The organism is Salinisphaera orenii subsp. halophila YIM 95161 (genome assembly GCF_003732545.1).
Lineage (GTDB): Bacteria > Pseudomonadota > Gammaproteobacteria > Nevskiales > Salinisphaeraceae > Salinisphaera > Salinisphaera orenii_A.
In genome coordinates, this window is record NZ_AYKF01000035.1 from 1 (window position 1) to 56,572 (window position 56,572).

Genomic DNA, 56,572 nt, shown 5'->3' on the forward strand with positions numbered 1-56,572 from the left:
TGCGGCCGAAGGCCGCGGAGGGAACCCGAAGCGCAGCAGCGCTTTGGGCGGTCAACTGCAGCGACCTGTTGGCTCTTGTGACTAGACGGCAACAACGCTGTTTATCCGCTTACGAATCTTTTCGCACGTAACGTCGATAGCCGCTACGATCTGATCGCGATTTCTTCTCGCTTCTTTGAAATATTCGGATGTATCCCGTTCCGTGTATTCGAAATCAACGCTCTCGTCGTAGCAAAGATGCAACACCTCATCCAATCTTTCGTAGACCTCTGGTGAATAGAACGGTCTATTTTTCTCTACGACATCTCGATAATCAGTGAACGGTTTTGAAAAGTCGGCGAGACGCTTTTTCTTTCGTTCGTCTTCCGTTTCGTTTGGATCGATGCAGTCTATCGTTGGGCGCAGTCGCAAAGTGGCCGCTCGCAAGTCGACTAGCGCGTCCCAGACTATTTCGTAAATCCTGAATTCTTTATCAAACTGTGCTTTATATATGTGCACTTTGTGATCCAACAAAGATTTCAGGCGCAGATTGTTTGACTCAAGCTCTTGTTCGAGCTTCGCAAACTGCTTATTACGCTGCGCGGTTTCACTGGCTACTATCCTTTGCAACCAAATTTTCCCGACGAAAACGCTCAAACCTACCAGTACAACACTGCCGCCACCGAACGCCGCTAGAATCTGTCCAAGCAAGGGATTATCTATCTCCATTTTTTAGAGCCAACGCCGAAGCTCAGTTGCCGGCCGAAGCGCGGCAGCGCTTTGGGCGGTCAACTGCAGCGCACTGTTAGGCATGGCCAGCCATGCAAAGTGAAACGGCAAACGCTAGAACCCAAAAACCTATAAAGAATAAGGCGAGCATCGACATCTGAAAGCTCACGGATGGCTTCTTTAAAATGCGCTCGTCCATCCACGCCTGGGTGCCGTGATGGTTGCCACGATTGAGACTATGTTCCACTTCCTCGTGAACCTCGTCTTTACTAGCGGCGAACAACTTTGCTTTCGGACAGCAATCGGCCTCTAAGCGCCGTGCGGCTTCTTCCCAGCGCGATTGCCAGTATTTTGAACCGAATGTAACCAGCGCCCAACTTATGCAGGCAAAGAAACCCAGCAATGCGAGCAGCGGAGCCAACGGACTCGGAACCACGGAGAAAAAGCCTACAGCGATGGCCGTATTTAGCACCATGAAATAGTTGCTGCGCTGCCAGAACATTTGGATTTCGAACTGCCTTGTAGTGACAGCGAGTTTTAGTTGTTCTTCAGTAGTCATCGATATAAAACTCTTTGTCCTTGCCTAACGCCAAGTATACGCAGACTGCTAGGTATAGCATTCATGCCGAAATTCGTATAGCAATACCATGGTCTAGTAAATGGCGGGCATTTTGGTGCTAATCTCACTGCTATAACGAAACACGGAATAAGCAATGGCGGACGAAGCCGGTAATGAGCCGAAGCTCCTCGATCGGGTGTCGGAGAAGTTGCGGCTGGGCCATTACAGTCTTCGTACGGAAAAATCGTATATCGCCTGGATCAAACGCTTCATTGTCTTTAACGGCAAGCAGCACCCGAAGCTGATGGGCAAGCCGGAAATCGAGGCGTTTCTGACGCATCTGGCGGTGGAGCGTCATGTGGCGGCGGCCACACAGAATCAGGCGCTGAACGCGATCCTGTTTCTCTATCGGCAGGTGCTGGCCATCGATCTGCCGTGGATGGACGACGTGGTGCGGGCCAAACGGCCGGAGCGTATTCCGGAGGTGCTCAGTGCGGTGGAGGTCGCGCGGCTGCTCGCGCAGCTCCAAGGCACCTACAAGCTCATGGCGTCGCTGCTCTACGGCTCGGGCCTGCGGTTGATGGAAGTCGTTCGGTTACGCGTGAAGGATGTGGACTTTGAGTACCGCCAAGTCGTGGTGCGCGACGGCAAGGGGGCGAAGGACCGCGTCACGCCGTTGCCCGCGAGTATAGAGGCGGCGCTGCGGGCACAGATCGAGACGGTCGCGGCGTTGCACCGGGCGGATCTCAAGGCGGGCTACGGCCGGGTGTTTCTGCCGAACGCCCTGGCGCAGAAATATCCCAACGCCCAGCACGAGTTCGCCTGGCAGTACGTCTTTCCCTCCAGCCGGCTGTCGCGGGACCCGCGTTCGGATGTGGTGCGGCGGCACCATCTCAACGAGAAGGGCTTGCAGCAGGCGGTCAAGCGCGCGGTGGCGCGGGCCGGCATCCACAAGAAGGCGAGCTGCCATACGCTGCGGCATTCCTTCGCGACCCATCTGCTGGAACGTGGCAGCGACATCCGCACGGTGCAGGAGCTGCTGGGCCACAAGAACGTGCAGACGACCATGCTGTACACGCATGTCCTCAAGCGCGGCGGTCGCGGCGTGGTCAGCCCGCTGGACAGTTGACCGGCGGGGTTGCGGCTCGAGGGTTGTCGATCAATCGGCCCGCGGGAGCCGGTGGTGCGGGTCGGTCAGCGCGTTGTGGTGCGTGTTGCGCTTTGCGGAATGATACGCATCAGGACCCGGTCGTCGCTTTGACCGGGCGGCGAATCCTTTTCGTCGAAAGCCTCAGGCGACCATGCCCCGGACCTGCAACCGATCGACATCGGTGCGCTCGCTCGCGTGCTCGAACGTGATCGCGCAGATATTGCCTTCGGCGTCGATGTCCAGAATCGTGTTCTCGTCGAGGTCTCGTGTTTCGGCGATGTCGCCGGCGCGGAACTCGATATAGATCGTGTCGGTGTCGTCGAAGTACTGAACTTTCATGGCGTATATCCGCGGTCGAAGAAAGCGTTGTCGACCGTCTCGCCGTCATCCAACAATACGACTCTCAGGTAACGACCGTCCATATCCGCGATGGCCGCCCAGCGTCGCACACGGCCGTCGGCTTGCACGATCTCTCGCTCTGGCTTGTCGATGATGTGCTGAATCCATTCGTCGCGGATGACGGCTCGATCAGGCCGGGTGCGCGTCGCCTGGAAGTAGCGTGTCGTTTTCATCGCCGCGCGCCGCCGGGCCGCGTGGCTAGGGCCTGTTAACACTTCATGCGAGCCCGCGCCAAGCGCTGTTTTGCGGCAAGACGAGGCGTCGTGCGCGCCGCGCAGTCATTCTGCGCCAGCGTGCGACAACGCGGGATTGCCGCACAACAGCGCTTGGCCCTTCGGGTTGGGCCGCAAATCGCGCTCTGCGGCGTTGCAAGTCTTGATCGTGGCACGCCACGATCGGCGACTCGCGCCTTGCAGAACACGATTTGCGGTCTCCAACGCGGCGTTCGTATGAAGTGTTGACAGGCCCTAGATCGGATTCGCGAGTTGTTTCAACAGAAACGCGAAGATCAGGCCGGTCTCTTCCAGCGCGGCGAAGCGCCCGGGAACGCCGCCGTGTCCGGCCGCCATGTGGGTCTTGAGCAGCAGCGGGTTGTCGTCGGTTTTGGTGGCGCGCAGCTTTGCGACCCATTTGGCCGGTTCCCAGTAGGTCACGCGCGGGTCGGACACGCCGGCGATGACAAGCATGGCCGGGTAATCCTGGGCGGCGACGTTCTGGTAGGGGCAGTACGAGCGGATGGTCTCGAAGGCCTGGGCGTCGTCGCGCGGGTTGCCCCATTCCGGCCATTCCGGCGGGGTCAGCGGCAGGCTGTCGTCCATCATGGTGTTGAGCACGTCCACGAAGGGCACGTCGGCGATGGCCGCGCCGAACAGGTCCGGGCGCTTGTTGACGACCGCGCCCACCAGCATGCCGCCCGCGCTGCCGCCGAAGGCGGCGATCCGGCCGGGGGCGGTGTGGTTGGTCTTGCACAGGTGCTCGGCCACGCGGATGAAGTCCGCGAAGGTGTTGGGCTTTTTCTCCAGCTTGCCTTCGGCGTACCAGCGATAGCCGCGTTCCTTGCCGCCGCGGACGTGGGCGATGGCGTGGACGAAGCCGCGGTCGACGAGCGAGAAGCGGGCGGCGGAGAAGGCCGCGGCCTCGGAGATGCCGTAGGCGCCGTAGCCGTGCAGCAGGCAGGGCGCGCTGCCGTCGATGGGCGTGTCGCGATGGTGCGTGATCGTGATCGGCACGCGCTCGCCGTCCGCGGTCTCGGCGGTCAGCCGGCGCACGACGTACTGCGCCGGGTCGAAGCCGCTCGGCACCCGGCGCTGCTTGCGCAGCACGCGCTCGCGGGTGGTCATGTCGTAGTCGAAGGTCTCGTCCGGCACGTGCGGCGCGCTGTATAGAAAGCGCAGCGTGCTCGTGTCGTACTCGTAGCCGGCGGCCATGCCCAGGGCATAGGCCTCGTCGTCGAAGGCGATGGCGTGTTCCTCGCCGCTGGCCTTGTCGGTGATGACGATGCGCGGCAGGGCGTCCGCGCGCTCCATGCGCACGCGATGGCCGGCGAGCTCGACGTGGTCGAGGATGAGCCGGCCGGGCACGTGCGGCACCAGTGGCTGCCAGTGGTCGTAGTCCGGTGTTTCGATCGGCGCGCGCATGAGGCAGAAGTCCTCGGCCCCGCCCGCGTTGGTGAGGATGACGAAGTGCGTGCCGTTGTCGTCGTCCACGCCGTATTCGCGGCCGGTGACGCGCGCGGCGATCAGCCGCGGCTCGGCGGTCGGGTCGTCCGCGGGGATGAAGCGCGTCTCGCTGGTGGCGTGGTCGTGGGCGTCGATGAGGATGTAGCGCGCGCTCTGGGTCTCGCCCAGGCCGACGAAGAAGCCGGGGTCGGGCTCTTCGTAGACCAGCACGGCGTTATCGGGGGTCTCGCCCAGCGCCAGCCGCCAGACGCGGCAGGGGCGGTGGTTGTCGTCCAGCGTGGTGTAGAACAGCGTGGCGCTGTCGGCGGCCCAGACGACGTTGCCCGTGGTGTTGCCGATGGGCGGCTGGAGCTCGGCGCCGGGATCGCCCGCGCCGCCGGTGGCGCCGGCGTCATCGGCGGCGTCGTCGAGCGCGCGGACGTGGATCGTGTAGGCCTCGGAGCCGCGCTCGTCGACGGCGAAGGCGAGCCGGGCGTGGTCCGGACTGTGGTCGACGCCGCCGAGCGCGAAGTACTCGCGCCCTTCGGCCTCGGCGTCGCCGTCCAGCAGGATGCGCTCGCCGGGCAGCGGCTCGCCCGGTTCGGCGCGGCCGTCGGCCGCCCGCGGCGCGCGGCAGAAGATCGGGTGCTGGCCGCCCTCGCGGAAACGCACGTAGTAGACCCAGTCGCCGTCGGCGGTGGGCACGCTGGCGTCCGCCTCGGCCATGCGGGCGCGCATCTCGGCCACGAGCGTGGTCTGCAGCTCGGCGGTATCGGCCATCATCGCCTCGGTGTAGGCGTTCTCGGCCTCGAGATGGGCGCGGATGTCGGCGCCGAGCTTCGTCGGGTCGAGCATGGCCTCGCGCCAGTTCGCGTCGCGCAGCCAGGCGTAGTCGTCGACGAGGGTCACGCCGTGGATCGTGGTCTTGCTCGGCCGGCGGGCGGCGACGGGCGGCTGCGGTGCGGCGTTGTCGGCGGCGGTCTGGTTCATGGGCGGGGGTCTCGAAGGGCGGCGCAATCGCACACCATCATGCCGCGGCAGTCGGGATTCAAGCGCCGTCGGTCGCCGCGTTCGCCCGCGGGGGTGCGAGCCGGCGCCGCGCGCGCCGGTGGGCCTGCTCCAGGGCGGCGGTGTCGCGCCGGCTGGTCGCGGCGGCGACGGCGGCCTCGCGCAGGGCGTCGGCCTGTTCGCGCAGCCGCCGGCGCGGGCTGTCGTCGTCCAGAAAGGCGCCTATCGCGCCGATGTGTTCGAGCATGTGCAGCGCGGCGTTGCGGTCGCCGGCGAAGTAGGGGCGCAGCTGGTCGAACACGGCGTCGGCCAGGGTGTGGAAGTCGAACGGCGGCACCCACAGGCGCAGCCGGCCGTCGGCGTCGAAGCGGTGGCGGGGCGCGATGTCCTGCCGGGCCAGCCGGATGAGCGCGGCCGCCAGCCAGTCGAGACAGCCCATGGCGGTGTAGGGGTCGTTGATGCCGGGCGACAGCGCGCGGGCGGCGATCTCCACCAGTTCGTTGACCAGAAAACCGATGTCCTGAGTCTGCGTGCGCTGGCGGCCCAGGGCGTAGCTGTTGCGCAGCGCCGCGGCGAGGTCCGCGTCCACGCGCGCGGCCGGCCAGGCGCGCAGCAGGGTCTGGCCGTCGGCGACGAAGTCGCCCGGGGCGCGTTCCAGCCGCAGGACCAGATCGTGCCGGGCCGCCGCGCGCACGAGCGAGGTAAAGCCCAGGTTCTGGATGTAGCCGTGGTCGTCCGCGGTCACCGCCAGCGCGACGTCGTCGAAGCCGGCCGGCAGGCGCGCGGGCCCGTGTTCGGCCGCGGTCTCGGCCTCGGCGGTGTAGTCGTCCAGGGCCGCGTCGAGGTCGCGGGCGACGTTGCCGACCACGTTGGAGACGTGCAGCGATTCGGTGATGTGATGGATGAAATAGATCAGCACCGCCAGGCTGGCCACGGTCAGCCCCAGCGCGAAGACCAGCGACAGATGCGGGATGAAGGCCGCATCCGCGCCGCTGTCCGCCTGCACCGTGCGCAGCAGCAGCAGGCAGTAGACGAACGTCGCCACGAACGTGCCCAGCGTGATCTGGTTGCCGCGGTCGTTCATGAAGTTGGTCAGCAGCCGCGGCCCGAGGGTGGAGGTCGTGTACGACAGCGCGGCGATCGTGATCGAGAAGGTCACGCCGGCCACCCCGATCATCGAGCCGGCCACCGTGCTCAGCACGCCGCGCGCACCGTCGGCCTGGATGCGATAGACCCACGGCACCGCGTCCACCCAGGCGCTGCCGATGGCGCCGTCCACGGCCACCAGCACGAACGAGCAGACCGCCGCGGCCAGCGACATGACGGTCGGCAGGAACCAGTAGCTGCCCCGCAGCCGGTTCCAGATCTGGATGAGTCGTGCCATTGGCGGCGCCCGCTGCAAGCCGGATGATGGGGGCACTCTATCGCACCGGAGAACGAGTCATGCAGCGCGAAATCCAGGGCCTAACCCTCGAATGCGTCCAGGGCGACATCACCGCCCAGCCGGACATCGACATCATCGTCAACGCCGCCAACAAGCAGCTCAAGGGCGGGGGCGGCGTGGACGGCGCGATCCACCGCGCGGCGGGCCCGCAGCTGGTCGAGGCCAGCCGCGCGCTCGCACCCATCGAGGCCGGCGAGGCGGTCATCACCCCCGCCTTCGATCTGCCCAGCGCCCACGTCATCCACTGCGTCGGCCCGGTCTACAGCAACAATCCGGCGGTGGCCGACCGCCTGGCCGGCTGCTACCGCGAGGCCATGCGCCTGGCCGCCGAGGCGGGCGCCGAGTCCGTCGCCTTTCCGGCCATCTCCTGCGGCGTCTACGGCTACCCGCTGGATGCCGCGGCGCGGATCGCGGTGGATACGGTGGCCGCCTGCGCGGCCGACGCCGCCCCGGTCACCCGGGTGCGCTTCGTGCTGTTCCACGATGCCGCGCGGGCGGCCTTCGAGGCCGCGCTCGCGGATCATCGGCCGGCGACGGAACAGCCGGAACGACCGGGCTGAGATCGCGGAACGGCGCAGCGCGTCTTCGCCGCGCCGATCGGGCGGGCCGGGACGACGAGTCCCCGGATCGGGCGCCGTAACCGGCGCCCGGCCTCGATTCCACGGGTGTGGATGGCCGTTCTCGCATCGGGTCGATCACGCCGCCGAGCCTCTGGCGACGCGGCCGGGTTGGCGCGCGAACGCGATTGGTGCGGACGCCGGGGCGGCCGTTTCCGGGGCTTCGGGGCGGGGCGACGGGACGCTGTCCGGCGTGGCCGATGGACGGGCCGTCTGCCGGTCCGCCGACCGGCCATTGCCGCGGACAGCGGGTGCGCGTGGACGCCGGGCCGACGGCCGTGATCGCCGGCCATCCCGTGGCACGCCGGGTTTTGCGGCACGCGGGCTGTACCACGGGCGTCTCGAGGGCCCCGCTTCATGGAGATGTCACGAACACCGCCTAGCGTTCGGTGGGCCCGTTGCGTGTTCCGGGCAACACGCACATCCCAGGACCCACCACCTAGAAGGGGGAATCGTGAGCGAAGAAATCGAAGACCATCGGCTGCTCAACACGAGCGACAACGAGCCGTTTTCATCCGTGCTGGAGCGGCGCGTGTCGCGTCGCGGCGTCATGCGCGGCGGCCTTGGCATGGCCGCCGTGGGCATGCTCGGCAGCTTCGGCCTGACCGCCTGCAGCGACGACGACGGCAACGTCGATCTCGGCGACGACGACATGGCCGCGGCCATGGCGCTGGCGTTCGAGTCCATTGCCGGTTCGCAGCAGGACGCGGTCGTCGTGCCGCCGGGCTATACCGCGCAGGTGCTCATGCCCTGGGGCACGCCGATCAACGGGGGCGGCACCGAATGGCGTCCGGATCTGTCCTTCACGCCGCAGATTCAGGCCAATAGCGCGGGCATGCACCACGACGGCATGTATCACTTCCCGATCTCGGAGGAGAACGCCTCGAGCGAGTTCATCCTCGCGCTGAACAACGAATACATCGACCAGGGCGCGCTCTGGGCGCCGCAGGGCGGCCCCACGAACGCCGGCGAGGGCGCGCGCCCGGCCGACGAAGTGCGTACCGAGATCAACGCCCACGGCGTGACGGTCGCGCAGGTCGCCCGGGACGCGGACGGCCGTTGGTCGGTGTCCCGCAGCGCGCCCTACAATCGCCGCCTGACCAGCGCCACACCGATGAAGCTGAGTGGGCCGGTGGCGGGCAGCCCCTACGTGGTCACGGCCTATGACCCCACCGGCATGTCCACGCGCGGCACCAACAACAACTGCGCCAGCGGCTACACCCCCTGGGGCACCTACCTGACCTGCGAAGAGAACTGGCCGGCGGTGTTCATCAAGAACAGCGACCGCTACATGGACGACGAGCGTCTGGGCATCAGCACCGAGCGCGGGCGCTACGGCTGGGAGACCGCGGCTGGCGACCCCACCGAGACCGACGGCGAGTTCGCCCGTTTCAACGCCACACCGAGCGGCGCCTCGGCGGCCGAGGACTATCGCAACGAACCGCGCACCTTCGGCTATATCGTGGAGGTCGACCCGTATACGCAGCAGTCGCGGGCGGTCAAGCGCACGGCGCTGGGTCGCTTCCGGCACGAGGGCTGCTGGCCCGGCAAGCTCGTTCCGGGTGAGCCGGTGGTGTTCTATTCCGGCCACGACTCGCGCAACGAGTACATCTATAAGTTCGTCTCCACCGAACTCTGGCGCGAGACCGATGCGAACATGGCCGGGGGCAGCTACGATCGGCTGGCGATCGGCGATCGTTACCTCGACGACGGCACCCTCTACGCCGCCCGCTTCGACGCCGACGGCAACGGCGAGTGGCTGCCGCTCGAACCCGACGCCATGGTGCCCGGCACCGCGCAGACGCTGGCCGCGGCGCTGGGGCTCGAGGCCGGCGACCGGGCCGGGGTGATCATCCACACCTGTGATGCCGCGGACCTGATGGGCGCGACGCCGATGGACCGGCCGGAATGGGGCACGGTCGATCCGGTCTCCGGTGAGGTCTACATGACCCTGACCAACAATTCGGATCGCACCGAGGAAGGTACCGAGCCGACCTTCACCGAAGACGCCAGCGAGGTGGAAGCCCTGGGTGCGGCCTATGCCACCGCGCCGGTCAACGCCGCCAACCCGAAACCGGAGAACGCGCACGGTCACGTGATCCGCTGGCGTGAGCCGAGCCCGGGCGAGACGACCTTCGAATGGGAGATCTTCGTCTTCGGCGCGATGCCGGATACCGATCCCGCCCGGAACCTGTCGAATCTCAACGCGGAGAACTACTTCTCCAGCCCGGACGGGCTCTGGTACGACAACCGCGACGACGGCCAGGGCATTCTGTGGATCCAGACCGATACCGGCACCACGCCCGAGGACGACAACGGCCCGGATTTCACCAATGATCAGGTGCTGGCTGTGGTGCCCCAGGGTGTGCAGGCCGGCGCCGATGATCCCTCGGTGGTCAACTCGGCCAACCAGACGCAGCTCAAGCGTTTCGCGGTCGGCCCGAACGACTGCGAGGTCACCGGCATCTTCGCCACGCCCGACAAGACCGCGCTGTTCATCAACATCCAGCATCCGGCCAACTGGCCGTCGACCGAAGACGCGACCGCGGTAACCGAGGGCGACGTGCGTCCGCGTGCCTCCACGGTGGTCATTCAGAAGGCCGATGGCGGACAGATCGCGGTCTGACCCGCGCTTCCACCACGCCGTCGTGTTCGGGGCCGCCTTCGGGCGGCCCTTTTTCTTGGGCACGGCACATCCGTAATTTCGGTGATGCCGTGACGGCGTCGCGGCGTGTTACCCATGGCGCGTCATTAGCGCCACCGATCCGTTTTCATGTCCGTCACCACCCCGCGCGAACGTCTGATCGAATGGCTCAAGGAAGCCCATGCCATGGCCCGCCACGGCGAGACCATGCTTTCGGCGCGCGCCGACGACCTCCGCTCCTACCCGCAGCTCGCCGAACGCCTGGCGGCCCACGCCACCCAGACGCAGGCACAGGCCACGCGTATCGCCGATTGTTTGGACGAGCTGGGCGAGGACACCTCTTCGGTGCGTGACCTCGCCAGCCGGCTGTCGGCGGCCGGGCATTCGCTGGGCACCCGCGTGGCCGGGGAACAGGCGGTGCAGGCGCATGCCGCGAGTCTGGCCTTCGAGCACTACGAGATCGCCAACTACCGCGCGCTCGTCGCTGCCGCCCAAGCCGCGGACGCGCCGGCGGTCAAGTCGCTGTGCGAGGCCATCCTGACCGAGCAGCGCACGATGGCCGACTGGCTCGAGTCGCATCTGGACGCGACCACGGCGGCGTTTCTCGAGCACGGTTGAGAGGGCGCGTCCGAATCAAGCGCTGCCCGTCGCAGAATTCGCGGATTGGCCCGTTGGCGCGGGTCGGATCAGGTGCTTGCGCCGCAATCCGCCAAAGCCGGGCCGCTGCGCCGCGCGCCCGCACCTCGGATCACGCGCGTCGCGCTGATTCAGCCTGCGTGTGGCCTATCGTTCTCGCGCCTCAAATGGACTTTTCTGGTTATGTAAACCCTCGCTATCTCGTCGCGTAAGCGATGACGCCGGTTTGTGGATCGGAGCTTTTCAATACAGGAAGCAGCGGGCCGTGTGGCCGTCGCCGAAATCGCGCGCGGCCGGGTCCTCGCGCCGGCAGCGGTCCATGACGTGCGGGCAGCGCGGGTGGAAGTGGCAGCCGCTCGGCGGGTTGGCCGGTGACGGCAGATCGCCGGTGAGCCGGATGCGTTCGCGCCGGTCGGCGTCGTCGACGCTGGGCGTGGCTGAGAGCAACGCCTGGGTGTAGGGATGCTTCGGGGCGCGCAGGATCCGCTCGGCCGGGCCGGATTCGACGATGCGCCCGAGATACATCACCGCGATGTCGTGGGCGAGATACGACACCACAGCCATGTCGTGGGTGATGAACAGATAGGCCAGCCCGCGCTCGGCCTGCAGCCGCGCCAGCAGGTTGAGTACCTGCGCCTGCACGGAGACATCCAGCGCGCTGGTCGGCTCGTCGCAGATCAGCAGCTTCGGTTCCAGCGCCAGCGCGCGGGCGATGCAGATGCGCTGGCGCTGGCCGCCGGAGAACTCGTGCGGATAGCGATCGAGGGCGCCTTCCGGCAGGCCGACGTCGGCGAGCAGTTCGGCGGCAATGCGGCGACGATCGGCGCTGTTGCGCCCGATCTTCTGCGCGATCAGGCCCTCGGTGAGAATCTCGCCGACCAGCATGCGTGGGTTCATGGACGAGAACGGGTCCTGGAAGATCATCTGCAGATTGCGCCGCGCCGCGCGTAGGCCGCGCCCGCGCAGGTTCAGCAGGTCCGTGCCGTCGAAGTCGGCGCGGCCGGCGGTGGCGTCCAGCAGCCGCGCCAGGGCGCGTCCGAGCGTGGTCTTGCCGCAGCCGGATTCGCCGACCAGCGCCAGCGTGCGGCCACGCGCCAGCCGCAGGGACACCCCGTCGACGGCGCGCACATGGCCCACGGTGCGCCGGAGCACGCCCCGGGTGATCGGAAAATGCACCGCCACGTCGCGGGCGTCGAGCAGGGCCTCGGCGTCGGCCCCGGCCGCCTCGGTCGCGACGGGTTCGGCCGCGGGCAGCGCCGCCGGCAGCGGCTGGCCGGCCATGCGCGTGTCGTAGAGATGGCAGCGCACCTGCGCGCCGCGGTCGCTCGTCCACGCCGGGCGGGTGTCGAAGCAGGCGGCCCAGGCGTGCTCGCAGCGATCGGCGAAGCGACAGGCCGGCAGCGTGGCGGTCAGCGGCGGCACCTGCCCGGCGATGATCGACAGCCTGCGGCCGCGCTGGGCCGCACCCGGCAGGGCCGCGAACAGCTTGCGGGTGTAGGGATGGCGCGGGGCGGCGAACAGGGCCGCGCGGTCGGCGGTCTCGACCAGATGGCCGGCGTACATGACCGCGACGCGGTCGGCGACCTCGCTGACCACGGCCAGATCGTGGGTGATCAGCAGCAGGGCCATGCCGCGCTCGCGCTGCAGCCGGGCCAGCAGCGCCAGGATCTGGGCCTGGATGGTGACGTCGAGCGCGGTCGTGGGCTCGTCGGCGATCAGCAGCTCCGGCTCGCCGGCCAGGGCGATGGCGATGACCACGCGCTGTTTGAGCCCGCCGGAGAGCTGGTGTGGGTAGGCGTCCCAGCGCTCGGCCGGATCGGGAATGCCCACGTCGTCGAGCAGGACCAGCCCGGCCTCGCGCGCGGCCCGGCCGCGCAGGCTGCGATGCGCGGCCAGCGCCTCGGCGAGCTGGCGGCCCACGGTCAGCACCGGGTTGAGTGCGCTCATCGGCTCCTGGAAGACCATGCCGATGCGGCGCCCGCGCACCGCGCGCAGCTCGCGCTCGGACAGGGCCAGCAGGTCGTCGCCGCCGAGCGCCACCCGGCCGTCGAGCACGCGGGTGGCGTGGGCCGGCGTCAGGCCGATGAGCGACAGCGCGGTCATCGACTTGCCGCAGCCGGACTCGCCCAGCAGGGCCAGCGTCTCGCCGGCCGCGATCGTGAAGCTGACGTCGTCCACCGCCCGCAGCGGCCCCTGCGGGGTGTCGAGCACGGTGGACAGCGCCTCCACGCGCAGCACCGGCTCGTCGCCGCGACGCGTGTCCATCAGCGGGCCCCGCCCGCGGGCTGGGCCGGTGCGCTGTCGTCGTTGGCGTCAGCGCCCTCGGCGCCGCGCAGGCGCGGGTCGAAGGCGTCGCGCACCACGTCCGCGAACAGATTGGCCGCCAGTACCAGCACCAGCATGAACACGAAGGCCGCGAACAGCGGCCACCAGACGATGGGCTCGCGCGCCATCTCCAGCCGGGCGCTGTTGATCATGTTGCCCCAGCTGTTCATGGACGGGTCCACGCCCACGCCGATGTAGGACAGCACCGCCTCGGCCAGCACCAGCGCGGAGAAGTCCAGCACCACCTGGATGAGCACGATGTGCATCACGTTGGGCAGCATGTGGCGGGCGAGTATGCGGCCCGGCCCGCTGCCCAGCCCGCGGGCGGCGGCCACGTAGTCCAGCTCGGCGAGCTTGCGGGTCTCCGCGCGCAGCAGCCGGCACAGGCTGGTCCAGCTGGTGATGCCCAGTATCAGGCACAGGAACAGCAGCCGCAGATCCGCGCGTTCGGTGGTGGTGCCGAAGGCGTCGGCGTTGTTCTCCATGTAGACCTGCATCATCAGCACCGCGGCGGCGATGAGCAGCACGCCGGGGATCGAGCTCAGCGTGGTGTAGAGATACTGGATGACGTCGTCCACCCAGCCGCGGAAATACCCGGCCAGCAGTCCCAGCACCAGCGCGAAGGGCAGCATCACCAGCGTGGTCAGCGTGCCGATGGCCAGCCCGGTGCGGATGCTCTTCACGGCCTGGTAGAACACGTCCTGGCCGACCTTGTCGGTGCCGAGCACGTGGTAGTCGCCGGCCAGCACGACCAGCGCGCCGACGCATACGGACACGACCAGGGCGGCGATCAGCCCGGCCCGCCAGGCCAGCCGCGTATGCCCGCCGGCGATGCGCCGGGCGACCCGCTGCGGCGGGCCGCGCGTGGCCGCGGCGATCGTCAGGACCAGCGCCAGCGCCCCGAGCAGCCAGGCCGCCATCCCGTAGCCGGCCCCGAGGAGGCCACTCTGCGCGATGTCCTCGGCCCGCGTCAGGCCGGTCTCGTCCAGCCGGTTGCCGGCGTAGGACAGCCGCGGATAGGTCTGCAGCTTGCGCCCGTCGGCCTCGGTGACCACCTGCTGGACATAGGAATCCAGCGCGAACGGCGCGGAATAGGTCTGCTCGTTCTGCTCGATCAGCGGCCGGGCCAGCGTGTCCAGCACGCTGACGACCTCGCTGGCGACCCGCGTGCCGCCGTCGCCGGTCGCCTCCACCGGCCGGTAGTGGATGCTGTCGAGCACGCCGACCACGGTATAGGCCAGCAGCACCACCAGCGTGACCATGCCCACCGGGCGGGCGAACACCCGCAGCCACGGCACCCGCAGCGGCTTGCTGCGCGCCGCGAAGACCGCGAACACGCCGATCGCGATCAGCAGCAGGTAGATCAGCACGTCGGTGTAGAGGAGGACGTACAACGTGTTCAGCTATGCGAGGAAATGGCAGTCATCGACGCGATCATCCTTCAAAGGATTCATGATCAGGCCGCGTCGAACTCGATTTTCTCGACCGTATCCAGATCGATCGTACGCCGGGCCTGCCAGAGTTCGTACTGATCCTGCATGGCCATCCAGCTTTCGGGCGAACGACCGAGCGTTTTCGACAGCCGCAGTGCCATTTCGGAGCTGATGCCGCTCGTACCTTTGAGCACCCGGTTGAGTGTGGACGGTGACACGCCGAGCTTGCCGGCCAGCGTGCGTCCGGTAATACCGTGGGGCTCCAGATAGACCGCGCGGATGAATTCACCGGGATGCGGGGGATTGTGCATGGTCATCAGTGATAATCCTCGTAATTCAGTACGTACGCGTGCCCATGTCGAAATTCGAAGGTGAGTCGCCAGTTGCCGCTGACCCATATCGACCATCGATCGACGTTGTCGCCACTGAGCGAATGGAGTTTGAAGCCCGGAATATCCATGTCGTCGATCGTTAGTGCGGAATCTAGCGCGGCGAGTTGCATGCGTAAGCGTTTAGCGTGCTCGGGTTGTATGCCGGCCTTCGAGCCGGTCTGGAAATATTGCTTGAGCCCCTTATGTCGAAACGACTTGATCACGACTCGATTTTAGCGCGTTGCGCAACACGCAACAAATGATGAGTGTCTTGCTTCGATGCGGCTCATAATCGTATCCGCGGATCGAACAGTGTGTAGCTGATATCGGTCAGCAGCAGGCCGACGATGTAGAGCACCGAGCCGAGAAACACCATCGCCCGCACGATGGCGAAGTCCTGATTCTGGATCGCCTCGATGGTGTAGCTGCCCAGGCCCGGGATCCCGAAAAAGGATTCCATGATCAGGCTGCCCATGAACAGCAGCGGCAGCAGCACGACCACGCCGGTCAGGATCGGGATCATGCCGTTCTTGAGCACGTGCACGAACAGAATGCGCAGGTCGCCCATGCCCTTGGCGCGGGCGGTGCGGACATAGTCCTTGCCGTATTCCTCCATGAAGATGGTGCGATACCAGCGCGTGCCCGAGCCGATGCCGGAGACCACGCCGATGACCACCGGCAGGACGAGGAACTTGGCCATGTCCCAGCCGCCGGCATAGCCGGAGATCGGCACGAGGTTCATCAGCTTGCCGGCCACGAACTGCCCCGCGATGATGTAGAACAGCGGCGAGATCGACATCAGCACCACGCACAGCACGACGCCGCCCCAGTCGATGGCGGTCGAGCGGAAGAACACCAGCAGCAGGCCGAAGGTGATGTTCACCGCCATGCCCACCAGCAGCGTGGGGATGGCCAGCGCCAGGCTCGGACCCATGCGGGCCTGGATGTCGGCGGCGATGGAACGGCCGCCGTCCGAGCGCCCGAAGTCGAAGGCCATGACCTTCACCGATTTCTGGAAGAACAGCGTGTCGGTGAACGCCGCCAGGCCGGACTCCTCGGCGTTGTGGAAATAGGGCCGGTCGTAGCCGTGGGTGGCCTTCCAGGTGTCGATGGCCTCGGGCGTGACGCGCTTGGCGCCGAGCTGCATGCGGGCGATGTCGTCGGGCGTGTTGACCACGAAGAACAGCAGGAAGGTGATCAGGTTGACGCCGATCAGCACCGGAATCGCGTACAGGGCGCGGCGGACGATATAGGCGAACATCAGCGCGCTGTCCGCCGCACGGCCCGGTGCTCGCGCCGGCGATGGATCCACACCCCGGGCAGCAGCAGCACGAGCAGCCCGCCCGCCCCCGCGGCGAGCGGCCAAAGCACGGGCCGATTCCAGGCGAGGCGTTTGTCGGCGCGCGCCGCCGGATCGATGTCGAGATACTTGATCGTGTTGTTCGCCATCGCGTTGGGCTTCGTGTTGGCGAGCCAGCTCTGGTAGAGGCCGTACTGGCGCGGGTACATGCCCCACACCCAGGGCGCGTCGCGCTGGACGATGTCGATCATGTGGTCGATGAGTTGCCGGCGTTTGGGGCCGTTGTCCATGTCGCGCATGCGCCGGAACAGCCGGTCGAAGGTGTCGTTCTGGTAGTTGGCGATGTTCTGGCCGTTGTTCTCGGCCGCGCTGTTGGGGCCGTAGAGCAGGAACAGAAAGTTCTCCGGATCGGGATAGTCGCCCATCCAGCCGGAGCCGAAAAATAGCTGCACGTTGCCGTCGGCGGTCTTCTGCTGGAATCGGCTCCAGGTGGTCGCGCGCACCACGAGCTGGATGCCGAGCTTGTCGAACTGCTGGCGCATCCAATCCATCTGCGACTTGAATTCCGGGCCGCTGGCCGGCGTGTCCAGATTCAGCAGCAGCGGTCGCCCGGTCTCCTCGTTGGTGCCGCCGGGATAGCCCGCCTCGGCCAGCAGCTCGCGCGCGACCTCGATCGACTTGCGCCGGCGTTCGCCGTCGACCCAGTCGTAGACGACCGGGTTCGTGCCGGCTTCGCCCTCGCGGGCGCCGAACAGCCCCGGCGGCAGCGGGTCCTGGGCGACCAGGCCGCGGCCGTTGAGGAAGATGGCGACGTAGGACTCGTAGTCGATGGCGATCGAGATCGCTTGGCGCAGCTTGCGGGCGTCGTCGTCGCCACCGACCACCTCGTCGTTCATGTTGAAGCCGAGATAGTAGATCGCCGGCAGCACGGTCGTGGCCAGCCGCATGCCGCGCTCGGCCATGGTTTCGGTCAGATGCGGGTCGCCGTCGGCGTCGATGCGGATCGCCTCGCCGAAGGCGTCCGAGGAGATCCCGGAACTGTCGTAGTAGCCCTGCAGGAACTTGTTCCAGTAGGGAATGGATTCCTTCTCCAGCGAGAACACGACCCGGTCGATGAAGGGCAGCGCCCTGCCGGCGTCCTCGAGCAGGCCGGCCTCGCGATCGCCGGGCGCACCCTCGCTCGGGTAGCGCTCGCCGTGGAAGTTGGGGTTGGTCTCGAGCACCATCCGCCGGTTCGGATTGTTCTCGGTGAGCATGTAGGGCCCGGTGCCCACCGGAAAGGTGTCGATGCCGATGTTCTTCGCCGCCAGGGCGTCCTGGTTGTAGAAGGCGATGGCCTCGGGCGGCATCGGCGCGAAGAACGGCATCGCCAGCCAGTAGCGCAGCTGCGGGTAGACGCCGTTGACGCGGATCTCGAAGTGGCGGTCGTCGACGGCGCGGGCGCCCTCGAAGTCGTGGCGGGTCAGATCCAGATGTTCGCCCGGTGCGAGCTTGTCCCGCGCGGCCCGCAGGCGTTCGGCGAAATCGGCCAGGCCGACGATGTGCTCGCTCATCACGCCGAGGATCGGCGAATTCACTTCCGGGCTCGCCAGGCGTTTGATCTGATGCACGTAGTCCGAGGCGCGCAGCGTCCGGCTGGCCTGGTGGGTGAAGTCCGCGGGCGAGGCGATGCCCTCCAGATCGGCCGGCGACAGGTCGCGATAGCGCGGCGCGCCGTCCGGCCCGCGGGCGAACGCCGGGTGCGGCTGATAGCGCACGCCGGGTTCGATCTCGATGGTGTAGACACTGGTGGCGACGTCCTCGGGCGGGGTGTCCGCGGGCAGGGGGTCGCCGTCGGCGTCCAGATACTGCGGCTCGGGCAGGCGCGTCGCGGCCAGCGGCTCGAGCTGGTAGGGCCGCTTGAGATAGTGATACTGCAGGGGCGGCTCGTAGATCTGGCCGGTGAACTCCACCTCGTCGGTGGCGTAGGAGCGCGCCGGGTCCAGATGCCGCGGCGGTTCTGTGAAGGCACGATAGAGCGTGTCGCTGGCGCGCTCCGCGTCCGGGTAGGGGCTGTTCCAGGGCCGTTCGCAGCCGGCGCCAAGGACGATCGCCAGCCACAGCAGCGCCCAGAGCGCGCCGCGCCGGGCCGAAGGGGTACGAACGCATGTCGCGCAGGGCATGCCCTGCAAAATAGCGGATTCCACTGGCCGACCCAAACGCGGTCCGTCGGGTGTCCACCTTCGTCGTATAGGGCCGGGGGCCTCCACGCTGGCATATTGCCGGAATCTGCGAGTAGAGGAGCGAGCATGTCCGACCCCAGCCGATACGCGGCCGAATTCGAGGCCGCGCGCGACAACCCGGACGCGTTCTGGGCCGATCAGGCCGAGGCCATACGCTGGACGCGGCCGCCGACGCAGGTGCTGGACGGCAGCCGCGCGCCGTTCTATCACTGGTTCCCCGACGGCGAGCTCAACACCGCCGACAACTGTCTCGATCGCCACGTGGACGCCGGCCGCGGCGACGTCACGGCCCTGATCTACGACAGCCCCGTGACCGGCACGCAGGCGCGCTACACCTACGCCGAGCTGCGCGACGCCGTGGCTCGTTTCGCCGGCGTCATCCGCGATCAGGGCGTGGCCAAGGGCGACCGCGTGATCATCTACATGCCGATGATCCCGGAAGCGGTCATCGCCATGCTCGCCTGTGCCCGCATCGGCGCGGTGCATTCGGTGGTCTTCGGCGGCTTCGCGGGCGCGGAGCTGGCCAAGCGCATCGACGACGCCACCCCGAAACTGGTGCTTTCGGCCTCCTGCGGGATCGAGCCGGGGCGCGTGGTCGAGTACAAGCCGCTGCTGGACACCGGCATCGATCTGGCCGAGCACAAGGTCGAGCGCTGCGTGATCTTCCAGCGCGACACGCAGCGCTGCGCGCTCGTTTCCGGCCGCGACATCGACTGGAACGAGGCCCTGGCCGCGGCCGAACCGGCCGACTGCGTGCCGGTGGCCGCGACCGATCCGCTCTACATCCTCTACACCTCCGGCACCACCGGCAAACCCAAGGGCGTGGTCCGCGACAACGGCGGCCACGCCGTGGCCATGCACTACTCCGCGCGGGCGGTCTACGGCCTGTCGCCGGACGACGTGTTCTGGACCGCCTCCGACGTCGGCTGGGTGGTCGGCCACTCCTATATCGTCTACGCGCCGCTGCTGCTGGGCTGCACCTCGGTGATGTACGAGGGCAAGCCGGTGGGCACCCCGGACGCCGGCGCCTTCTTCCGGGTGATCGCCGAGCACGGCGTCGATGTCTTCTTCACCGCGCCCACGGCCTTTCGCGCGGTCAAGAAGGTCGACCCGAACGCCGAACTCGGCGCCGCCCACGACACGTCCTGTCTGCGCGCGCTGTTCCTGGCCGGCGAGCACACCGACCCCGACACCGCCCGCTGGGCCGGCGAGAAGCTCGACGTGCCCGTCATCGACCACTGGTGGCAGACCGAGACCGCCTGGGCGATGAGCGCGAACCCGTTGGGCATCGAGATGCTGGACGTACCGCCGGGCTCGGCCGGCCGCCCGATGCCGGGTTACGACATCCGCGTGCTCGCCCCGGACGGCAGCGAGGTCGGCGCCGACGAGATGGGCGACATCTGCGTGAAGCTGCCGTTGCCGCCCGGCTGCTTCCCCACCCTCTGGCAGAACGACGCGCGCTTCCGCTCGTCGTATCTGGACGAGTTCCCCGGCTACTACCGCTCGGGCGACGCCGGCTATTTCGACGCCGCCGGCAACGTCTGGGTGATGAGCCGCGTCGACGACATCATCAACGTCGCCGGGCACCGGCTGTCCACCGGCATGATGGAGGAGGTCATCGCCGACCACGCCGACGTCGCGGAGGTCGCGGTGGTGGGCGCGGCGGACGCCGACAAGGGTCAGCTGCCGGTGGCCATGGTGGTGCTCAAGTCCGGCGTCACGCGGCCCTCGGACGAAGTCATCGCCGAACTGGTGGCGCTGGTGCGCGACCGGATCGGGCCGGTCGCGGCCTTCCGTCACGCCACCCTCGTCGAGCGTCTGCCCAAGACGCGCTCGGGCAAGGTGGTGCGCGCCACCCTGCGCCAGATCGCCGACGGCAAGGAGTGGAACACGCCTGCCACCATCGACGATCCGGCCATTCTCACCGAGATCGAGGCGCAGCTGGCGACCATCGGCTATCCGCGCCACGGCGGCTGAACGCGCTAGGGCCGGGTTCGGCTGCCGCGAAGGCGTGGTCCGCGCGGCGCTGGTCGTCGGCCTCGTGCTCGGGCTAGGGCTGTCCGCTGCGGCGGCGGTCGCCGACACCCGCGCCGGCATCGCGGCCCATGCGCGCGGCGATTACGCCGCCGCCGCCGAGGCCTGGCGGTCGCCGGCGGCCGAGGGCGCGGCGCGGGCGCAATACGGGCTGGGCCTGCTCCATGCCGAGGGCCGGGGCGTGCCCGCCGATCCGGCGCGGGCGCTGGGCTGGTACACACGCGCGGCCGAACGCGGTTTCGCCCCCGCCCAGTACAACCTGGCCGTGCTGCACGAACGCGGCGCCGGCGTCCCGCGCGATATCGCCCAGGCGGTGTTCTGGTATGCCGAGGCGGCGCGCCGGGACTTCGCCCCCGCGGCGACCAACCTGGCGCTGGCTTATCTGGACGGGCGCGGTCTGCCGCGCAATCTCGAGGCGGCGGTGCAGACGCTGGCGGTCGCCACGCCGGCCGATCGGGCGCGCCTGCGCTCGGCCCTGCCGGCGGCGCGGGTGGGCCCGGCCCGGGTGAATCTGCGCGCCGGGCCGTCGCTCAACGCCGCGGTGCGCAGCCGGCTTGCCGCGGCCACGCCGCTGCGCGTGTATCGGCGCCAGCGCGGCTGGGTCCAGGTCTGGGCGGCGGACGGCGAGCGCGTGGGCTGGGTCGCCGAGCGGTTGCTGCGCGGAGTGCCGAAGTCTCTGTCGCTCGATCTCGAGGGCCTGCGCCGCGGCCCGCTGAACGGCTTCGACGCGGCCGCGGCGCCGCGACGGGTGCCGGCGCGCGGCGCCGGGTCCGAACCGCCGACGCTGGCGGCCTATGTCGGTTTGCCCGCGCTCTTCGCCGATATCGACGCCGGCCGCGGGCGCGACAGCCCCGAGGCGATGCGGCGCGTGGCCACGCCGCGGCTGAACGTGCGCGCGGGGCCCGGTACCGACCGGGCGGTCGTGGCGGAGCTCCCCCGCGGTGCGACGGTGCGCGTCCTCGGCCGCGCCGGCGGCTGGCGCCGCGTGCGCTACGGCACGGAGGCGGCCGAGGGCTGGGTCGCGGCGTTTCTGCTGGCGCCCGCGGGGCGTGCGGAATCGGCCGCCGACACGCGGCCGGCGATCGGTGCGGGCGGCGGTTAGGCGGGGAGCGCGCGCCCCATCAGGTAGTCGTCCATGACGAAGCCGGCGCCGATGTCCTTGACGTCCTCGGCCTCCACCGCGAAGCCCAGGCGCCGATAGGCGTGGACGGCGTCGACGTTGTGCCGGTTGACCCGCAGTCGCAGCCGGGTCGCGCCCCGGCGGGCGGCGTCGGCTAGGCTGTCCGCGACCAGCCGCCGGCCGAGCCCTTCGCCGCGGGCCTCGGCGTGGACATAGAGCTTGTCCAGCCAGGCGGTGGCGGCGTCCGCCGGGTCGGGCGAGACGGCGGCGAAGCCGATCGCCCGGCCCGCCCGCCGGGCGAGCACGAAGCGGGTGCCGGCCCGCTGTTCGGCCGCCAGCGCCTGCGGGCTGTAGCCGCGTTCGAGCATGTAGTCGATCTGGGCCCGGCTGATCAGCCCCGGGTAGTGCTCGTGCCAGATCTCGCGGGCGAGCGCGGCCAGCCGGGCGTGATCCGCGGCCGTGGTCGCCGCCGCGAGGACGGCGTCGGTCATGCGCGGTCGTCGTTGCCGGCGAATCGGTCGCGTACCGCCGCGGCGTAGTCGGGATCGGCCAGCAGGGCGCGGCCGCGGCGGCTCTGGCGCAGGCGCGTCTCCAGCCAGCGCAGGCGCCGGGTCAGGCGTTCGGACTCCGCGCTCTCGGGCTCGGTCGCGGCGAGCAGTTCCTCGATGTCGCGGATCGCGCGGCGGGATTCGATCTCGGGCGGCACGAAGCCGGCGTTCTTGAGCAGACGATAGCCGGCCCGCAGTTCCGGCGGCACGTGGCGGTCGTCGTCGAGATTCAGCGGTTGGCCGGCGCCCGGCAGATCGTCGAACTCGCCGCGCTCGGCGGCGGCCTCGATATGGGCGTCGGCCAGTCGGTCGAGCAGGCTCATGACGCTAGAATACACGCGTCGCGCGCCGGGGCCGAGTGCCCCGGGCCCGGAACGAGCAGTCGCAGGATGGTTCGCTATGACAGAGTTTCTGGCGCCCGCACTCGAGGGGGCGGACAAGCAGGGGCGGGTGGCCGCCAACGGCCTCGAGCTGGCCTGGGAGCAGTTCGGCGACGACCGCGACCCGGCGCTGATCCTGATCATGGGGCTGGGCACCCAGCTCACCGGCTGGCCGGACGCCTTCTGCCGCGCCCTGGCCGACACCGGCCTGCGCGTGATCCGTTTCGACAATCGCGATATCGGCCTGTCCACCAAGCTGCGGACCGCGACCCGGCACGACGGCCCACGGGCGGCGTTCTTCAAGTCGCTGCTGGGCCGCGAGATCGACGCGCCCTACACGCTCGAGGACATGGCCGTGGACACGGTCGGTCTCATGGACGGGCTCGGCATCGCACGGGCGCATCTGGTCGGTGCCTCCATGGGCGGCATGATCGCGCAGCTGGTTGCCGCGCTGTATCCGGAGCGCGTGCAGACGCTGACCTCGATCATGTCCACCTCGGGGGCGCGCCGTCTGCCGCGCGGCCGGCTAAAGACCCTCCTGCGCCTGGCGAAGGCGCCAAGAAGCCGCGACCCTGACGCGATCGCGCGGCACATGGCGGTGACCATGCGCATGATCGGCAGCCCCCGCTACGGCCGCAGCCTGGCCGACTGGACCAGCGAGATCCGCCGGAACGTCGCGCGCAGCTACTATCCCGCCGGCACCCGGCGGCAGATGCTCGCGGTGATGGCCGCGGCCTCCCGAACCGATCTGCTCGGCGGCATCCGGCAGCCGGCGCTGGTGATCCACGGCGCCGCCGACCCGCTGTTGCCGGTCAAGCACGGTCGCAGCACCGCCGAGCACCTGAGCGACGCGCGCTACGAGGAGTTCCCCGGCATGGGCCACGATCTGCCGCCGCGGCTGCTGCCGCGGTTCGTGGAGCTGATCGGCGAACTCGTGCACGGCGAATCGGAGTCTGCCGGCCGGGCGAGGTAGCCGCGGTGCGGCATCCGGCCGGCCGATCGAGACGGACCGCCGACGGCCGTCCGTCGACCGGGCCGCACTCGCCCGCGGGTCGCCAGGCCGGGCCGGCTGCGCCCTGCAGGCCGGGCGACTGCGGGTCGACGGCGCTCCAGCCATGCGGCGGCGCATCCGTCGCGGGCGCCGTTCGGCGCGCCGGGATCGGCCCGGACGGTAGCGTCCGGGGCGGGCACTCGGTGGCCTGGCACGCGGCGGCACGGAGGCGGATGCACCGCGTCGTCCCGGAACGCCTGTCGTATGAGGCCGACGATCGCGAATCGCGCCGGCCCGTCGTTCAGGCGAAATCGAAGGCCTTCTGGTCGCCGGCCGCCGGCGGACACGCGAAGCGGCCGGTATCGAGCGTGATGCGGCGGCTCGCGTCGATACCGGCGCGCCGGCAGGCGAGCCGGAAGCGCCGCGCGATGAGTTCGGCGTGCACGCCCGAGCCGCGCATGCGCTGGCCCCAGCGGGCGTCGTAGTCGCGCCCGCCGTGGCTCTGGTTTATCAGGCTCATGACGTGGGCGGCCCGGTCCGGATAGTGGGCGGCGAGCCAGTCCCGGAACAGATGCTTGACGCCGTGCGGCAGGCGCAGCAGCACATAGCCCGCCGTCAGCGCGCCGGCCTCGGCCGCACGCGCGACCAGCGCCTCCAGCTCGTGGTCGGTCAGCGCGGGGATGACCGGCGCGACCAGAACGCCGACCGGTATGCCCGCGCGCCGCAGCGCCTCGATCGCGGCGAAGCGCCGGCCGGGGCCGGCCGCACGCGGCTCCAGATGCCGCTTGAGCGTCGCGTCGAGGCTGGTGACGCTGACCATCACGCTAGCTAGATTGTCCACGGCCATCTCGCCCAGCACGTCGATGTCGCGGGTGACCAGTGCGCCCTTGGTCACGACCGAGATCGGCTGGTTGAAGCGGTGCGCGACCGCGAGCAGCGCGCGGGTGATCCGCAGCCGGCGCTCGTCGGGCTGGTAGGGATCGGTGTTGGCGCCGAGCGTGATCGGCGTGCAGCGATAGCCCGGCGCCCGCAGCTCGGCCTCGAAGCGCTCGGCGGCGTCGGGCTTGTAATAGATCTCGGTCTCGAAATCGAGCCCGGCCGAATGGTCGAGGTACTCGTGTGTGGGCCGCGCGAAGCAGTAGATGCAGCCGTGGCTGCAGCCCTTGTAGGGGTTGATGGAGGCCGAGAAGGGCACGTCGGGGGAGTCGTTGCGGCTGATCACGCGTCGCGCCGGGTCGGCGTGCAGCCGGGTGGCCGGCGGCGTGTCGTCGGCCAGCGCCTCGGCGTCGAGCGTGCCCCAGCCGTCGTCGAAGTCGTCGGCGCCGGCTGCGGCGAAACGCCCTGCGGGGTTGGTCAGCGCGCCGCGCGTCTTGTGGTGGGTTGGGCGATGAGGCATGCTATAAACTGTATAAATAAACAGTTTATGCGGCAAGGGGTCATGGTTCGATGCGTTCGCCCGCCCAGTCGAAGACGTGACCGCTGTCCTCCGGCGTGAGCCGGTCGATCACCGCCAGCAGATGTCGGGCCGCCGTGTCCGGGCTCTGCAGGCGGCCCGCCGGCACGCGTCGCTGGAAGGGCTCGGACAGGCCGGTGTCCACGGTGCCCGGATGCAGGCCCACGCAGATCAGCGCCCGGGAACGGCGCCGCAGCTCGATGGCGGCGGTGCGGGTGAACTGGTTCTGGGCCGCCTTGGCCGCCCGGTAGGCGTACCAACCGCCGATGTGGTTGTCGCCGATCGAGCCCACGCGGGCCGACAGACTGGCGATGACCGCGCGCTCGCCGTGCGCGAGCAGGTCGTGGAAATGCTTGATCATCAGCAGCGGCCCGGTGGCGTTCACGGCGAAGCTCGTGGCGATGTGGGCGGGGTCGATGTCGGCCAGGCGTTTTTCCGGCCAGAGGCCGGTCCGTTCATCGTGAAGCAAGCCAGCCAGCACCAGCATGCCGTCCAGACGCTCGACCGTGTGCCCGATTCGGGCCCGCGCGTCGGCAACGCTGGTTTCGCTTGTCACATCCAGCGCCACAATCCGGAGCCGTGTGTCGCCGTGCGCCTCGGCGAGCGCCTGCAGACGCGGTGCGGCCGACGGATCGCGTACGGTCGCGACCAGTCGCACCGCGTCGCGCTCGAGCAGCCGGGTCGCCAATGCGAGGCCGAGGCCTCGGCCGGCGCCCTGTATGAGGATGTTCATGGGGTTTGCCTGCTCCCGGATTGGATGGGCTGTCGTCTGCCGCGGCCGCAGTGGGCCCGGTACGGCGGATGCGTGTGCCTGTGCGGGCGCGCTGTTCGGCCCTGGGTGTGGCCCGAAGGGATACAACGACGATGCCGAACATGGAAACCACCTCCGCCGAGCTGTACCGGCTGGAACGCGCGGAGGAGCAGCAGTGGGCCGAAGGCGCGCAGCAGACGCCGACGGAACTGCTACGCGAGCAGCGCGAACGCGGTTTCGCCACCCTCTGGTTCCGACCGGAACTGGAGGCGGATTTCTGCCGCTACCTGCGGCTGTCCGGCCGGCTCAGCCGCCTGACGCTATTGTCTATCGCCTTTCTGGCGATGGCGATCACGCCGCTGATCGACACCACGCTGCTCGGCATGCCGGAACCGCTGGTGCCCCTGTCGCGCTGGCTGCAGCTTGGCGGGATGATCCCGCTGCTGCTGGGCGTCGGCCTGTTCTGCTGGAAGCGGCCGGACGCGGCGGCCATCGAGCTGGTCATGGTGTTGCTGTTTCTCGGCTTCATCGCGGGGCTGCTGGGCCAGCGGATCGTCGATGCCCGATACGGCTTCGACCTGCCGGTGGAGTTCATCGGCATCTGCACGGTCACCATGTTCGCCCTCGCCCGCATCCGCTTCTGGGTCATGCTGCCGGCGGCGGTCGTGGCCGGCATCGCGGCCATCGGCGTCGAGGTCGCGTTCATCCATATCGAGCCCAACGTCAACTATCACGTGTTCGCGACCGTGGTGCTGATGGTGGTGGCGGTGTGTGCGGGCTATTCGCTTGAATACTTCATCCGCTGGACCTGGCTCAACGGCACGCTGCTGCATTATCTGTCGCGCCAGGACAGCCTCACCGGGCTGCTCAACCGCTATGCGCTGGAGGACGCGCTCGAGCAGGCGCAGGCGCAGGCGGCCCGGGAATCGGCGGGCTACGCGGTGGCGATGATCGATATCGACGCCTTCGGCGCCTACAACGATCACTACGGCCATCAGGAGGGGGATGCCGCGCTGCGCCGGGTCGCGGCGGTGCTGCGAGCCGGAGCCCGGCGGCCGCTGGATGTCTGCGGCCGCTACGGCGGCGAGGAGTTCGCCATGCTGTGGATGCACGGAGACGCCGACGAGATCCGGGCGCTTGCGGAAAACGTCTGTTCAGCCATCGCTGCGGAACGGATTCCGCACGCGGTGTCGCCGGTGGCCGAGTGGGTGACGGTGAGCATCGGCGTCTGCCACATCGGCCCCGACGACGGCCGCGTCGGTCTCTCGGCGGCGCTGCGCAAGGCCGACGCGTTGCTCTACGAGGCCAAGGCGCGGGGCCGCAACCGGGTGCTGTGCGAGCGTTTCAGCAGCTGGCCGGACGACGACGGCTGAGGCGCCGCGGTCGAGCGCCGGCGGGCCGACTTGCCGGTATCGCCGGCCGCGGAGCCTGCGGCGGGTGGTCGCGCGTCAGTGGATCAGCCAGGTCAGCACCACCACGCCCAGCGCCGCCCAGATCACCGCGCCGATGAGCCGGCGCTTGAGCAGCGCACGCAGGGCTGCCCAGAGCATCACCAGGCCGAGCAAGAGAATGAGCAGGCTCAGCACCGAGGTGCTGATGCCCAGGGCGTTGGTCAGCCCCGCCAGAAAGCTGTCGATGAGGCCGTAGAGATTGCCCAGCAGCCCCGCCAGCCCGTCGACGATGAAGCGGATGGCCGCGCCCAGTGTCTCGCCGATCCAATGAAAGAATTCTTCCACGTTCCTGCACGCTTCCGGCGAGCGCCGGTCCGACCAAACCAGCCGCCAGTCTAAAGCCTCAGGAAGCCGATGCGGGCGATTCCGAGCGCGCTGCGCGGTTGCCGCCGGCGGGGCCGCGCTCATCGGATGCGGCCGGCGCGACCGTGGTGTCCACGTCGACCTCCACCATCATGCCGGGGCTGAGCGCGGTCTTCGGCCCGTGGTCGATGGCGATGCGCACCGGGATGCGCTGGGTGATCTTGGTGAAATTGCCGGACGGGTTCGGATCCGGCAGCAGGGCGAACTGGTTGGTCGCGGCATGGCCGATGACGGCGACATGGCCGCGATAGGCGATGTCCGGGCGGGCGTCGACGTGCACGGCGACCGGCTGGCCGACGGCCAGTTCGGCGATCTTGGTCTCCTTCATCTTGGCCTCGATCCAGACGTCGGCCGGGTCGTGCATCATCACGATCGGCTGGCCGGCGGAGACGTATTCGCCCGCTTCGATGAAGGTCTCGTCGACGACGCCGTCGATCGGCGCGGTGATCGCCAGATCGTCCAGACGCGTGCGCTGGTGTGCCAGTTCCGCCTTCGCCTCGGCGAGCCGGCGTTTCATGACCGCGCGCTCGTCGGTCAGCACCTCCGGGTTGTCGATCGTGGCCTGCGGCGCCGACAGCAGGCCCGTTCGGGCGTTGTCCAGCGCGATGCGATCGACGCGCACCTGACGCTCGGCGCGGTCGTGCTCGGCGCGGGCGGCCTGGTAGGCATAGCGGTCGGCGTCGCGCTCGGCCTCGGAGACGCCGTGGCGCTGATAGAGTTCGGCCGACCGTTCGGCGTCGTGGCGGGCCCGGGTGGCTTCGGCGGCGGCGGCCTTCTCGGCGGCGACGTCGGCCGCCAGCACGTCCTTCATCTGCTCGATGCCGCCGCTGATCTGGCGGCGGGCGAGGTCGATGCGCCCCGCCTGGGCGTCGAGCTCGGCCTGCATGCGCTCGACCCGTGCGGCCAGCTGGCGGCGGCGCAGCGCGTCCGGCCGGCTGTAGAGCTGGGCCACCCGCGCGCCGGTCGCCAGGCGGTCGCCGCGAATCAGGTCGAAGCCGGTCACGCGGCCGGCCAGCCGGCTGCTGACCGTGATCTCGTGAGTGGCCACCCGGGCGTCGTTCTCGCTGACGTGGGTCAGGCGGTGATGCAGCCAGAAGCCCACCCAGATCGCCGCGATCCCGATCAGCACGGCGGCCGCGAGGAGCTTGAACAGCCGCCCGGTCCGGCCGCGGCCGGAGGCGCTGGAATCGGTGTCGTTGTCGGTCTGTGATGCGGTCATGTGCGAAGCGTCGGTTGGAGGTCAGCGGTCGGCGGCGCGGGCGCCCCAGCGGCTGAGCAGAAAGGAGGGCAGGCAGACCGCGACCAGGGCGGTCGCCACCATGAGAAAACCGTCCTGATAGGCGTAGATCGTCGCCCAGATGCGATCGATGCCGGAGAGGACGTGCTCGGCCGCCGCGCGCCGGTGCGTCGCGTCCACGCCGGTGCGTCCGACGACCTCGCCCAGATGAGCGAGCGCGCGGCGGGCCATGTCATTGCCCGGGTTCAGGCCGGCGGTCAGGTGATCGCTGTGGGCCAGCGTGCGACGGTCGAGCATGGCCACCAGCGTGACGGTGCCGAAGGCCCCGCCCAGCTGCAGGGCGAAGTTGATCGCCCCCGAGCCGTAGCCGATCAGCCGCGGCGGCAGCGCGGCGATGGAGCGCGACAGGGTCGGCGGCGGCACGGCCGCCATGCCCACGCTCAGCAGCGCCATCGACAGCGCGAGACTGGCAAACGAGGTGTTCCAGTCGGCCTGGGCCATCCGGCAGACCGCCCAGATCGCGAACGCCAGCCCGGGCAGGGTCAGCCAGTGCGGGGCCATGCGGTCGCTGAAGCGGCCGACCAGCGGCACGAGCACGGCCAGCACCAGCGTCGACGGCGTGAACAGCACCCCCGAGGTGATCGGGCTGAAGTGCAGGATCGCGTCCATGAACTGCGGCAGCAGGTACATCACGCCGTAGAAGGCGCCGCCGAACAGCAGCATGACGATCGACCCGGCCAGGAACTCCTTGTGCCGGAAGATGGCGAGGTCCAGCAGCGGGCGCGGCTGGCGCAGCTCCCAGCCGATGAAGAACACCGTGGCCGCCAGCGAGAGGACTTCGAGCTGGAGGATCGCGCTGCTCTGCCAGCCCCAGCGCTGGCCGTTGGCGATCGCGGCCAGCGCGGCGAAGATGGCCACGAACAGCGTGATCGCGCCGATCCAGTCCAGCGGCGGCCGCGGCCCGGTCGACTCGCGCCGAGGCAGGAAGATGGCGCCCATGACCATCGCGGCGACACAGATCGGCAGCACGATGAAGAACACGTAGCGCCAGGAGAAATGTTCGACCAGAAAGCCCCCGACCACGCTCGCCAGGGTCAGTGGCAGGCCCAGGCTCATGCCGTAGAGCGCGGTCGCCATCCCGCGCTGTCTGGGCGGATAGACCGCGAACAGCGCTTCGAGCGCGACCGGACGGATGATGCCGGTCATCGCGCCCTGGACCACCCGGGCGACGATGATCGCGCCCATGCCGGTGGCCAGGCCGCCCACGAACGAGGCCGCGATGAACACCGCCAGCAGGCCGACATAGGTCGCACGCTGGCCGAAGGCGCTCATCAGCCAGGGCGAGATCAGCAGCGTGACCGTGGTCGCGGCCAGAAAACCGGTCGACAGCCACTGCACCTGATCGGCGCTCATGCCGAAGGCGCCCTTGATGTAGGGCGTGGCGACGTTGACGATCGTGATCGACATGCCCAGCGCGACCAGCCCCAGCAGCACCGTCAGCGTGACCAGCCAGCGGTATTTCGGGCCATAGCGCTCGAACATGGCCTCGACCTGGGTCATGCCGCTCCGGAAGGGGAAAGACGAAGGCGTATTCTATTGCATGTAAACTACAATAAAAATGACAGTCATCGGGAGCGAGTCATGGGCGATCACACCGGGGCGCCGCGCCGCCGCGCGTGGGGGATGATTCTGGCGGCGGTCGTGGCTCTCGCGGCCCTGTCCGGCTGCGCCGCCGCGCCCGGCATGTCCGACACGTCCGTCGCGTCGGCGGCCTCATCGCGGCACTACCACAGCCCGCGCTACGGCCTGGCCATCGCTTACCCGCAGGGTGTCCCGGCCGCGCGGCGGTTCGAGGCCGATTATTTCCTGGGCACGCGCTGGAATCCCGATGCGGCGGCGGCCGTGCCCGGCGACGCCCTGCTGGCGTTGACGATGCCCGGGTCCAACACGATCACCCGTGGGGTGATGCGGATCGGCGCCAGCCGCGCGCCGCGCGCGCTGGCCGCCTGCAGTGGACCGTCCAGCGGGCCGGCGGGCGCCCCGGCCGAGCCGCGGCGGGTGTTGATCGACGGGGTGGCCTTCACCCGGGTCGATACCGGCGATGCCGCGATGAATCACCACCTGCAGCGCCACAGCTACCGCGCGGTGACGGCCGGCCGCTGTATCGCCATCGACCTGATCGTGACCGGCGTCAATCCCTCGGTCTATGCCTCGCCGCCGGCGCGGCCGTTCGACCGTGAGACCGCATTCGCCCGGCTGGAGGCACTGTTGTCGCGGCTGCGGCTGGAATGATGGATCGCGCCCGCCCATGGGCGGCGGGCGTCGGTCCTATTCGGCGGCGTCCTGGACTTCCTCGCCGGCGCGTTCCATGTCTTCGCCGGCGCCCTGGATCGTGTTGCAGCCGGCGAGCAACGACATGCCGATGAGCATCAGAGCCACGAGGCCGGTCCATCTCGGGGTATTACGGTTCATCTGCGAACGCCCTCCGGGCGTGTCCACGGGGCGGGCTCGCCCCGCATCGACTATAGCCCCAGCCCGGGCGGATTGCGAGAGGCCGTCGAGGCCCGTGCGCGGTCGCTGTCGGCGGCGTTGTCACCCGACATGCAAATCCCGTTTTGCCAAGTTGATGACGTCAACGGCTCCCGGCGTGTCGGCCGCAGCCATCGGCCTTTAATCAATTGAAAATAAGTAACAAAAGTGTGACAACCTCTGTTTCCAGGTGCGTTGAAAACAGCTGGTGATTCGGCGGTTTCGCTGCCAGGTCAATGATCGCAGCGGGTGTGGGCGATGCCGGCCCACGCCGGCCGTTGCCCCGCTATCGGGGCCGCGACCCGGGATCGCGCGGTGCCGCGGCCGGCCGCGAGAAGCGGCAGGCTAGGCCATGCGCGTCGGCGCGCGAGGCCGCTCGGGCGACGCGTCGGGTGTGTCTGCCCGCGCCACCGCGGCGGGCCGCTGTCGGGGCGATCGGTCCTGCGGGGCGCGAGTGCCGACCGGTTGTGGCGCGGCGCGCGCTGTCCCGGGCGGGCCCCGCGAGCCTCGGCCGCGGGCGCCTCGACGTGCTCGCTCGTACCGGCCCGGGGTGGAGATGACGTCATGCCCGGACCTATCGCGAACGGCCGCGAGCCCGCGGCTTGGAGGCGGGATTTCGCCGTCCGCATCGGCGGATCGACCCCACGTTTCCGGTTGCCGGGCGAGACCCGGCGTCAGCGCGGCGGCAGCACGCGGTCGTGCATCACCCGGCGCAGCACGAAGCTGGAATGCACGCCCGAGACGCCCTCGATGCGCGTGATGTGCTGCAGCAGCAGCCGCTGGTAGTCGTCCATGTCCACCGCGGCGATGCGCAGCTGATAGTCGGCCTCCTGGCCGGTGATGAGCAGGCATTCCTGAACCTCGGGCAGCTCCGCGACCCGGGCCTCGAAGTTGGCGAAGCGTTCGGGCGTGTGCTTGTCCATGGAGATCAGCAACAGCGCGACCAGACCGTAGCCGAGCGCGCGCGCGTCCACCTCCGCCCGATAGCCGGTGATCAGCCCCGCGGCCTCCAGCGCACGCACCCGTCGCAGGCAGGGCGAGGGTGACAGGTTCACGGCCTCGGCAAGCGCCTGGTTGCTGATGCGACCGTCGGCCTGCAGCACCTCGAGGATGCGGCGGTCGAAACGGTCCAGGCCGGCGGTGTTGCGCTGATTCGACATGAGTTGGCAATAATTTTTATTCAGCAGGATATTATTAGCATGATATTGCGTGCCGATGCATTCCATGCGTCGACTTGGCAATCCGGTGCCGCCGCAGGCGGGTTAGACTATGTCCAGCCGGATCCCGACTAGTCGCGACCCGGCGTTCGACCGACAGCAAGGACGCAGACATGAGCCGTTTCGACCATCGCAAGTATCGCCCCGCCCCGCGGGTGACCGGTTTCGACCGCACCTGGCCCGAGCGCGACCTGACGCAGGCGCCGATCTGGGTCAGCGAGGACCTTCGCGACGGCAATCAGGCCCTGCTCGAGCCGATGAGCGTGGACCAGAAGAAGCGCCTGTGGCAGCTGCTGGTCGATGTCGGCATCAAGGAGATCATGGTCGGCTTTCCCTCGGCCAGCCAGCCGGATTACGACTTCGTGCGCTGGCTGATCGACGGTGACCGGATTCCGGATGACGTCACCATCGCCGCACTCACCCAGTCGCGGGATCACCTGATCGACCGCACCTTCGAATCGCTGGAAGGAGTGAACAAGGCCATCATCCATCTCTACAACTCGACCTCCACCGTGCAGCGCGAGCGCGTGTTCGAGATGGACGAGGACGGGATCATCGACATCGCCGTCGAGGGCGCGCAGCGCGTTAAGGAAAACGCGGTCAAGCGCCCCGGTGTGCACTGGCGGCTGGAATATTCACCGGAGAGTTTCTCCACCACCGAGCCCGAGTTCGCGGTGCGCATCTGCGAAGCGGTGATGGACGTCTGGCAGCCCACGCCCGACGACCGGATCATCTTCAACCTGCCGAACACGGTCGAGATGGCCGGCCCGCACCACCACGCCGACCAGATCGAGTATTTCTGCCAGAACGTGAAGAACCGCGAGTCCGTGATCGTGTCCGTGCACACGCACAACGACCGCGGCGGCGCGGTGGCCGCGGCCGAGCTGGCGATGCTGGCCGGCGCCGAGCGCGTGGAAGGCACGCTGCTGGGCAACGGCGAGCGCACCGGCAACATGGATATCGTGATCCTGGCGATGAATCTCTACGGCCAGGGCATCGATCCGGAGCTGGATCTGTCCAACCCGGACGAGATCATCCGCGTGGTGCACGAGTGCACCGGCATTCCGCTGCATCCGCGCCATCCCTGGGTGGGCGAGCTGGTCTATACCGCGTTTTCCGGCAGCCACCAGGATGCGATCCGCAAGTCGCTGCGCAAGCAGGGCGAGGACGAGCCCTGGCAGGTGGCCTACCTGCCGATCGACCCGCGCGACATCGGCCGCGACTATCAGGCCGTCATCCGCGTGAACAGCCAGTCCGGCAAGGGCGGCATGGCGTTTCTGCTGGAGCGCGACTACGGCATCAACCTGCCGCGCTGGATGATGCTCGCACTCGCCCCCCACGTGCAGGCCGAGAGCGAGAAGATCGCCGGCGAACTGGCCAGCTCGCAGATCCGCGATCTGCTGTTCAGCCACTTCTCGCGGCGGGCGCCGATCGCGCTGGTGGACTACGGCCTCAGCCGCGCGGGCGACACCCAATCGATGGTGGTCACCCTCGAGCAGGACGGCGAGCGGTTCACGCTGGAGGGCCGCGGCAACGGGCCGCTGTCGGCGTTCGTCAACGCCTGGAACGCGCACGCGAACGACGACATCGCCGTGGCCGATTACGCCGAGCATGCGCTGTCGACCGGCTCCGACGCCGACGCCATCGCCTTCGTGCAGCTCAAGTGCGGCACGGTGCGGGTACCCGCGGTGGCCGAGGACAGCGATACGGTCAGTGCCTCGCTGCAGGCGATCATCAGCGCGATCAACCTCACCCGGGAGCGCGACGAGACCGGCCAGCGGGGCGGGCTGACCGCGCTCGCCAGCTGATCGCCCGCGCACGGGCGCCGGCCTCGCTCCGGCGCCCGCTTTTCAGATGCGCGGGAGGCGCGTTTCCATGGCCGAATTCATCCGTTTTGACGTAAACGCCGACGGCATCGCCCACGTGGTGCTCGATCGGCCCGACGTGCTCAACGCCATGCACGCGCCGATGCGCGAGGCGCTCATCGATTGCATGGCCACCCTCGACGCGCGCCCCGACGTGCGCGCGGCGGTGCTCACCGGCGCCGGGGAGCGTGCGTTCTGCGCCGGGCAGGATCTCGACGAAGCCGTGGCCTTCGACGGCGACGACGCGGTCGCGGCCTGGGCGCGGCACCAGGGTGCGCTGCTGCGTGCCGTGCGCGCGCTCGACAAGCCGCTGGTCGCCGGCTTCAACGGCGTGGCTACCGGCGTGGGCTTTCAGCTCGGCCTGCTCGCCGATCTGCGCATCGGCTATCCCGAACTGCGGCTGGGCCAGCCGGAGGTCCGGGTGGGGCTGGCCAGCATCTACGGTTCCTGGCTGATGTCCCTGCATCTGGGGCTGGCCGCGAACGTGGAGCTGTCGATGACCGGCGACCTGATCGACGGCGAGCGTGCGCGGGCGCTGGGGCTGGTCAACGAGCTCGTGCCGCAGGGCGACGTTCGCGATCGCGCCGGGGCGACCGCACGACGTCTCGCGGCGCAACCCGCCGCCGCGCTCGCCGCGACCAAGCGCCGTTTTCGCGAACAGACCCAGGCCGGCTTCGATGCCACCTGCGAGGCGGCGGTGGCCGCCCAGGTCGCGGCCTACGCGAGCGGCGAACCCCAGCGGCGGATGTCCGCCTTCATCGCCCGTCGCCAGGCCTGACGCAGCTGCCCGGGCGGGTGTCGCCCGCGATCGCGCGTTGGCGCATCCCGATCCGGACCGTTGCGGCGGTCGGGCTCGGGTCGCCGCCACGAGACCCGGTCGCGGCCACGGCGCTGGCCGCCAGTCATCCCTCGGGGTCGGGCGCGCGGTCGCGCTTGATCCGGGCGTGCGGTGCCGCGGCCTGTGTCGCCGGTGTACCCGGTCGCTGGCTCGACTCAGCGCCGGAGATTGGTGGCCGACACCGGCGCGGCGTCGTTGCCCCAGCTGCCGCGGATGTAGCTGATCACGGCGGCGAGCTCGCGTTCCGATAGCTGGTGGAACGGCGGCATGCCGTAGGGGCGGGGATTGTCCGCGGTCGCCGGCGGGAAGCCGCCGCGCCGGATCATGTTGGCGACGTTGACCGGGTTGTCCATGGTCACCGCGCGGTTGCCGGCCAGGGCCGGGGCGCCGTCGCCGCCTTCGCCCTCGTCGCCGTGGCAGTCAGCGCATTCGTTCGCATAGATGCGCCCGCCCTCGCGCATGGCGACTTCGCGCCCGCGCTCGGACAGTCCGATCAGGCGCTCGGGCGAGGGCACCGTCCGTGCCGGAATCGATTTCAGATAAGTGGCCATGGCCCGGGCGTCCTCGGAGCTCAGGTACTGCAGGCTGTCGAATACGACATCGGCCATCGGGCCCATCGTCGCGGCGTGCTCGGTCCGGCCGCCGCGCAGCAGGGCCGCCGCCTCGGCCACGGGCCAGTCCTGCAGCCCGGCTTGGGCCGGATCGGCCAGCGGCGGCGCGTACCAGCCGTGGATCATCGCGCCCGGGGCGTCGGCCTCCGTGTCGGTCGCACCGAAGGTGCCGCGGGCGCGGTGGCAGCCGTCGCAGTGGCCCAGGCCCTCGACGAGATAGCGCCCGCGCGCCCGCACGGGATCGGCGTCCGCCGTGTCCGCGGGCGTGCCCGGCTCGAAGTACAGCGCCTGCCAGAGATTGACCAGCGGCCGGTAGCCGTAGGGCCAGTCCAGATCGTGCGCCGGGGTCTCGTGCGCCACGGCCGGCACGGTCTCGAGATAGGCGTGGATCGCGTCGATGTCGTCGCGTTCGACCCGGGTGTAGCTGGGGTACGGGCAGGCCGGATACAGCGGCGAGCCGTCGGCGCGTTCGCCTTCGTGCATGGCCGCCCAGAGGTCGTCGGCGTTCCAGTCGCCGATGCCGGTAGCCGCATCCGGCGTGATGTTGGGCGTGATGAAGGTGCCGTAGGGGCTGTCCAGGCGCAGGCCGCCGGCGAAGGGTTCGCCGTCGGGCGCCGTGTGACAGCCCGCGCAGTTGCCGATGCGGGCGAGATACTCGCCGCGTTCGGCGTCGGCGCTGTCAGTGGCGCCGACGGCGGGAGCCGCGGTCAGAAGGAGCAGCAGTATCGGAAGCAGGCGATGCATGGGTCAGGCGTTGTCGTCGGGGGCCGGGACGCTGCCGCAGTCCATCGGCGGCTCGGCGACCGGGGCGTCGGCGGGTTCGGTGTTGTCGGGCACCGGTCGCGCGGCCAGCCAGGCGGCCACGGCCTCGACGTCGCGGCCGTCGAGCCGCGCCGTGATTTCGGCCATGCAGTCCGGCGCCGCGGCGTGCCGGGTGCCGACCTGCCAGGCGCCCAGCTGGGCCATGATGTACTGGCGCGGCAGGCCGACCAGACCGGGCGTGTTCGGTTGCACGCCGGTCAGGCGCTCGCCGTGGCAGCTCGCACAGGCGGGCACCTCGGCCTGCGGGTCGCCCTCGCGCACGAGCTGTTCGCCGCGTTCGGCCAGGGCCCGGCCGGGGCGCTCGGCCGCGGCGGGATAGGGCGGGTGCCGCTCGGCGAAATGGCGTGCGATCTCGTAGAGATAGTCGCGCGACAGATGCGACACTAGGTGATTCATGGTCGCGTTGCGCCGCCGCAGCGTCTGATAGTTGACCAGCTGGTTGTAGAGATAACCCGCCGGCTTGCCGTGGATGCGCGGCACGTAGCCGTCCTCGAGCCGGATGCCCTCCTCGGCGTGGCAGGCGGTGCAGGCTTCGAGGCGCTGGGCCATCGCATCGCCCCCCGACGTGCTGTCGCGCGCGCTGGCCGGCGTGGCGATGGCCAGGCCCGCAGCCAGCCCGATGGCGATGAGAATAACCCTTGTGGCAAACACGGTTGCAGCAGCCTCGAATGGATGGGCCGCGGACGCGGCGCTCGGTCGCCATTATCGGCGGATGGAGCCTGACCACCAAGCGACAGTTGCGCCGGATGATGCATAACAGTTGCGGCCGTACATTGCTGTTACGAAAAAACCACCGGCAACTGTGGCTGTCGAGCGCGATACCCCAGCCCGGACAATCGCGCTCACGACATGCGTTGCAGGAGCGTTCGATGGATTCAACGAACCGCGAGCCCGCGGCCGGTGGGCGCCGACCGCGATGGTGGCAGGTGGTATTCAGCGTAGCCAGTGCGTTTTTCGGTGTGCAGAGTTCGCGTGTGCGCCGACGAGATTTCACCTATGGTCGCCCGTTGCACTTCGTCGTTTGCGGGTTGTTGATGACCGGGGTCGTGGTGCTGCTGTTTTTCGGCGCCGTACGCCTGGCACTGGCCTATCTGGCGTGACGTGAGGCCGGGTTCGGCCGGTGCCACCGGTCGATTATTTCGGCCAGGCGGGCCACGCCCCTTGCGATTTCGGCCGGGTTCGGGTGGCCGTAGTTCAGGCGGATGTAATTGTTGAAGGTGTCGTCGGTCGAGAACAATACCCCCGGAGCTATGGCCACCTCTGCGGCCAGCGCGCGGCGATGCAGTTCGCGTGCGTCGATGCCGGCAGGCAGGCGCAGCCAGAGCACGTAGCCACCCGCGGGGCGGGTGAATGCGATATCGGCCGGCAGTTCGCGGCACAGGTGCTCGATGAGCCGGTCGCGACGCGAGCACAGTTCCGCGCGCAGCGCCGCCAGATGCCGGTCGTAGTGGGTCCCAGCCAGATAATCGGCGATGCCTACCTGCGCCGGTAGCGAGGCCGCGAGCGTGCTATCGAGCTTGTAGCGCATCACGCGGGCGGTGTGGCGCCCCGGCATCGCCCAACCGATGCGATAACCCGGCGCCAGGCACTTGGAGAACGTGCCGCAATGCAGGACATGGCCGCTCGTGTCGAATGCCCGCGCCGGCGGTGGCCGTTGGTCGCCGTAATAGAGTTCGGCATAGGCATCGTCCTCGATTAGCGGCACCTCGTATTCGGCGAGCAGTTCAACCAGCGCGCGCTTGGCTAGTGCCGGCATCAAGGCGCCGGTCGGGTTCTGAAAGGTAGGCATCAACCAGCAGGCGGCAGGGCGGAAACGGGCCAGGCGTGCGCGCAGGTCGGCGATATCGACTCCGGTCTCGGCATCGACGGGTATCTCGACGGCACGCCGACCGAGCCGCTCTATGGACTGCAGGGCGCCGTAGAAGGTCGGGTGCTCGATGAGTACGCTGTCGCCCGGCCGGGTCACCGCCTGTAGACATAGATTGAGCGCTTCAAGCGCGCCGTGGGTGATCACGATTTCGTTCGCATCGACGTGATAGCCATCGAGGTGATAGCGAATGGCGATCTGGCGTCGCAGCTCGGCATTGCCGGGTGACAGATCCTCGACGCTCTGGTGCGCGTCCGCATGCCGCAGGCCGCGATAGATCGAACGGCGCAGCCGCGCCAGCGGAAACAGACGCGGGTCCGGGAAAGCCGAACCCAGGGGCATCAGCTCGCGCGATCGGCTGGCGTCAAGCACGGCATGGATCAACCGGCTGCGGTCGACCGGCACGCCTGCCTCGTGCGCCGGGGCAAGCGCCGGCGGGTCGGGATGTTGCGGATACTGCACGGCGCCCGCGCTGACGTAGTACCCCGAGCGCGCCCGGGCCTCGACGAGTCCGCGTGCTTCCAGCAGACGGTAGGCCTGCAATACCGTGGACACGCTCAGTCCGCGCCGGCGACTGGCCTCGCGTACCGAGGGCAAGCGCTCGCCCGCCGGGAGGGCGCCGCTGGCGATCAGCGACTGGACCTGCTCGGCATAGTCGATATAAAGCGCCATCGTTTCGGGTCGTCCGCCCCGGCGGTCGCGGCCTGTGTTTGGCGAATGCCGCGCAGTATAGCGACCCGCCGGCTACGCAGGGCTACGGATGGCGACCTGTCTCGGGTGCACGGTAATCTATGGCGCTGTGCATTGATGCCGGCGGATGCGCGACGGGGCGCGATGGGATCCGGCCGGGGAAAGGGGAGCCTTGCATGGCTGAAGAGTCGAAGCCGGTCGACCGGGCACCGGACAATTACGTGATGCGACTGTTCGAGCGGCCCATCCAGATCCGGTCGTTCATCATGACTGCGATCCTTGTGCTGCTGATCGTCTACACGCTGTACTTCGCGCGGTTCGTGTTCATTCCGGTGGTGCTCGCGCTGATCTTCAATCTGCTGCTCGGGCCGCTGGTCACCAGGCTGCAGCGCTGGTACGTGCCACGCTGGGCCAGTGCGCTGCTGATTCTCGGCAGCTTCGCGGGCGTGGTCATCTACGGCGGCTACATGCTCATGGGCCCGGCCCAGTACTGGATCAACCACGCCCCGCAGGCGTTCTCCTCGTTCAACCAGCAGACGTCCAAGCTGCAGCAGCAGATCCAGGACATGAACGAGAGCACCGAAAAGATCAAGGAAGCCGCGTCCGACATGATCGGCGAGGCTTCGCGTCAGACGATCACCGTCAACCAGGAGGGATTGCGTGACCAGATCGTGACCAATCTCCAGTGGACGAGCGGCATCCTGTTCATGACGGTGATACTGCTTTATTTCATGCTCTGCGGGCGGGGTTTTCTGCTGCGGCGCCTGCTCATTCTCACCCGGACCGGGCGCAGCCGACGTAACGCCGTGCGCATTGTGCGCCATCTGCAGAGCGACATCAGCCGCTATCTGCTGACCGTGACGGTGATCAACACCTTGCTCGGCGTCGCGGCCGCCGGTGTCCTCTGGGTCATCGGGCTGCCGAACCCGATACTCTGGGGCGTGCTCGTCGGGGTGTTCAATTTCGCGCCCTACGCCGGGGCGGCGATCTCGCTGGCCGCCATCTCGCTGGCCTCGTTCGCAACCTTCGACACGCTGGCGCACGTGCTCGCCGCCCCTGCCGCGGTGTTCGCGCTGAACGTGCTGGAAGGCAACTTCATCACCCCCGCGATCCACGGCCGACGCTTCGAGATGAGCGCGCTCATGGTCTTTTTGGCGCTGTTCTTCTGGGGCTGGCTCTGGGGCGTGGCCGGCATGCTCATGGCCGTGCCGCTGCTGGTGGTCATCAAGGTCACCTGCGACCACATCGAGGAACTGCGGCCGGTGGGGCGGTTCCTCGGGAACTAGCCGGGCAGACCCCGCGAAGACGTGCCCCGGGTCGTCGATCGGGCGCGGGCTGTCGCCGGGCCGGCCGGTGCCGGATGAGTCGCCGGGCGCTAACGGCGAGCGGCTCGGGCGCCGCGGCCGCTGACCGACGGATCGCGCCACGATCTACTTCGGACGTGATCGCCGCACCACCGGCGACTCCGTAGGGCGCGCCAGGCCTGACCGCGAGCTCCGGGCCGTCGGTTCGTGCGCCTAGCCGGCCGGCCGCAGGAACACGAAGTAGCCCAGAAAGACGACCGCCAGCGCGTACATCAGCGGGTTGACGTCGCGGGCGCGGCCGGCGGCGGCCATGGTCAGCGGATAGACGATGAAACCGAGCGCGATGCCGGTGGCGATGGAGTAGGTCAGCGGCATCATCAGCACGGTGACGAAGGCCGGCGCGGCGGTCTCGAAGCGCTCCCAGTCGATCTGCTTGAGCGAGGCGCACATCAGCACGCCCACCACGATCAGCGCCGGCGCGGTCACCGCCGAGGTGACCACCGCCAGCAGGGGCGAGAAGAACAGCGCCAGCAGGAACAGCACGCCCACCACGACGGCGGTGAAGCCGCTGCGGCCGCCGGCGGCGACCCCCGAGGCGGACTCGATGTAGGCGGTGGTCGAGGAGGTGCCGATCAGCCCGCTGGCGGTGGTCGCCAGGGCGTCGGCGAACAGCGCCCGGCCGGCGCGCGGCAGACGGTTGTCGCGGATCAGCCCGGCCTGTCGGGCCACGCCCATGAGCGTGCCGGCGGAGTCGAAGAAGTCCACGAACAGCATGGTCGCGATCACCACCAGCATGTTCGCCGTGAACAGTTCGTCGAGACGGGTCAGGGCCACGCCGGCCACCGGGGTCACGTCCGGCACCTGGCCGACGATGTGGTCGGGCAGGTCGATCAGGCCGGTGACGATGCCCGCAGTGGCGGTGGCGACCATGCCGAGGAAGATCGCGCTGGTCAGACGCAGCGTCATCAGCACCAGCGTCACCGCGAGGCCGAAGATCGCCAGCAGCGTTTCCGGCGTGGTCAGCGGCGCCAGCCGTACCAGCAGGGCGTCGTCGTCGAGCACGATGCCCGCGTTCTGCAGGCCGATGAAGGCGATGAACAGGCCGATGCCGGCGGCCACCGCGTGCTTGAGCTCCGGGGCCACCGCGTCGATGATGCGCTGGCGGATGCGCGACAGCGACAGCGCCACGAAGATGAGTCCGGAGACGAAGGTGCCGGCCAGCGCCGTCTGCCAGTCGATGCCCATGCCGAGCACCACCGAGAAGGCGAAGAAGGCGTTGAGCCCCATGCCCGGGGCCTGGGCGATCGGAAAGCGCGCCAGCAGCCCCATCACCAGCGAACCGAAGGCCGCGGCCAGCGCGGTCGCGGTGAACACCGCCTCGCGCGGCATGCCCAGCGCTTCGGCCTCGGGGCCGGCGCTGGCCAGCGAGAGCACGCTGGGGTTCACGAACAGGATGTAGGCCATCGACAGGAAGGTCGTCAGCCCGGCCACCGATTCGGTGCGGAAGTTCGTGCCCAGCGTGTCGAAATCGAAATAGCGCGCGATCGCGTTCACGGCGTCGTCCCTGATGCGGCCCGGCGCGAAACGATACAAGAAACGTGCCGTGCCCTGCGCCGGCGGTGGCTCATGCGCCGCGGCTGCGGCCGGCGACGCGGGCGAGAAAAGCGGTCAGCGGCGGATTGACCGCCGCCGGATGGGTCAGGTTGGCGGCATGTCCGGCGCCGGGAATGCGCACCAGCTCCGCCCGGGGCAGCCGTGCGGCCATCTCCTCGGCGAGCGTCATGTCGATGGCGCGGTCGGCCTCGCCGTGGATGACCAGCGCCGGCACGTCGATCTCGCCGAGGCGGTCGCTGATGTCGTCGCGCGTGTCGAGGGTGGCGTAGATGCGGGCGACGTTGGCCGCGGAGGACGCCGCCCAGCGCGACTTCCACTGCTCGGCGTGGGCGCTGTCGTCGCCGAGGATGCGCGCGGCGATGTTGTCGGCCATCTCCGGCGTCAGGCCGTGTTCGGCCCAGAGGGCGGCCGCCCGTCGATGGGTCTCGATGCGCTCGGCGGGCTCGGGCCGGGCCTGGCTGTCGATGAGCGCCAGTGCCGCGACGCGCGCCGGATGGGTGAGTGCGGCCCGCAGGGAGAGATAGCCGCCCTGTGACATGCCGATCCAGACCGCCCGCTCGATGCCGAGGGCGTCGAGCAGCCCGACGGCGTCGTCGGCCGAATCGTAGTAGGAGAACGGCGCCTCGTCGGTCACGGTGGCGCCGTGGCCGCGTTCGTCCCAGGCGATGCAGCGATAGTCTTTTCGGAGCGCCTCGATCTGCGGCTCGAACATGCGATGGTCCATATGCAGCCCGTGCGAGAACAGCAGTGGCGGACCGTCGCCGCCGGTGTCGATATAGAACAGGCGCTGGCCGTTGCTGTCGATGTGCGGCATGTCGTCTCCTCGTTGCGCGGTGGCTGTGGCGGCGCGACCGGGGTCCGGCGGTCAGCGTCCGGCGGACGGGCCGTGGCGCGGCTCGCGGCGGCGTGCCATCTGGCGGGCCAGCCGGCTGGAACGGGCCACGTCCGACAGTGTCAGGACACCCTGGACCTCGCGGGGATGGTTCATGTGGCCGTCCGGGGTCACCAGTGCGACCTCGCAGTGGGCGGCCCGCAGCCGGCCGACGATGTCGAAGATCAGGTCGTCGGCGCCGACCACGATATATTCGTCCTCCATGTGCTCGTCCGCCCAGCTGCGGATGCGCCCGCGCCCGGTCAGCCGGTAGTGGCGGCGCGAGGAGAAGATCGACTGGATGCCGCCTTCGGCGTCGAGCACCAGCACGTTCGGCGTCTGCCGGCCGAACCGGCGGAAGCGCCGGCGGATCTCGGCCATGCCGCGGGTGCTGCCGACCCGGACGACCCGCGGATCGTAGAAGTCCGAGGCCTTGCGCAGCATGAACAGATTGGTCTCCAGCGAGGCCGGCACCGGGTGATTGCGGCGGCTGAGCTTGAAGGTGTAGATCGTGTCGGCGGTCAGGAACTGGCGGATGCCGTAGGCGATGGAGACGATGATCACCATCGGGATGATCACGTGATAGTCGCGGGTCATCTCGAAGATGATCACGATCGCGGTGAGCGCGGCGCCGGTGGAGCCGGCCACCACGCCGGCCATGCCGAGCACGGCCATGGTCGCGACATCCAGCTCGAACCACGGCGCGATCTGCTGCATGCCCACGGCGAAAGCGCCGCCCAGGGTCGCGCCGAGATACAGCGCCGGCGAGAACACCCCGCCCGAAGCGCCGGAGCCCAGCGTCAGCGACGTTGCCAGCAGTTTCGCAGCGAACAGGAGCAGCAGCAGGCCGGGCGCGGTGAGCGCGTTCTGGAGGATGTCCTGGATGGTCGCGTAGCCCACGCCGTCGACATAGTAGTGCCCGGTCGTGGTCACGAACACGTACATCATCAGCCCCACGCAGCCCATGCCGAGCACGTGGCGCAGATAGGCGTTGCCGGGCAGGCGCTCGAACAGATCCTCGAACAGATAGATGCTGCGGTTGAACAGCCAAGCCGCCAGGCCCATGAGCACGCCGAACACGAGATAGACCAGCAGTAGTTCCGGCGAGTTCAGGTCGAGGCCGTTGTTGGCCAGCGCCGGGATGTCGAACGAGGGCGTGTTGCCGAACAGCGCCCGGCCCACGAACGAAGCCGCACCGGTGGCCAGGGCGACCGGAATCAGCGTGCGCCCGGAGGTCTCCGGCAGGATGATCTCGATGGCGAACAGCAGCCCGCCCAGCGGCGCGTTGAACGTCGCGGCGATGCCGGCGGCCGCGCCGGCGGCGATGAGCGTGTTGCGCTGCCATTCGCGCAGCATCGTAGCCTGCCCGACGCCCGAGCCGAGCGCCGAGCCGATCTGGATGATCGGGCCCTCGCGGCCGACCGCGCCGCCGGTCGCGATCGAGATCGACGAGGCCAGCGCCTTGACCCCCGCCACCGTCGGCCGGATCACGCCGCCGCGGTAGTAGATCGCGTCGATGACCTCGGGCACGCCGTGGCCCTTGGCCTCGGGGGCGAAGTTCTGCACCAGGAAGGTCACCGCCACCGCGCCCAGCATCGGCACGATGATCACCCAGGCGCCCCAGGGGCTTACGCCGGTGTGCTGGTTGGCGTCGTAGATCCGCGACAGCTCGCCGAAGAAGGCGAGGTTGTGGAAGATCGCGATCAGGTCCCGGAACAGGGCGGCGCCGAGCCCCGCCGCGATGCCCACGCCGACCGCGAGGAGGGCGAGGACGAGGCTGGAGCGTTCGATCGTGCGCGGCCGGGCCACCGGGATCCTTTCATTGTCGGGAGTATGGCGATGCCGCAGCCGACGTCTGCGCGGCGGGACGGCATCGACCTGATGCATGGATTATACAGTAGACGGTCGGCTCACCGGAGCCGGCCGGCCTGTCCCCGGGCCGTGTCCGATCGACGCCGACCATGCGGGTCTCGGTGTCGTCGCCCGAAGACCGAGCGGCCGCCGGGCCCGGTCGACACGTCATGCGCGCGTCGCCCTGGCGGGCGTGTCCGGTAGCTGGCGGGGCGCGAATCGCCGATCGTGGTGCACCGCAATCAGGACCTGCCACGCCGCTGGGTGCCGATGGCTGATCGTTCTCGGGTGGCCCAGCCCTGCGCGACAGGCACTCTATCGCGTCAATCCGGCGTGCCGGCGCGATCGCGCGACGTGACGCCCCAGTGCGCACCACGTCTCGTGTGCCCGCGAACAGCGCTTGGGGCGGGCTCGCATGTCGTGTCGACTCGCCCTAAGCTGGCCGCATGAGCGATACCGATTCCCGCGACTGGCGCGCCCGGGTGATCGCCGGCGTGTCGCGATGGCTGCGTCAGGAAACCCGGCCGCTGGGCATGCCGCGCAACGACTTCGAGCGGCTCTGCGAGCAGCTCCGCCCCGCCGATGTGGTGCTCGTGGAGGGGCGCACGCGCATCTCCGGCATCATCCAGAGCGTGACCCTGTCCTCCTGGACCCACGCCGGGCTGTATGTCGGCCGCCTGGACGATCTGGCCGCCGGCGAAGCAGTGGCGCGGCTTCGGGATGCCGGCGTTCCGGGCGACATGCCCGTGCTGCTGGAGGCCGAGATCGGCCGCGGCGTGCATCTGTCGCCGATCACGCGCTACGCACGGGAACATCTGCGATTGTGCCGGGCGCGCGAACTGAGCGTGCGCGACGCCCAGACCGTGGTGGCGTTCGCGCTGGCGCGGCTCGGCGCGCCATACAATCTGCGCCAGATCGGCGATCTGCTGCGGTTCTTCTTCCCCTACGGCCTGCTGCCACGGCGCTGGCGCTCGAGCCTGTTCGAGGCCGGCCACGGCGACATGGCGCGCACCATCTGCTCCACGCTCATCGCGCGGGCGTTCGCCCGCGTGCGCTATCCGATCCTGCCGGAGATGCACCGCGGGCCCCACGGCGAGGTCGTCCTGCACCGTCGCAACGCCCGGCTGGTGACGCCGCGCGACTTCGACCACTCGCCCTACTTCGAGATCGTCAAGTATCCGTTCTTCGGGGACGACGTCGCCCGCTACCGCGAACTGAGCTGGGCCGACGACCGGCCGGTGCCGTGAACCGGCCGGTCCGCGAGCCTACTTGTCGAACATGTGGGTGGCGTGGGTGATCGCGCCGCCGGCGCGGATGGCCGCCGCGACCACCGCGGTCTCGCCGAGCTCGGCATCGCTGGCGCCGGCCTCGCGTGCGGCGTCGGTGTGCAACTCGATGCAGTAGGGACACTGGGTGGTCATGGCCACCGCCAGCGCGATCAGCTGCTTGGTCTTGCCGTCGATGGTCCCTGCCTTGAAGGCGGCCTGGTCGAAGGCCCAGAAGGCGTCCATGCCCTCCGGGGCGCTGGCGTTCAGGGTCTCGAGCCGGTTGAGATTCTGCTTGTCGTACATCACGCCTCCGATGATCGTTGTCGTTGTGCTTGCCGCTGCAAATATCTGATTGCGGCGGCATTCGAGACTGCGCCGCGGCTGTTGCGGCTGTCAACGTGAATCGAACGATCGGTACAATCCTGGGCGTTCGATGGGCCGCGGGTGCGCCGATGCCGCTGGCCACCCCGCAAACCGCGCGGCACCGAGTGCGCGTCGCCCGTTCGGCATCGCTTCCCCGGCCGTCGCCGTCCTGCGGCCTGAAATCGCAGGCGGATTGCGGTGCGGCCAATCGGGCGCGAACCGCCGCGCAGGCATGGCGCGATGGTTCGCGGGGCGCAGGGGAACCGCTGGCTCGCGCTCGGGCGTCGGCCCCGGGGCCGCGTATAGACGCGCCGGGCCGGCCACGCCGCGGGCGTGCGGCCGGTCTGGGCGAGTAGGCCCTAGCGCGGCGGCGTGGGCCGGGTGGCCAGAAACACGGCCACGCCGCACAGCCCGGCGGTCACGCCGATCGCCAGCGGGCGGTAGTCGATGTGCCACCAGACGATGCCCGCGCTCGCGGCGATCGTCGTCAGGGCGATCAGCTTGGCCCGGGGGGCGATCGCGCGGTCGCGTTCCCAGTTGACGATGGCCGGGCCGGCATAGCGGTTGGCGCGGATCCAGCGGGCGAAACGCGGCGAGCCGCGCGAGGCCAGGGCCACGGCGGCTAGCATGAAGGGCGTCGTCGGCAGCAGCGGCAGGAACACGCCCAGCACGCCGAGCGCGAACAGCAGCGCCGCGGCGAGCACGTACAGATGCCGGATGAACGCCGGGCGCGGGTTCACGATCGCGCTCCGCGCAGAAGGATAGACGGGCGTTCGGCGGCGATCATGGCGAAATGCTACGTGCCGGCGCGCCCGGCTGTCATGCCGCGCGCAACCGTGTCGTGCGCGGTGCGTATACTCGACCATCGCATTTGCAGGTGGGACTCGATGGTGCACCGACGCAACGCCCAGCGACCGGCGCCCGACGGCGAGGTCGCCAACGACGGCCGCGGCCGTCGCGCGCGCAATCCGGCCGCCATTCCGCTGATCGGCTGGCGCGACGTGCTGCTGCGCGTCTATCACGCCTTCGGCGACAACAACCTGTCCATCATCGCGGCGGGGGTTTCGTTCTACGGTCTGCTCGCGATCTTTCCCGGCATCGCCGCCTTCGTGGCGATCTACGGCCTGTTTCAGGACCCCGGACAGGTCGTGGCCCAGATGCAGGCGATGCAGGGCATCGTGCCGGCCGACGTCATCAACACCGTCACCGCTCAGATGACCCAGATCGCCGGTCGTCCGGAGGCCTCGCTGGGCTTCGCTGCCCTGTTCACGCTGGTGCTGGCGCTGTGGAGCGCGCGCAAGGGCACGACCGCGCTGATGGTCGCGCTCAACGTCGTCTACGCCGAACGCGAGACGCGCAACTTCTTCGTGCAGATCGCGGTCTCGCTCGCGCTCACGCTGGCGATCATCCTGGGGCTGAGTGCGATCGCGCTGCTGGCCGCGGGCGTGCCGCTGGTGCTGGCCGCCCTCGGCTTCGCGGATTGGGTGGTCACCATCGGTCGCGGCCTGGGTCTCGGCGGCGCGGCCCTGCTGCTGATGACCGGCATCGCCGGGCTGTACCGCTTCGCCCCCAGCCGGCGGGCGCCGCGCTGGCGCTGGGTGCTGGTGGGCGCGGCGACGGTCACGGTGTTCTGGATTCTCGGCTCGATCGCGTTCTCGATCTATGTCGCGTTTTCCGGTTCCTATTCGGCGACCTACGGCTCGATCGGCGCGGTGGTGGTCGTGCTCACCTGGCTCTATATCACCGTGCTGATCATGCTGGTGGGCGGCGAGCTCAACGCCCAGCTGGAATACCAGACCGCGGCCGACACCACCGCCGGCCACACCCGGCCGATGGGCGAGCGCGGTGCCTTCGTGGCCGACAACGTCGCCCGCAAGACCGAGGCGATCGACTTCGAACAGCAGGACAGGCCGGAGTAGCGCGTGGCCACGACCGATCTCCACGTCGACAGCCGCCTCGCGCCCGGCGAGCGCATCCGGCTGCGCGAACGCCATGCGGGGGCCTCGCCCGCCGCGGCCGGGCGCGCGGTGCTGTTCGTCCACGGTGCGACCTATCCCGGCGCGATGTTCGATGTCCCCGGCACGAGCTGGCTGGCCCACGCCGTGGCCGACGGCTATGCCGCCTACGCCCTGGACGTGCGCGGCTACGGCGGCTCGACCCGGCCCGCGGCCATGGACGGGCCGCCCGAGCGGGCCGCGCCCTTCGCCCGGGCGGACGCCGCGATCGCCGACATCGCCGACTGTATCGCGACAATCCGCGAGCGCGCGGACGTGGATACGGTGGATGTGGTCGGTTGGTCCTGGGGCACGATGACCTGCGGCGGGTACGCCGCCACGCGGCCGGACACCATCGGCCGTCTGGTGCTGTTCGCGCCGGTGTTTCGTCACCGCGACCCGTCGCGGCTGCAGGCGCTGGTCGGCCGCCGCGGCGCCGGCGATCCGGAGGCGCTCGGCGCCTATCGCACGGTCACGATGGCGCAGGCCGCGGCCCGCTGGGACGCCGACTTCGACGGCGACGACCCCGCGCGCTGGCGCGCGCCCGGGGTGCTCGAACGCTGGTTCGATCTGATGTGCGCCGACGAGCCGGCGGAGGCCGTGCGTGCACCCAACGGCGTGCTGCTGGATCTGGCCGAGGCGCTCGACGGCCGCGCGCTCTACGACGCCGGCGCGATCGACAGGCCCACCCTGGTGGTGCGCGGCAGCGCGGACGCCACCGCGGTGCGCGCGGACGCGCTGGGGCTCTACGACGCTCTGGGCAGCGCGCATCGCCAGTACGCCGAGATCGCCGACGGCGGCCATTTCCTGCTGCTGGAGCGGCGGGCCCCGGCGCTGTTCGAAACGGTCTCGCGTTTTCTCCGCGGCCCGCTCGACGACAGCGACGCCGGGCGCCTCTAGCCCCGGTCGTTACCCGCCCTCGGAGCCGGCCGGCGACGGCGCCCGGACGCGCCGTGATCGCGGTGCGCTCCTCGGCGCGCTAGCTGTTGCGCCTCGCCGGAGCCGAACGCGTCCGATCGACCACGGCCGGTCGCCGATGCCTGAGGGGGACTGGCGACAGCGCCGTGCCGAATTCATGATCCTCAGCGTTGTTTGGCGCCCGCCGCCGTTCTGATCGGGGCGGGTGTTCACCGATGCGCACGATGCCCTGGCACGGGCGCGCCGACGCGGTGGGATGATGTGAGCGGGCGCGTCCTCCGCGGGGACGTTGCCGTGCGACGTGGCCGCGCGGCCGGAAATCGCCGCGGCGGACGCGGCATGCGGCGAGCGTAGCGCTCGAGGCCGCGACCGCGCCGATGAGCTCGCGGGCTCGCCCGCGTCTGAGCAAGATCACGCGAGGCAGCCGAGCCGTGGGTGCCGGCGCGATGATGTCGGGCCGGCGGAGGCACGCCCGGGCCCTGCCCGGATCGGCTCTAGAACAGCGCCCGCAGCAGGAAATAGAAGATCGCGGTGAACAGGGCCGCGCCCGGCAGGGTCAGCAGCCAGCCGATGAAGATGGTGCCCAGGACCGACAGGTCCAGCGCGCGGATGCCGCGGGCCATGCCCACGCCGAGCACGCCGCCGATCAGCGTCTGCGTGGTCGAGACCGGGATCGCGAACCAGGTGGCCAGCACGATGGTCGAGGCCGCCGACAGCTCGGCGGAGAAGCCGCGGCTGGGCGTGAGCTCGGTGATACGGGTGCCGATTGTGCGCATCACCCGGTGGCCGTAGGTCGCCAGCCCCACCACGATGCCGCCGCCGCCCAGGGCCAGCACCCAGCCGGACAGCTCCGAGCGCGCGCCGACCGCCTCGGGGTTGCCGACCACGTTCAGGACCGCCGCGACCGGGCCCACGGCGTTGGCGACATCGTTGGAACCGTGCGCAAACGCCATGGTCGCCGCCGTGAACACCTGGGCATAGCCGAACACCCGCTCCACGTTGCGATAGCGATCCGAGGCCCGGGCCTCGGCCGACAGGTCCACCCGCCGCAGCACCAGTGCGGAGAACACGGCGGCAAGGGCGCCGAGCGCGAGCGCGCCGACGACGCTGGTGGTCGTCGACAGCGTGAAGCCGATGTGGGCCAGGCCCTTGACCAGGGTGACCAGCGCGATCACGAAAGCGGCCAGGAAGACGTAGTAGGGTACGTAGCGGCGCGCACCCGCGGCCGGATCCGGATGGTTGAGCACCAGCATGCGGATGGATTCGAACAGCACGAAGGCGACCAGCCCCGCCAGCAGCGGCGATACGACCCAGCTGGCCACGATCTTGCCGATCGCGCCCCAGTTCACCGGCTCGACCCCGAAGGCCACCAGGGCGAAGCCGAGAATGCCGCCGACGATCGACTGGCCGGTGGATACCGGCAAGCCGCGCATGGAGGTGACCACCAGAAAGCTGCCCGCACCGAGCAGGGCCGCGAGCATGCCGTAGACCAGCAGTTCGGGCTGGTCGGCGAAGGCCTCTGGCCGGATCAGCCCGCCGCTGATCGTCTCCGTGACCTGGCCGCCGGCGAGCCAGGCGCCGAGAAACTCGAAGGTGCCGGCGATGAGCACGGCCTGCCAGACCGTGATCGCGCCCGAGCCGACTGAGGTGCCCATGGCGTTGGCGACGTCGTTGGCGCCGATGCCCCAGGCCATGAAGAAGCCGAAGACGCACGCCAGGACGATGAACAGGTCGGCGTGCTGCGCGATGATCGACATGAGGCGGGTGGGAGACGCGGCGCGGAGCGCGCAGGTTAGCGGATGCGCCGGCTATCGCGCCATCATGATCTGCAGGCGCGAACCCACACGCTCGGCGCGGTCGGCGACCGTGCCGATCCAGTCGATCACGCGGTAGAGGAACATAACCTCCAGCGGCGGCAGCTCGCTTTCCAGCGCCAGCAGGCGCTGACGGATGTCGATCTGCTCCTCGTCGGCGCGTTTTTCCAGCCGGCCGAGTTCGACGACCATGTCCTCGATCATCTCGCCGACGTTGCGGCCGAAGCCCGAATCGAGCAGCTCGTCGAGCTCCTCGATCACCTTGCGCGCCTGGTGCACGGAGGCGATCGAGGTCTGCATGTAGTCGCCGATCGGCTGCTCGAGGGTGGCCGGGAACTGCATCCGCCGCCCGGTCATCAGGCCCGAGATATCCTTGATCTTGTTGATGATCTTGTCCTGCGCCTCGATCAGGACCAGCAGATCCGAACGCGAGATCGGGAGAAACAGGGTCGACGGCAGGTTCAGACGGATCCGATCCTTGAGGTCGTCCGCGGCGTGCTCGCACTCCGCGATCTGCGTGTGCAGCCCGTCCGCGCGCGCCCAGTCGCCGGCCGCGCTGGCCTCGAGGTAGGCGCCGAGCAGGTCGGCGCCGTGATCGACCTGACGGATGTGCTCGGCCACCGCGTCGAACGGCGAGCGCCCGAACAGACGGCTCAGAGGGCTGTTCTTGCTGGGGTCCATACGCTGCTCCGGTGTCGAGCGTTCATCCTAACGTCTGCCGCGGTGCGGCGGCATGATTCGGCCAGCCGCGCGGGCTGCGACCGGGCGCGCCGGAATGCGTCGTGGCGGTTGTCGGGCCCGCATCGCGGCGACGTCGAGTGTGTCGACAGGGCGGCGCAGGCAGACGAGCGGAGACGCGTGGGCGTTCGCCGGGCCGCCGCCTGCGATCCGAAGGCTGCCGCCTCCGTTCGATCGACTCCGGCCGGGGGATCGAATCGCCGGCTCGGCAGCATGCATGTTCGCATCGCGACGATGGCCCGGCACGCCGACGGGCCGTCGGGACTCAGTCGCGATCGTCCAGATGGGCGGCCCGGCGCGAGCCTTCGGCCAGTACCGACAGATCCAGGTCGGCCTCGCCGGCCGCGAGTGCTTCGACCAGGCGTTCGCGCGCGGTCGCGGCCAGCGGCAGGGGCACGTGTTCGGCCCGCGCGGCGGCCAGCGCCAGATTCATGTCCTTGGCGCCGAGCGCCAGCCGGAAGCCTTCCGGGTTGTCGTAGTCGCGGTCGGCCATGGCGCCGGAATAGCCGAGATAGGCCGGAGCCGCGAACACCGAACCGGTGATGATCTCGAGAAAATCCGCGGGCTCGACGCCGTAGGCCGAGGTCAGGCTCGTGGCCTCGCCCATGGCTTCCACCGCGGTCACCAGCATGAAGTTGGCGGCCAGCTTGATGGCGTTGGCGCGATGGGGTTCGTCACCGGCCGGCCAGACGTTCTGCCCCATCGCCGTCAGCGCCGGGCGCGCGCGTTCGACGGCGTGGGCGGCGCCGGCGGCGACGATGTTGAGCCGCGCCGCGCGGGCGATGTCGGGCCGGCCCAGCACCGGCGCGGCGACGTAGTCGCGGCCGGCCTCGGCGTGGCGTGCGGTCATCTCCCGGGCGCATTCGATCGAGCAGGTCGCCATGTTCACGTGTACGCCGTGATCCGGCATGGCGGTGATCAGGTCGTGCGCGTCGACCACCGCGCGCACGGCGTCGTCGTCGGCCAGCATGGTGACGAGCACGTCGCAGGCCGCGGCCTCGGTGGCGTGTTGCGCCCGCCGGGCGCCGGCCGCGACCAGCCCCTCGCATGCCGCCGGCGAGCGGTTCCAGACCGTGACCAAGAAGCCGGCCCCGAGCAGGTTGTGCGCCATTGCGCGGCCCATGACGCCGAGGCCGATGAAACCGATGCGGATGCTGTGTTCCGGTTCCATGAGCGCTTGTGCTTTGGGTGTCGACGTCAGGCTAACACTGGTTCCGCAGCCCGCGATGGCCGCCCGTTGACGCGATCTTGACACCCTGGTTGCGGAACCATGACAGGCAGACCTGTCTCATATCGCAGAAATTGAACGCCTCCTCGCAATGCTGAACCCTGTGGGTCGGGCCGTCCGGCGCGGCGAACTGCTGCGCTGGCTGGGCTGGCTCGTCGTCGCCAACACGCTCGTGCTGTCGCTGATCGCGCTGCGCTATCTGGATGTCGGCGATCTCGCCGACGGCTGGGCGGCGCGAACCTTCGGCGTGGCGATGTTCTTCGCGCACTTCCTCTCCGTGGCGCTGATACCGCTGCTGCCGGTGATGCTCCTGGCGCTGATCGCGCCGCTGCGGCATGTGGTGGTGCCGCTGGCGTGGGCCATCAACGTCGTGCTGAGTTGTCTGCTGCTGGTCGATACCGTGGTCTTTCAGCAGTACCGTTTTCATCTGAGCGGCGCGCTGGTGTCGCTGTTCTTCTCCGACGCCTCGGCCGAAACCTTCGAGTTCTCGACGCTGATGAAGATTCAGGCGGGGCTGATCGCCCTCGGCGTGGCGCTGGCTCATGCGGTGCTCGCGCGGCTGGTCTGGCGGTTCGTCACCCGCACGCCGCACCGGCGCGACGGCTACGCGGTGGCCGGTGCGTTCGTGGTTCTGCTACTGGGCACGAATCTCTACCATGCCTATGCCGACGCCGCCGGCCGCGGTGCCGTCACCCGTCAGACCCAGCTGCTGCCAGGCTACGAGCCGCTGACGGCCAAGGGTTTTCTCGCCGACCGCGGCTACGAGGTCGCCCGGGCACCGCGCACCGAAACGGATGGCGGTGCGCTGGACTATCCGCGCGAGCCTTTGGACACGCACCGGCCGGCGGAGCGGCCCAATATCCTGTTCATCGTCATCGACTCCTGGCGCGGCGATGCCATGAACGCGCGGGTGTCGCCGCGCATCGCCGAATTCGCCCGCGAGAACACGCGGTTCACGCGCCACTACAGCGGTGGCAACGCCACGCGCATGGGTATGTTCTCGCTGTTCTACGGCATTCCGGGCACCTACTGGCAGAGCGCGCTCAACAGCAGCACGCGGCCGGCCCTGGTCGACCGGCTGCAGGCGCTCGGCTACGACTTTGGCATCTTCCGTAGCGCGCCGCTGTCCTCGCCCGAGTTCGACCGCACCCTCTTCGCCCACATGCCGGACCTGCGGATGGAATCCGAGGGGCATTCGTCGCCGGCACGCGACATCGACGCCAATCGCGACTTCATCGCGTATCTGGACGACCGCGACCCGGCGACCGATCCGCCGTTCTTCGGCCTGGTCTTCCACGACTCGCCGCACGCCTACGACCTGCCGGACGACGCCCCGCGCCCGTTCCAGCCGAGCTGGGATGCGGTCAACTATCTGTCGCTGGACGAGGACACCGACCCCACCGGCCTGCACAACCTCTACCGCAACTCGGTGCACTTCGTGGACGGGCTCATCGGCAAGGTCTTCGACAAGCTCGAGGCGGAAGGCCTGATGGACGAGACCATCGTCATCGTCACCGGCGATCACGGGCAGGAGTTCAACGACCTGGGCCTGAACTACTGGGGCCACAACGGCAACTTCAGCCGCTACCAGACCCGCGTGCCCATGATCGTGCACTGGCCCGGCCGCAGTGAGCCCGGCCGGCGGGTCGAGCATCTCACGAGCTTCTTCGACGTTGCGCCCACGCTGCTCGACCACGCGCTGGGCGTGGACAACGCCTACCGCGCCACCAGCGTCGGCCACGACCTGTTCGAGCCGGCCGAGCGGCTGCCGCTGATCATGGCGCGCTACCGCCGCCATGCCGCGATGACCGAGGACGGGTTCATCGAGTTCCCGCCGATCGGCCCGGTCAAGGCCGTCGACCGCGACTATCGCCCGCGTGAAGACGGCCCGTCCCCGGCCGCGATCAAGAACACGCTCGAGCAGATGACCCGGTTTCGCGAAACCGACTAGCCGCGCGGCCGGTCGCCCGTTCTATTCAGACGAACGGCGACCACACGTGCGGCAGAAAACGATAGCCATCGCCGTCGGCCACCACATGGCCGATGCCGGGGAAGTCGATATGGTGGCCGGCGATCAGCTCGCCGCTCGCCGCGACTTCCGCGAACAGCGCCCGGCGTGAGTGCACCGCCTGTTCCGGGTCGGTATCGAACATCACATGCGCATCCGGGCGCGGGAACTGGATCTGTGGCAAGTGCACGATATCGGCCGCGATCAACAGGCGCTCGCCGTTGGATTCGATGCGATAACCGCTGTGGTCCGGCGTATGGCCGGGCAACGGATAGCGTGTGATGCCGGGCATGATTTCGTCGTTATCGATCGCGCGCAGATTCGCCGCACAGGCATCGAACACGCGCTGCGCACTCGCGAACTGATTGCGCAGCATGTCGCTCGCATCATCCGGCACCGCGCCGCGCCAGAAATCCAGCTCACCGGCCGGTACGAAAATCTCCGCCTGCGGGAAGGCCGGCTTGTCGTCGCCATCGATCAACCCGCCGAGATGATCCGGGTGGCTGTGCGTGAGTATCACGCGGTCGATATCCGCCGGCGTCAGCCCCATCTCATCGAGCCCGGCGCCCAGCCGCGCGCCTTCATCGCCCACGAGAGCACCCAGCCCGGTATCGATCAGAATCCGCTCGTCACCCGTATCCACCAGATAACAGTTCAGCGTGATCTTCGGCGGTGTCGGCCGCCGGCTCGCCGCATGCAGATCCTGCACCGTCGCCTCGTCCAGGTTCGAGATCAACCCGAACCCGCCCTGCAGATAGGCATCCTGAATCGTCGTCACGACGAAATCGCCCACGCGCAGGTGGTGGATGTTGGTGGATTGGTTCTGGGGTTGTTGATGCGGCATATCGGTTTGCTGTTGGCCGGCCAAGACGAACGGACTTGGTGACGATCGCGAGGCTTTAAAGCGCGCAGATTGGGCACGGATTCGCCGAGATCATGCGGCCGATTTCGCCTAGCGTGTCCTGCAGCATCGTCAAGTTAGTACGATTGATCACGCCGGACGTGATCGGAACAGCACCGACATTCGGTTCATGATCGGCGCTCCAAGACGGCCACCCTGCATCAGTCGCGTAGTGCGAAGTCCAGAATCGCGGGTTTGTCTGCATAATCGACGATGTCCGCGTTGGCGTGCGCTAGTAAGCCGCGGGCATCGTCGAAAGCGTTATAGCGCTTGTCGTTGTCGCTCGGCCCTTCGACAGCAAACAGGAATCGACCGTCAAAGAGGCGCCGTCTCCGTAGCTCGGCTAATCGGAATTGCCAGCGATTCGCATGCTCGAGAATCGCGCTCGGCGTTGCCTGGTCGAGATTGAGTGGCTTCATTACTTTGAACGCGCGGCCGTCCCGTTGTTCGACAAACGGC

51 protein-coding genes (1 of these 51 cut by a window edge) are annotated in these 56,572 nt (G+C 69.1%); 17 read left to right on the top strand and 34 right to left on the bottom strand.

From position 1 onward, the window contains the following. Nucleotides 1–81: 81 nt before the first annotated feature. Both SAHL_RS17450 and SAHL_RS02625 read right to left on the bottom strand, forming a co-directional pair. Nucleotides 82–708: a hypothetical protein gene (locus SAHL_RS17450; RefSeq protein ID WP_148045461.1), complete on the bottom strand. Its 627-nt coding sequence runs from the start codon at nt 706–708 to the stop codon at nt 82–84. 76 nt (nt 709–784) lie between these two features. Further along, entirely contained in the window at nt 785–1,267 is a 483-nt protein-coding gene (locus SAHL_RS02625; protein ID WP_148045462.1) for a RipA family octameric membrane protein, read from the bottom strand. A gap of 154 nt (nt 1,268–1,421) precedes the next feature. Here SAHL_RS02625 and SAHL_RS02630 point away from each other — a divergent pair, with 154 nt between their 5' ends. Beyond that, entirely contained in the window at nt 1,422–2,396 is a 975-nt protein-coding gene (locus SAHL_RS02630; protein ID WP_123589861.1) for an integron integrase, read from the top strand. A gap of 162 nt (nt 2,397–2,558) precedes the next feature. Here SAHL_RS02630 and SAHL_RS02635 read toward each other — a convergent pair whose 3' ends face one another. From SAHL_RS02635 to SAHL_RS02650, 4 genes are all read right to left on the bottom strand, one after another. After that, a complete protein-coding gene (locus SAHL_RS02635) occupies nt 2,559–2,756 on the bottom strand; it encodes a DUF2283 domain-containing protein (RefSeq protein ID WP_123589862.1) in 198 nt (65 codons plus the stop codon). Further along, nucleotides 2,753–2,989 (bottom strand): hypothetical protein, encoded by a 237-nt coding sequence (locus SAHL_RS02640; protein WP_123589863.1) that lies wholly within the window; start codon nt 2,987–2,989, stop codon nt 2,753–2,755. The genes SAHL_RS02635 and SAHL_RS02640 overlap by 4 nt, the downstream gene beginning before the upstream one ends. Nucleotides 2,990–3,283: 294 nt before the next feature. Next, the gene (locus SAHL_RS02645) at nt 3,284–5,464 is read right to left on the bottom strand and encodes a S9 family peptidase (protein ID WP_123589864.1); all 2,181 of its coding nucleotides are present in this window, start codon (nt 5,462–5,464) and stop codon (nt 3,284–3,286) included. A 58-nt stretch (nt 5,465–5,522) separates the two neighbouring features. Then, on the bottom strand, nt 5,523–6,866 hold the full coding sequence (locus SAHL_RS02650) for a DUF2254 domain-containing protein (protein WP_123589865.1): 1,344 nt from the start codon (nt 6,864–6,866) through the stop codon (nt 5,523–5,525). Between the two features lie 59 nt (nt 6,867–6,925). On the opposite strand from SAHL_RS02650, the gene SAHL_RS02655 reads away from it, so the two are divergent. The 3 genes from SAHL_RS02655 to SAHL_RS02665 all read left to right on the top strand — a co-directional run bounded on the left by SAHL_RS02655 (nt 6,926) and on the right by SAHL_RS02665 (nt 10,805). Then, nucleotides 6,926–7,486, top strand: a complete 561-nt coding sequence (locus SAHL_RS02655) for an O-acetyl-ADP-ribose deacetylase (protein WP_123589866.1) — start codon at nt 6,926–6,928, stop codon at nt 7,484–7,486. A 511-nt stretch (nt 7,487–7,997) separates the two neighbouring features. Beyond that, nucleotides 7,998–10,169 carry a PhoX family protein gene (locus tag SAHL_RS02660; RefSeq protein WP_123589867.1) on the top strand — a complete coding sequence of 724 codons (2,172 nt, stop codon included), beginning with the start codon at nt 7,998–8,000 and terminating at the stop codon, nt 10,167–10,169. A gap of 147 nt (nt 10,170–10,316) precedes the next feature. Further along, nucleotides 10,317–10,805 (top strand): YciE/YciF ferroxidase family protein, encoded by a 489-nt coding sequence (locus SAHL_RS02665; protein WP_123589868.1) that lies wholly within the window; start codon nt 10,317–10,319, stop codon nt 10,803–10,805. A 261-nt stretch (nt 10,806–11,066) separates the two neighbouring features. Here SAHL_RS02665 and SAHL_RS02670 read toward each other — a convergent pair whose 3' ends face one another. The 6 genes from SAHL_RS02670 to SAHL_RS02695 form a co-directional block, all read right to left on the bottom strand. Continuing rightward, complete coding sequence (locus SAHL_RS02670) at nt 11,067–13,088, bottom strand: ABC transporter ATP-binding protein (RefSeq protein ID WP_123589869.1); 2,022 nt, start codon at nt 13,086–13,088, stop codon at nt 11,067–11,069. Then, entirely contained in the window at nt 13,088–14,551 is a 1,464-nt protein-coding gene (locus SAHL_RS02675) for an ABC transporter permease subunit (RefSeq protein WP_184947243.1), read from the bottom strand. Before SAHL_RS02675 ends, SAHL_RS02670 begins: the two co-directional genes overlap by 1 nt. A gap of 53 nt (nt 14,552–14,604) precedes the next feature. After that, nucleotides 14,605–14,898 (bottom strand): HigA family addiction module antitoxin, encoded by a 294-nt coding sequence (locus SAHL_RS02680; protein ID WP_123589871.1) that lies wholly within the window; start codon nt 14,896–14,898, stop codon nt 14,605–14,607. Beyond that, the gene (locus SAHL_RS02685) at nt 14,898–15,176 is read right to left on the bottom strand and encodes a type II toxin-antitoxin system RelE/ParE family toxin (protein ID WP_123589872.1); all 279 of its coding nucleotides are present in this window, start codon (nt 15,174–15,176) and stop codon (nt 14,898–14,900) included. Before SAHL_RS02685 ends, SAHL_RS02680 begins: the two co-directional genes overlap by 1 nt. Nucleotides 15,177–15,238: 62 nt before the next feature. Continuing rightward, a complete protein-coding gene (locus SAHL_RS02690; protein WP_123589919.1) occupies nt 15,239–16,213 on the bottom strand; it encodes an ABC transporter permease in 975 nt (324 codons plus the stop codon). Further along, nucleotides 16,213–18,414, bottom strand: a complete 2,202-nt coding sequence (locus tag SAHL_RS02695; RefSeq protein WP_123589873.1) for an ABC transporter substrate-binding protein — start codon at nt 18,412–18,414, stop codon at nt 16,213–16,215. The genes SAHL_RS02690 and SAHL_RS02695 overlap by 1 nt, the downstream gene beginning before the upstream one ends. A 126-nt stretch (nt 18,415–18,540) precedes the next feature. On the opposite strand from SAHL_RS02695, the gene SAHL_RS02700 reads away from it, so the two are divergent. Next, a complete protein-coding gene (locus SAHL_RS02700; RefSeq protein ID WP_123589874.1) occupies nt 18,541–20,451 on the top strand; it encodes an AMP-binding protein in 1,911 nt (636 codons plus the stop codon). 34 nt (nt 20,452–20,485) lie between these two features. Then, nucleotides 20,486–21,610 carry an SH3 domain-containing protein gene (locus SAHL_RS02705; RefSeq protein ID WP_123589875.1) on the top strand — a complete coding sequence of 375 codons (1,125 nt, stop codon included), beginning with the start codon at nt 20,486–20,488 and terminating at the stop codon, nt 21,608–21,610. Here SAHL_RS02705 and SAHL_RS02710 read toward each other — a convergent pair. Then, nucleotides 21,607–22,119 (bottom strand): GNAT family N-acetyltransferase, encoded by a 513-nt coding sequence (locus tag SAHL_RS02710; protein WP_123589876.1) that lies wholly within the window; start codon nt 22,117–22,119, stop codon nt 21,607–21,609. The two genes, SAHL_RS02705 and SAHL_RS02710, sit on opposite strands and share 4 nt — an antisense overlap. Next, nucleotides 22,116–22,499, bottom strand: a complete 384-nt coding sequence (locus SAHL_RS02715) for a DnaJ family domain-containing protein (RefSeq protein ID WP_123589877.1) — start codon at nt 22,497–22,499, stop codon at nt 22,116–22,118. The genes SAHL_RS02710 and SAHL_RS02715 overlap by 4 nt, the downstream gene beginning before the upstream one ends. A gap of 76 nt (nt 22,500–22,575) precedes the next feature. Here SAHL_RS02715 and SAHL_RS02720 point away from each other — a divergent pair, with 76 nt between their 5' ends. Further along, nucleotides 22,576–23,529 carry an alpha/beta fold hydrolase gene (locus SAHL_RS02720; RefSeq protein ID WP_123589878.1) on the top strand — a complete coding sequence of 318 codons (954 nt, stop codon included), beginning with the start codon at nt 22,576–22,578 and terminating at the stop codon, nt 23,527–23,529. 319 nt (nt 23,530–23,848) lie between these two features. Here the strand turns inward: SAHL_RS02720 and SAHL_RS02725 are convergent, their stop codons facing one another. Continuing rightward, complete coding sequence (locus SAHL_RS02725; protein WP_123589879.1) at nt 23,849–24,943, bottom strand: PA0069 family radical SAM protein; 1,095 nt, start codon at nt 24,941–24,943, stop codon at nt 23,849–23,851. A gap of 40 nt (nt 24,944–24,983) precedes the next feature. Further along, nucleotides 24,984–25,733: an SDR family oxidoreductase gene (locus SAHL_RS02730; RefSeq protein WP_123589880.1), complete on the bottom strand. Its 750-nt coding sequence runs from the start codon at nt 25,731–25,733 to the stop codon at nt 24,984–24,986. Nucleotides 25,734–25,873: 140 nt separating this feature from the next. Between SAHL_RS02730 and SAHL_RS02735 the strand changes: the two genes are divergently transcribed. Further along, nucleotides 25,874–27,124 carry a GGDEF domain-containing protein gene (locus tag SAHL_RS02735; RefSeq protein WP_184947231.1) on the top strand — a complete coding sequence of 417 codons (1,251 nt, stop codon included), beginning with the start codon at nt 25,874–25,876 and terminating at the stop codon, nt 27,122–27,124. Nucleotides 27,125–27,199: 75 nt separating this feature from the next. Here the strand turns inward: SAHL_RS02735 and SAHL_RS02740 are convergent, their stop codons facing one another. From SAHL_RS02740 to SAHL_RS02750, 3 genes are read right to left on the bottom strand one after another with little or no spacing between them, the layout of a single operon-like run. Then, nucleotides 27,200–27,487, bottom strand: coding sequence for a hypothetical protein (locus tag SAHL_RS02740; protein WP_123589882.1), 288 nt, complete (start codon nt 27,485–27,487; stop codon nt 27,200–27,202). 58 nt (nt 27,488–27,545) lie between these two features. Continuing rightward, the gene (locus SAHL_RS02745) at nt 27,546–28,784 is read right to left on the bottom strand and encodes an HlyD family secretion protein (RefSeq protein ID WP_123589883.1); all 1,239 of its coding nucleotides are present in this window, start codon (nt 28,782–28,784) and stop codon (nt 27,546–27,548) included. A 21-nt stretch (nt 28,785–28,805) separates the two neighbouring features. After that, nucleotides 28,806–30,362, bottom strand: coding sequence for a DHA2 family efflux MFS transporter permease subunit (locus tag SAHL_RS02750; protein ID WP_123589884.1), 1,557 nt, complete (start codon nt 30,360–30,362; stop codon nt 28,806–28,808). Between the two features lie 81 nt (nt 30,363–30,443). Between SAHL_RS02750 and SAHL_RS02755 the strand changes: the two genes are divergently transcribed. Continuing rightward, nucleotides 30,444–31,094 carry a hypothetical protein gene (locus tag SAHL_RS02755; protein ID WP_123589885.1) on the top strand — a complete coding sequence of 217 codons (651 nt, stop codon included), beginning with the start codon at nt 30,444–30,446 and terminating at the stop codon, nt 31,092–31,094. Nucleotides 31,095–31,130: 36 nt separating this feature from the next. Here SAHL_RS02755 and SAHL_RS02760 read toward each other — a convergent pair whose 3' ends face one another. Then, the gene (locus SAHL_RS02760; protein WP_123589886.1) at nt 31,131–31,274 is read right to left on the bottom strand and encodes an entericidin A/B family lipoprotein; all 144 of its coding nucleotides are present in this window, start codon (nt 31,272–31,274) and stop codon (nt 31,131–31,133) included. Nucleotides 31,275–32,005: 731 nt separating this feature from the next. Then, entirely contained in the window at nt 32,006–32,491 is a 486-nt protein-coding gene (locus SAHL_RS02765) for an Lrp/AsnC family transcriptional regulator (protein WP_123589887.1), read from the bottom strand. Nucleotides 32,492–32,661: 170 nt separating this feature from the next. Between SAHL_RS02765 and SAHL_RS02770 the strand changes: the two genes are divergently transcribed. Together SAHL_RS02770 and SAHL_RS02775 are read left to right on the top strand one after the other, a co-directional pair. Further along, nucleotides 32,662–34,356, top strand: coding sequence for a 2-isopropylmalate synthase (locus tag SAHL_RS02770; RefSeq protein WP_123589888.1), 1,695 nt, complete (start codon nt 32,662–32,664; stop codon nt 34,354–34,356). Between the two features lie 67 nt (nt 34,357–34,423). Continuing rightward, nucleotides 34,424–35,191, top strand: a complete 768-nt coding sequence (locus SAHL_RS02775) for an enoyl-CoA hydratase/isomerase family protein (protein ID WP_221177797.1) — start codon at nt 34,424–34,426, stop codon at nt 35,189–35,191. A 215-nt stretch (nt 35,192–35,406) separates the two neighbouring features. On the opposite strand, the gene SAHL_RS02780 is transcribed toward SAHL_RS02775, so the two are convergent. Both SAHL_RS02780 and SAHL_RS02785 read right to left on the bottom strand, forming a co-directional pair. After that, a complete protein-coding gene (locus SAHL_RS02780) occupies nt 35,407–36,606 on the bottom strand; it encodes a c-type cytochrome (RefSeq protein WP_123589890.1) in 1,200 nt (399 codons plus the stop codon). A 3-nt stretch (nt 36,607–36,609) separates the two neighbouring features. Continuing rightward, nucleotides 36,610–37,335, bottom strand: a complete 726-nt coding sequence (locus tag SAHL_RS02785) for a c-type cytochrome (RefSeq protein WP_123589891.1) — start codon at nt 37,333–37,335, stop codon at nt 36,610–36,612. Nucleotides 37,336–37,352: 17 nt separating this feature from the next. Between SAHL_RS02785 and SAHL_RS18110 the strand changes: the two genes are divergently transcribed. Then, a complete protein-coding gene (locus SAHL_RS18110; RefSeq protein ID WP_245968357.1) occupies nt 37,353–37,784 on the top strand; it encodes a DUF2970 domain-containing protein in 432 nt (143 codons plus the stop codon). On the opposite strand, the gene SAHL_RS02795 is transcribed toward SAHL_RS18110, so the two are convergent. Then, on the bottom strand, nt 37,772–39,223 hold the full coding sequence (locus SAHL_RS02795) for an aminotransferase-like domain-containing protein (protein WP_123589893.1): 1,452 nt from the start codon (nt 39,221–39,223) through the stop codon (nt 37,772–37,774). The two genes, SAHL_RS18110 and SAHL_RS02795, sit on opposite strands and share 13 nt — an antisense overlap. 194 nt (nt 39,224–39,417) lie before the next feature. On the opposite strand from SAHL_RS02795, the gene SAHL_RS02800 reads away from it, so the two are divergent. After that, nucleotides 39,418–40,527 (top strand): AI-2E family transporter, encoded by a 1,110-nt coding sequence (locus SAHL_RS02800; RefSeq protein WP_184947234.1) that lies wholly within the window; start codon nt 39,418–39,420, stop codon nt 40,525–40,527. Between the two features lie 231 nt (nt 40,528–40,758). Here SAHL_RS02800 and SAHL_RS02805 read toward each other — a convergent pair whose 3' ends face one another. The 3 genes from SAHL_RS02805 to SAHL_RS02815 form a co-directional block, all read right to left on the bottom strand. Next, nucleotides 40,759–42,090, bottom strand: a complete 1,332-nt coding sequence (locus SAHL_RS02805) for an NCS2 family permease (protein ID WP_123589920.1) — start codon at nt 42,088–42,090, stop codon at nt 40,759–40,761. A gap of 79 nt (nt 42,091–42,169) precedes the next feature. Continuing rightward, the gene (locus SAHL_RS02810) at nt 42,170–42,973 is read right to left on the bottom strand and encodes an alpha/beta fold hydrolase (protein WP_123589895.1); all 804 of its coding nucleotides are present in this window, start codon (nt 42,971–42,973) and stop codon (nt 42,170–42,172) included. Nucleotides 42,974–43,024: 51 nt separating this feature from the next. After that, nucleotides 43,025–44,839, bottom strand: coding sequence for a chloride channel protein (locus SAHL_RS02815; RefSeq protein WP_221177798.1), 1,815 nt, complete (start codon nt 44,837–44,839; stop codon nt 43,025–43,027). 488 nt (nt 44,840–45,327) lie between these two features. Between SAHL_RS02815 and SAHL_RS02820 the strand changes: the two genes are divergently transcribed. After that, nucleotides 45,328–46,128, top strand: coding sequence for a YiiX/YebB-like N1pC/P60 family cysteine hydrolase (locus SAHL_RS02820; protein WP_123589897.1), 801 nt, complete (start codon nt 45,328–45,330; stop codon nt 46,126–46,128). An 18-nt stretch (nt 46,129–46,146) separates the two neighbouring features. On the opposite strand, the gene SAHL_RS02825 is transcribed toward SAHL_RS02820, so the two are convergent. Both SAHL_RS02825 and SAHL_RS02830 read right to left on the bottom strand, forming a co-directional pair. After that, entirely contained in the window at nt 46,147–46,452 is a 306-nt protein-coding gene (locus SAHL_RS02825) for a carboxymuconolactone decarboxylase family protein (RefSeq protein WP_123589898.1), read from the bottom strand. A gap of 419 nt (nt 46,453–46,871) precedes the next feature. Next, nucleotides 46,872–47,252: a YbaN family protein gene (locus tag SAHL_RS02830; RefSeq protein WP_245965433.1), complete on the bottom strand. Its 381-nt coding sequence runs from the start codon at nt 47,250–47,252 to the stop codon at nt 46,872–46,874. A 147-nt stretch (nt 47,253–47,399) separates the two neighbouring features. On the opposite strand from SAHL_RS02830, the gene SAHL_RS02835 reads away from it, so the two are divergent. Next, the gene (locus SAHL_RS02835) at nt 47,400–48,431 is read left to right on the top strand and encodes a YihY/virulence factor BrkB family protein (RefSeq protein WP_184947238.1); all 1,032 of its coding nucleotides are present in this window, start codon (nt 47,400–47,402) and stop codon (nt 48,429–48,431) included. Between the two features lie 3 nt (nt 48,432–48,434). Next, nucleotides 48,435–49,406, top strand: a complete 972-nt coding sequence (locus SAHL_RS02840; protein WP_123589900.1) for an alpha/beta fold hydrolase — start codon at nt 48,435–48,437, stop codon at nt 49,404–49,406. A gap of 512 nt (nt 49,407–49,918) precedes the next feature. Here SAHL_RS02840 and SAHL_RS02845 read toward each other — a convergent pair. From SAHL_RS02845 to SAHL_RS02855, 3 genes are all read right to left on the bottom strand, one after another. Next, nucleotides 49,919–51,181, bottom strand: coding sequence for an inorganic phosphate transporter (locus SAHL_RS02845; protein ID WP_123589901.1), 1,263 nt, complete (start codon nt 51,179–51,181; stop codon nt 49,919–49,921). A 51-nt stretch (nt 51,182–51,232) separates the two neighbouring features. Continuing rightward, complete coding sequence (locus tag SAHL_RS02850; protein ID WP_123589902.1) at nt 51,233–51,919, bottom strand: TIGR00153 family protein; 687 nt, start codon at nt 51,917–51,919, stop codon at nt 51,233–51,235. A gap of 322 nt (nt 51,920–52,241) precedes the next feature. After that, entirely contained in the window at nt 52,242–53,129 is an 888-nt protein-coding gene (locus tag SAHL_RS02855; protein ID WP_123589922.1) for an NAD(P)-binding domain-containing protein, read from the bottom strand. A 178-nt stretch (nt 53,130–53,307) separates the two neighbouring features. On the opposite strand from SAHL_RS02855, the gene SAHL_RS02860 reads away from it, so the two are divergent. Continuing rightward, on the top strand, nt 53,308–55,155 hold the full coding sequence (locus tag SAHL_RS02860; protein WP_184947241.1) for a DUF3413 domain-containing protein: 1,848 nt from the start codon (nt 53,308–53,310) through the stop codon (nt 55,153–55,155). Nucleotides 55,156–55,180: 25 nt separating this feature from the next. On the opposite strand, the gene SAHL_RS02865 is transcribed toward SAHL_RS02860, so the two are convergent. Together SAHL_RS02865 and SAHL_RS02870 are read right to left on the bottom strand one after the other, a co-directional pair. Further along, a complete protein-coding gene (locus SAHL_RS02865) occupies nt 55,181–56,056 on the bottom strand; it encodes an MBL fold metallo-hydrolase (protein ID WP_123589904.1) in 876 nt (291 codons plus the stop codon). Nucleotides 56,057–56,274: 218 nt separating this feature from the next. Continuing rightward, on the bottom strand, nt 56,275–56,572 hold the end of the coding sequence (locus SAHL_RS02870) for a DUF3037 domain-containing protein (protein ID WP_123589905.1). It continues 533 nt past the right edge of the window; only the last 298 of its 831 coding nucleotides appear in the window; the start codon falls outside the window, past its right edge — the gene reads right to left on this strand; it ends in the stop codon at nt 56,275–56,277.

Excerpts from the sequence above, each read along its gene's own strand:
- SAHL_RS02690 (WP_123589919.1), bottom strand. The coding sequence starts at position 16,213 with ATGTTCGCCTATATCGTCCGCCGCGCCCTGTACGCGATTCCGGTGCTG.
- SAHL_RS02710 (WP_123589876.1), bottom strand. The coding sequence starts at position 22,119 with ATGACCGACGCCGTCCTCGCGGCGGCGACCACGGCCGCGGATCACGCC.
- SAHL_RS02850 (WP_123589902.1), bottom strand. The coding sequence starts at position 51,919 with ATGGACCCCAGCAAGAACAGCCCTCTGAGCCGTCTGTTCGGGCGCTCG.
- SAHL_RS02845 (WP_123589901.1), bottom strand. The coding sequence starts at position 51,181 with ATGTCGATCATCGCGCAGCACGCCGACCTGTTCATCGTCCTGGCGTGC.
- SAHL_RS02720 (WP_123589878.1), top strand. The coding sequence starts at position 22,576 with ATGACAGAGTTTCTGGCGCCCGCACTCGAGGGGGCGGACAAGCAGGGG.
- SAHL_RS18110 (WP_245968357.1), top strand. The coding sequence starts at position 37,353 with ATGGATGGGCCGCGGACGCGGCGCTCGGTCGCCATTATCGGCGGATGG.
- SAHL_RS02630 (WP_123589861.1), top strand. The coding sequence starts at position 1,422 with ATGGCGGACGAAGCCGGTAATGAGCCGAAGCTCCTCGATCGGGTGTCG.
- SAHL_RS02820 (WP_123589897.1), top strand. The coding sequence starts at position 45,328 with ATGAGCGATACCGATTCCCGCGACTGGCGCGCCCGGGTGATCGCCGGC.
- SAHL_RS02765 (WP_123589887.1), bottom strand. The coding sequence starts at position 32,491 with ATGTCGAATCAGCGCAACACCGCCGGCCTGGACCGTTTCGACCGCCGC.
- SAHL_RS02635 (WP_123589862.1), bottom strand. The coding sequence starts at position 2,756 with ATGAAAGTTCAGTACTTCGACGACACCGACACGATCTATATCGAGTTC.
- SAHL_RS02715 (WP_123589877.1), bottom strand. The coding sequence starts at position 22,499 with ATGAGCCTGCTCGACCGACTGGCCGACGCCCATATCGAGGCCGCCGCC.
- SAHL_RS02835 (WP_184947238.1), top strand. The coding sequence starts at position 47,400 with ATGGTGCACCGACGCAACGCCCAGCGACCGGCGCCCGACGGCGAGGTC.
- SAHL_RS02780 (WP_123589890.1), bottom strand. The coding sequence starts at position 36,606 with ATGCATCGCCTGCTTCCGATACTGCTGCTCCTTCTGACCGCGGCTCCC.
- SAHL_RS02695 (WP_123589873.1), bottom strand. The coding sequence starts at position 18,414 with ATGCCCTGCGCGACATGCGTTCGTACCCCTTCGGCCCGGCGCGGCGCG.
- SAHL_RS02650 (WP_123589865.1), bottom strand. The coding sequence starts at position 6,866 with ATGGCACGACTCATCCAGATCTGGAACCGGCTGCGGGGCAGCTACTGG.
- SAHL_RS02655 (WP_123589866.1), top strand. The coding sequence starts at position 6,926 with ATGCAGCGCGAAATCCAGGGCCTAACCCTCGAATGCGTCCAGGGCGAC.
- SAHL_RS02670 (WP_123589869.1), bottom strand. The coding sequence starts at position 13,088 with ATGGACACGCGTCGCGGCGACGAGCCGGTGCTGCGCGTGGAGGCGCTG.
- SAHL_RS02700 (WP_123589874.1), top strand. The coding sequence starts at position 18,541 with ATGTCCGACCCCAGCCGATACGCGGCCGAATTCGAGGCCGCGCGCGAC.
- SAHL_RS02810 (WP_123589895.1), bottom strand. The coding sequence starts at position 42,973 with ATGCCGCACATCGACAGCAACGGCCAGCGCCTGTTCTATATCGACACC.
- SAHL_RS02725 (WP_123589879.1), bottom strand. The coding sequence starts at position 24,943 with ATGCCTCATCGCCCAACCCACCACAAGACGCGCGGCGCGCTGACCAAC.
- SAHL_RS02755 (WP_123589885.1), top strand. The coding sequence starts at position 30,444 with ATGGGCGATCACACCGGGGCGCCGCGCCGCCGCGCGTGGGGGATGATT.
- SAHL_RS02775 (WP_221177797.1), top strand. The coding sequence starts at position 34,424 with ATGGCCGAATTCATCCGTTTTGACGTAAACGCCGACGGCATCGCCCAC.
- SAHL_RS02745 (WP_123589883.1), bottom strand. The coding sequence starts at position 28,784 with ATGACCGCATCACAGACCGACAACGACACCGATTCCAGCGCCTCCGGC.
- SAHL_RS17450 (WP_148045461.1), bottom strand. The coding sequence starts at position 708 with ATGGAGATAGATAATCCCTTGCTTGGACAGATTCTAGCGGCGTTCGGT.
- SAHL_RS02665 (WP_123589868.1), top strand. The coding sequence starts at position 10,317 with ATGTCCGTCACCACCCCGCGCGAACGTCTGATCGAATGGCTCAAGGAA.
- SAHL_RS02795 (WP_123589893.1), bottom strand. The coding sequence starts at position 39,223 with ATGGCGCTTTATATCGACTATGCCGAGCAGGTCCAGTCGCTGATCGCC.
- SAHL_RS02625 (WP_148045462.1), bottom strand. The coding sequence starts at position 1,267 with ATGACTACTGAAGAACAACTAAAACTCGCTGTCACTACAAGGCAGTTC.
- SAHL_RS02865 (WP_123589904.1), bottom strand. The coding sequence starts at position 56,056 with ATGCCGCATCAACAACCCCAGAACCAATCCACCAACATCCACCACCTG.
- SAHL_RS02800 (WP_184947234.1), top strand. The coding sequence starts at position 39,418 with ATGGCTGAAGAGTCGAAGCCGGTCGACCGGGCACCGGACAATTACGTG.
- SAHL_RS02735 (WP_184947231.1), top strand. The coding sequence starts at position 25,874 with ATGGAAACCACCTCCGCCGAGCTGTACCGGCTGGAACGCGCGGAGGAG.
- SAHL_RS02825 (WP_123589898.1), bottom strand. The coding sequence starts at position 46,452 with ATGTACGACAAGCAGAATCTCAACCGGCTCGAGACCCTGAACGCCAGC.
- SAHL_RS02640 (WP_123589863.1), bottom strand. The coding sequence starts at position 2,989 with ATGAAAACGACACGCTACTTCCAGGCGACGCGCACCCGGCCTGATCGA.
- SAHL_RS02770 (WP_123589888.1), top strand. The coding sequence starts at position 32,662 with ATGAGCCGTTTCGACCATCGCAAGTATCGCCCCGCCCCGCGGGTGACC.
- SAHL_RS02760 (WP_123589886.1), bottom strand. The coding sequence starts at position 31,274 with ATGAACCGTAATACCCCGAGATGGACCGGCCTCGTGGCTCTGATGCTC.
- SAHL_RS02645 (WP_123589864.1), bottom strand. The coding sequence starts at position 5,464 with ATGAACCAGACCGCCGCCGACAACGCCGCACCGCAGCCGCCCGTCGCC.
- SAHL_RS02680 (WP_123589871.1), bottom strand. The coding sequence starts at position 14,898 with ATGACCATGCACAATCCCCCGCATCCCGGTGAATTCATCCGCGCGGTC.
- SAHL_RS02730 (WP_123589880.1), bottom strand. The coding sequence starts at position 25,733 with ATGAACATCCTCATACAGGGCGCCGGCCGAGGCCTCGGCCTCGCATTG.
- SAHL_RS02750 (WP_123589884.1), bottom strand. The coding sequence starts at position 30,362 with ATGACCCAGGTCGAGGCCATGTTCGAGCGCTATGGCCCGAAATACCGC.